This is a genomic window from Nonomuraea cavernae (assembly GCF_014646355.1).
Classification (GTDB): domain Bacteria; phylum Actinomycetota; class Actinomycetes; order Streptosporangiales; family Streptosporangiaceae; genus Nonomuraea; species Nonomuraea cavernae.
The window spans coordinates 56,975-107,910 of record NZ_BMNH01000027.1; the positions used below are offsets into that span (position 1 = coordinate 56,975).

Annotated in this window: 49 protein-coding genes (1 of these 49 cut by a window edge); 17 read left to right on the forward strand and 32 right to left on the reverse strand. The window is 71.2% G+C overall.

Annotation, left to right across the window (positions count from 1 at the left end; genetic code table 11):
• The 6 genes from IEY82_RS30945 to IEY82_RS30970 all read right to left on the reverse strand — a co-directional run.
• On the reverse strand, nucleotides 1-982 hold the 5' portion of the coding sequence (locus IEY82_RS30945; RefSeq protein ID WP_189127795.1) for an ABC transporter ATP-binding protein. The gene continues 122 nt to the left of window position 1, outside the view; 982 of the gene's 1,104 nt are visible here — the first part of the coding sequence; it begins with the start codon at nucleotides 980-982; its stop codon lies beyond the left edge, outside the window.
• Nucleotides 979-1,791, reverse strand: coding sequence for an ABC transporter permease (locus IEY82_RS30950; protein WP_189127796.1), 813 nt, complete (start codon nucleotides 1,789-1,791; stop codon nucleotides 979-981). Before IEY82_RS30950 ends, IEY82_RS30945 begins: the two co-directional genes overlap by 4 nt.
• Nucleotides 1,788-2,651, reverse strand: coding sequence for an ABC transporter permease (locus tag IEY82_RS30955; protein WP_189127797.1), 864 nt, complete (start codon nucleotides 2,649-2,651; stop codon nucleotides 1,788-1,790). The genes IEY82_RS30950 and IEY82_RS30955 overlap by 4 nt, the downstream gene beginning before the upstream one ends.
• Nucleotides 2,652-2,769: 118 nt before the next feature.
• Nucleotides 2,770-3,825, reverse strand: coding sequence for an extracellular solute-binding protein (locus tag IEY82_RS30960; RefSeq protein ID WP_189127798.1), 1,056 nt, complete (start codon nucleotides 3,823-3,825; stop codon nucleotides 2,770-2,772).
• Nucleotides 3,826-3,911: 86 nt separating this feature from the next.
• Nucleotides 3,912-4,907, reverse strand: a complete 996-nt coding sequence (locus IEY82_RS30965; RefSeq protein WP_189127799.1) for an L-2-amino-thiazoline-4-carboxylic acid hydrolase — start codon at nucleotides 4,905-4,907, stop codon at nucleotides 3,912-3,914.
• A gap of 234 nt (nucleotides 4,908-5,141) precedes the next feature.
• On the reverse strand, nucleotides 5,142-6,674 hold the full coding sequence (locus IEY82_RS30970) for a PucR family transcriptional regulator (RefSeq protein WP_189127800.1): 1,533 nt from the start codon (nucleotides 6,672-6,674) through the stop codon (nucleotides 5,142-5,144).
• Between the two features lie 91 nt (nucleotides 6,675-6,765).
• Between IEY82_RS30970 and IEY82_RS30975 the strand changes: the two genes are divergently transcribed.
• Both IEY82_RS30975 and IEY82_RS30980 read left to right on the forward strand, forming a co-directional pair.
• The gene (locus IEY82_RS30975) at nucleotides 6,766-8,406 is read left to right on the forward strand and encodes an amidohydrolase (RefSeq protein ID WP_189127801.1); all 1,641 of its coding nucleotides are present in this window, start codon (nucleotides 6,766-6,768) and stop codon (nucleotides 8,404-8,406) included.
• A gap of 35 nt (nucleotides 8,407-8,441) precedes the next feature.
• Nucleotides 8,442-9,467: a RidA family protein gene (locus IEY82_RS30980; protein ID WP_189127802.1), complete on the forward strand. Its 1,026-nt coding sequence runs from the start codon at nucleotides 8,442-8,444 to the stop codon at nucleotides 9,465-9,467.
• 11 nt (nucleotides 9,468-9,478) lie between these two features.
• Here IEY82_RS30980 and IEY82_RS30985 read toward each other — a convergent pair whose 3' ends face one another.
• Nucleotides 9,479-10,051 carry a helix-turn-helix domain-containing protein gene (locus tag IEY82_RS30985; protein ID WP_189127803.1) on the reverse strand — a complete coding sequence of 191 codons (573 nt, stop codon included), beginning with the start codon at nucleotides 10,049-10,051 and terminating at the stop codon, nucleotides 9,479-9,481.
• Between the two features lie 332 nt (nucleotides 10,052-10,383).
• Here IEY82_RS30985 and IEY82_RS30990 point away from each other — a divergent pair, with 332 nt between their 5' ends.
• Together IEY82_RS30990 and IEY82_RS30995 are read left to right on the forward strand one after the other, a co-directional pair.
• A complete protein-coding gene (locus IEY82_RS30990; RefSeq protein ID WP_189127804.1) occupies nucleotides 10,384-10,554 on the forward strand; it encodes a hypothetical protein in 171 nt (56 codons plus the stop codon).
• Complete coding sequence (locus IEY82_RS30995; RefSeq protein ID WP_189127805.1) at nucleotides 10,551-11,366, forward strand: MBL fold metallo-hydrolase; 816 nt, start codon at nucleotides 10,551-10,553, stop codon at nucleotides 11,364-11,366. The genes IEY82_RS30990 and IEY82_RS30995 overlap by 4 nt, the downstream gene beginning before the upstream one ends.
• Nucleotides 11,367-11,459: 93 nt before the next feature.
• Here IEY82_RS30995 and IEY82_RS31000 read toward each other — a convergent pair whose 3' ends face one another.
• The 5 genes from IEY82_RS31000 to IEY82_RS31020 form a co-directional block, all read right to left on the reverse strand.
• Nucleotides 11,460-11,975 (reverse strand): DinB family protein, encoded by a 516-nt coding sequence (locus tag IEY82_RS31000; RefSeq protein ID WP_189127806.1) that lies wholly within the window; start codon nucleotides 11,973-11,975, stop codon nucleotides 11,460-11,462.
• Nucleotides 11,976-12,106: 131 nt separating this feature from the next.
• Entirely contained in the window at nucleotides 12,107-12,835 is a 729-nt protein-coding gene (locus tag IEY82_RS31005; protein ID WP_189127807.1) for an SDR family oxidoreductase, read from the reverse strand.
• 85 nt (nucleotides 12,836-12,920) lie between these two features.
• Nucleotides 12,921-13,739, reverse strand: coding sequence for an SDR family oxidoreductase (locus IEY82_RS31010; RefSeq protein ID WP_189127808.1), 819 nt, complete (start codon nucleotides 13,737-13,739; stop codon nucleotides 12,921-12,923).
• Between the two features lie 91 nt (nucleotides 13,740-13,830).
• Complete coding sequence (locus IEY82_RS31015) at nucleotides 13,831-14,256, reverse strand: VOC family protein (RefSeq protein WP_225263186.1); 426 nt, start codon at nucleotides 14,254-14,256, stop codon at nucleotides 13,831-13,833.
• Nucleotides 14,257-14,401: 145 nt separating this feature from the next.
• Nucleotides 14,402-14,746, reverse strand: a complete 345-nt coding sequence (locus IEY82_RS31020; RefSeq protein WP_189127810.1) for a VOC family protein — start codon at nucleotides 14,744-14,746, stop codon at nucleotides 14,402-14,404.
• 277 nt (nucleotides 14,747-15,023) lie between these two features.
• Between IEY82_RS31020 and IEY82_RS31025 the strand changes: the two genes are divergently transcribed.
• Entirely contained in the window at nucleotides 15,024-15,182 is a 159-nt protein-coding gene (locus IEY82_RS31025) for a hypothetical protein (protein ID WP_189127811.1), read from the forward strand.
• Between the two features lie 211 nt (nucleotides 15,183-15,393).
• Nucleotides 15,394-15,522: a hypothetical protein gene (locus IEY82_RS40005; protein ID WP_263648108.1), complete on the forward strand. Its 129-nt coding sequence runs from the start codon at nucleotides 15,394-15,396 to the stop codon at nucleotides 15,520-15,522.
• 139 nt (nucleotides 15,523-15,661) lie between these two features.
• On the opposite strand, the gene IEY82_RS31030 is transcribed toward IEY82_RS40005, so the two are convergent.
• From IEY82_RS31030 to IEY82_RS31045, 4 genes are all read right to left on the reverse strand, one after another.
• Nucleotides 15,662-17,287 (reverse strand): WD40 repeat domain-containing protein, encoded by a 1,626-nt coding sequence (locus IEY82_RS31030; RefSeq protein WP_189127812.1) that lies wholly within the window; start codon nucleotides 17,285-17,287, stop codon nucleotides 15,662-15,664.
• 528 nt (nucleotides 17,288-17,815) lie between these two features.
• On the reverse strand, nucleotides 17,816-19,204 hold the full coding sequence (locus tag IEY82_RS31035) for a glycoside hydrolase family 6 protein (RefSeq protein WP_225263162.1): 1,389 nt from the start codon (nucleotides 19,202-19,204) through the stop codon (nucleotides 17,816-17,818).
• Nucleotides 19,205-19,330: 126 nt separating this feature from the next.
• A complete protein-coding gene (locus IEY82_RS31040; protein WP_189127813.1) occupies nucleotides 19,331-20,155 on the reverse strand; it encodes a carbohydrate deacetylase in 825 nt (274 codons plus the stop codon).
• Nucleotides 20,152-21,570: an MFS transporter gene (locus IEY82_RS31045; protein WP_189127814.1), complete on the reverse strand. Its 1,419-nt coding sequence runs from the start codon at nucleotides 21,568-21,570 to the stop codon at nucleotides 20,152-20,154. The genes IEY82_RS31040 and IEY82_RS31045 overlap by 4 nt, the downstream gene beginning before the upstream one ends.
• Nucleotides 21,571-21,771: 201 nt before the next feature.
• Between IEY82_RS31045 and IEY82_RS31050 the strand changes: the two genes are divergently transcribed.
• Both IEY82_RS31050 and IEY82_RS31055 read left to right on the forward strand, forming a co-directional pair.
• Nucleotides 21,772-22,437 (forward strand): TetR/AcrR family transcriptional regulator, encoded by a 666-nt coding sequence (locus IEY82_RS31050; protein ID WP_189127815.1) that lies wholly within the window; start codon nucleotides 21,772-21,774, stop codon nucleotides 22,435-22,437.
• A gap of 31 nt (nucleotides 22,438-22,468) precedes the next feature.
• The gene (locus IEY82_RS31055) at nucleotides 22,469-24,043 is read left to right on the forward strand and encodes a serine/threonine protein kinase (protein WP_189127816.1); all 1,575 of its coding nucleotides are present in this window, start codon (nucleotides 22,469-22,471) and stop codon (nucleotides 24,041-24,043) included.
• 55 nt (nucleotides 24,044-24,098) lie between these two features.
• Here IEY82_RS31055 and IEY82_RS31060 read toward each other — a convergent pair whose 3' ends face one another.
• Complete coding sequence (locus IEY82_RS31060) at nucleotides 24,099-26,246, reverse strand: sensor histidine kinase (RefSeq protein ID WP_189127817.1); 2,148 nt, start codon at nucleotides 26,244-26,246, stop codon at nucleotides 24,099-24,101.
• Nucleotides 26,212-27,906, reverse strand: coding sequence for a DEAD/DEAH box helicase (locus tag IEY82_RS31065; protein ID WP_189127818.1), 1,695 nt, complete (start codon nucleotides 27,904-27,906; stop codon nucleotides 26,212-26,214). Before IEY82_RS31065 ends, IEY82_RS31060 begins: the two co-directional genes overlap by 35 nt.
• A 274-nt stretch (nucleotides 27,907-28,180) precedes the next feature.
• Between IEY82_RS31065 and IEY82_RS31070 the strand changes: the two genes are divergently transcribed.
• Nucleotides 28,181-30,415, forward strand: a complete 2,235-nt coding sequence (locus tag IEY82_RS31070) for an Orn/Lys/Arg family decarboxylase (RefSeq protein ID WP_189127819.1) — start codon at nucleotides 28,181-28,183, stop codon at nucleotides 30,413-30,415.
• Between the two features lie 82 nt (nucleotides 30,416-30,497).
• Here the strand turns inward: IEY82_RS31070 and IEY82_RS31075 are convergent, their stop codons facing one another.
• Nucleotides 30,498-30,938 carry a DUF5713 family protein gene (locus tag IEY82_RS31075; protein ID WP_225263160.1) on the reverse strand — a complete coding sequence of 147 codons (441 nt, stop codon included), beginning with the start codon at nucleotides 30,936-30,938 and terminating at the stop codon, nucleotides 30,498-30,500.
• Between the two features lie 83 nt (nucleotides 30,939-31,021).
• Between IEY82_RS31075 and IEY82_RS31080 the strand changes: the two genes are divergently transcribed.
• The gene (locus tag IEY82_RS31080; RefSeq protein WP_189127820.1) at nucleotides 31,022-31,900 is read left to right on the forward strand and encodes a TIGR03619 family F420-dependent LLM class oxidoreductase; all 879 of its coding nucleotides are present in this window, start codon (nucleotides 31,022-31,024) and stop codon (nucleotides 31,898-31,900) included.
• 31 nt (nucleotides 31,901-31,931) lie between these two features.
• Nucleotides 31,932-32,387 carry a nuclear transport factor 2 family protein gene (locus IEY82_RS31085; protein WP_225263158.1) on the forward strand — a complete coding sequence of 152 codons (456 nt, stop codon included), beginning with the start codon at nucleotides 31,932-31,934 and terminating at the stop codon, nucleotides 32,385-32,387.
• Nucleotides 32,388-32,556: 169 nt separating this feature from the next.
• Here IEY82_RS31085 and IEY82_RS31090 read toward each other — a convergent pair whose 3' ends face one another.
• Genes IEY82_RS31090 through IEY82_RS31105 form a run of 4 tightly spaced genes read right to left on the reverse strand, consistent with a single transcriptional unit; the run spans nucleotide 32,557 to nucleotide 36,416 of the window.
• Complete coding sequence (locus tag IEY82_RS31090) at nucleotides 32,557-33,921, reverse strand: NAD(P)/FAD-dependent oxidoreductase (protein WP_189127821.1); 1,365 nt, start codon at nucleotides 33,919-33,921, stop codon at nucleotides 32,557-32,559.
• A gap of 22 nt (nucleotides 33,922-33,943) precedes the next feature.
• Nucleotides 33,944-34,714, reverse strand: a complete 771-nt coding sequence (locus IEY82_RS31095) for an amino acid ABC transporter ATP-binding protein (RefSeq protein ID WP_189127822.1) — start codon at nucleotides 34,712-34,714, stop codon at nucleotides 33,944-33,946.
• Entirely contained in the window at nucleotides 34,711-35,460 is a 750-nt protein-coding gene (locus IEY82_RS31100) for an amino acid ABC transporter permease (RefSeq protein ID WP_189127823.1), read from the reverse strand. The genes IEY82_RS31095 and IEY82_RS31100 overlap by 4 nt, the downstream gene beginning before the upstream one ends.
• A complete protein-coding gene (locus IEY82_RS31105; RefSeq protein ID WP_189127824.1) occupies nucleotides 35,457-36,416 on the reverse strand; it encodes a substrate-binding periplasmic protein in 960 nt (319 codons plus the stop codon). The genes IEY82_RS31100 and IEY82_RS31105 overlap by 4 nt, the downstream gene beginning before the upstream one ends.
• 430 nt (nucleotides 36,417-36,846) lie before the next feature.
• Between IEY82_RS31105 and IEY82_RS31110 the strand changes: the two genes are divergently transcribed.
• From IEY82_RS31110 to IEY82_RS31135, 6 genes are all read left to right on the forward strand, one after another.
• Nucleotides 36,847-37,632 (forward strand): DeoR/GlpR family DNA-binding transcription regulator, encoded by a 786-nt coding sequence (locus IEY82_RS31110; protein WP_189127825.1) that lies wholly within the window; start codon nucleotides 36,847-36,849, stop codon nucleotides 37,630-37,632.
• Nucleotides 37,629-39,089: an FGGY family carbohydrate kinase gene (locus IEY82_RS31115; protein WP_189127826.1), complete on the forward strand. Its 1,461-nt coding sequence runs from the start codon at nucleotides 37,629-37,631 to the stop codon at nucleotides 39,087-39,089. Before IEY82_RS31110 ends, IEY82_RS31115 begins: the two co-directional genes overlap by 4 nt.
• Entirely contained in the window at nucleotides 39,086-40,468 is a 1,383-nt protein-coding gene (locus tag IEY82_RS31120) for an NAD(P)/FAD-dependent oxidoreductase (protein WP_189127827.1), read from the forward strand. The genes IEY82_RS31115 and IEY82_RS31120 overlap by 4 nt, the downstream gene beginning before the upstream one ends.
• 3 nt (nucleotides 40,469-40,471) lie before the next feature.
• Entirely contained in the window at nucleotides 40,472-41,719 is a 1,248-nt protein-coding gene (locus IEY82_RS31125; protein ID WP_189127828.1) for an NAD(P)/FAD-dependent oxidoreductase, read from the forward strand.
• 66 nt (nucleotides 41,720-41,785) lie between these two features.
• The gene (locus IEY82_RS31130) at nucleotides 41,786-43,045 is read left to right on the forward strand and encodes an NAD(P)/FAD-dependent oxidoreductase (RefSeq protein WP_189127829.1); all 1,260 of its coding nucleotides are present in this window, start codon (nucleotides 41,786-41,788) and stop codon (nucleotides 43,043-43,045) included.
• A 123-nt stretch (nucleotides 43,046-43,168) separates the two neighbouring features.
• The gene (locus IEY82_RS31135) at nucleotides 43,169-43,447 is read left to right on the forward strand and encodes a hypothetical protein (protein WP_189127851.1); all 279 of its coding nucleotides are present in this window, start codon (nucleotides 43,169-43,171) and stop codon (nucleotides 43,445-43,447) included.
• Nucleotides 43,448-43,538: 91 nt separating this feature from the next.
• On the opposite strand, the gene IEY82_RS31140 is transcribed toward IEY82_RS31135, so the two are convergent.
• From IEY82_RS31140 to IEY82_RS31180, 9 genes are all read right to left on the reverse strand, one after another.
• Nucleotides 43,539-44,204: a response regulator gene (locus IEY82_RS31140; RefSeq protein WP_189127830.1), complete on the reverse strand. Its 666-nt coding sequence runs from the start codon at nucleotides 44,202-44,204 to the stop codon at nucleotides 43,539-43,541.
• Nucleotides 44,201-46,279, reverse strand: a complete 2,079-nt coding sequence (locus IEY82_RS40010; protein WP_189127831.1) for a sensor histidine kinase — start codon at nucleotides 46,277-46,279, stop codon at nucleotides 44,201-44,203. The genes IEY82_RS31140 and IEY82_RS40010 overlap by 4 nt, the downstream gene beginning before the upstream one ends.
• Nucleotides 46,267-46,512, reverse strand: coding sequence for a hypothetical protein (locus IEY82_RS31150; RefSeq protein WP_189127832.1), 246 nt, complete (start codon nucleotides 46,510-46,512; stop codon nucleotides 46,267-46,269). Before IEY82_RS31150 ends, IEY82_RS40010 begins: the two co-directional genes overlap by 13 nt.
• Before the next feature lie 257 nt (nucleotides 46,513-46,769).
• Nucleotides 46,770-47,414, reverse strand: coding sequence for a hypothetical protein (locus IEY82_RS31155; protein WP_189127833.1), 645 nt, complete (start codon nucleotides 47,412-47,414; stop codon nucleotides 46,770-46,772).
• Complete coding sequence (locus tag IEY82_RS31160) at nucleotides 47,411-47,785, reverse strand: hypothetical protein (RefSeq protein WP_189127834.1); 375 nt, start codon at nucleotides 47,783-47,785, stop codon at nucleotides 47,411-47,413. Before IEY82_RS31160 ends, IEY82_RS31155 begins: the two co-directional genes overlap by 4 nt.
• Before the next feature lie 61 nt (nucleotides 47,786-47,846).
• Nucleotides 47,847-48,245, reverse strand: a complete 399-nt coding sequence (locus tag IEY82_RS31165; protein ID WP_189127835.1) for a YbaB/EbfC family nucleoid-associated protein — start codon at nucleotides 48,243-48,245, stop codon at nucleotides 47,847-47,849.
• A 176-nt stretch (nucleotides 48,246-48,421) separates the two neighbouring features.
• On the reverse strand, nucleotides 48,422-49,591 hold the full coding sequence (locus IEY82_RS31170) for a tetratricopeptide repeat protein (RefSeq protein WP_189127836.1): 1,170 nt from the start codon (nucleotides 49,589-49,591) through the stop codon (nucleotides 48,422-48,424).
• A 38-nt stretch (nucleotides 49,592-49,629) separates the two neighbouring features.
• Nucleotides 49,630-49,875 (reverse strand): AfsR/SARP family transcriptional regulator, encoded by a 246-nt coding sequence (locus IEY82_RS31175; RefSeq protein ID WP_225263183.1) that lies wholly within the window; start codon nucleotides 49,873-49,875, stop codon nucleotides 49,630-49,632.
• 66 nt (nucleotides 49,876-49,941) lie between these two features.
• Nucleotides 49,942-50,936: RNA-guided endonuclease InsQ/TnpB family protein (locus IEY82_RS31180; protein WP_189127838.1), on the reverse strand; the 995-nt coding region annotated here is incomplete at its 5' end.

A 50,936-nucleotide genomic window follows, 5' to 3' on the forward strand; every position in this document is an offset into this window, starting at 1 on the left:
CCGTCGTGACGATCACCCGCTGCTCCGAGCCGAGGTAGACGACGTCGCGGACGGTGCCCCGGCAGGCCGCGCCCTCGTCGTCGGCGGGAAGGACCTTGACGTCCTCCGGCCGGAACATCACGCAGTGCTCGTCCCCGGACGGGGCCTCCCGGCCGCCCGGCCAGTCCGGCAGCGGGATCTGGCACTCCGGGGTCGCGAGGGCGGTGGCGCCGTCCCGCTCGACGAGCTTGCCCTCGATCAGGTTGCTGTCGCCGAGGAACTCCGCGACGAACCGCGTCGCGGGCCGGCGGTAGAGCTCGTCGGGCGTACCGACCTGCTCGATCCGGCCCTGGTCGAAGACGACCACGCGGTCCGAGAGCGCCATCGCCTCCTCCTGGTCATGGGTGACGAACAGGAACGTGATCCCGACCTCGCGGTGGACGCGCTTGATCTCCAGCTGCAGCCGCTGGCGCAGCTTCTTGTCGAGGGCGCTCAGGGGCTCGTCCATCAGCAGGATCGGCGGGTCGAAGACGAGCGCCCGGGTCAGGGCGACGCGCTGCTGCTGGCCGCCGGACAGCTCCCGCGGACGGCGCTTCTCGAAACCGGTGAGGTTCACCATCTCCAGGGCGGCGCGCACCCGCTCGCGGATCTGGTCCTTGGGGTACTTCCGTTCGACCAGCGGGAACGCGACGTTGTCCCAGACGGACATGTGCGGGAACAGCGCGTAGTTCTGGAAGACCATCCCGAGGTTGCGCTGATGCGGGGGCAGGTCGGCGATGTTCCGGCCGTGCAGCACGATCTCGCCCGCCGTCGGCGAGATGAAGCCGGCGATCATGTTCAGGGTCGTGGTCTTGCCCGAACCGCTGGGGCCGAGGAAGGTCACGAACTCGCCGCGGCGGATCTGGAGATCGACGCCGCTGACGGCCGCCGTGTCGGTGCCCGGGTACTGCTTGGAGACGCCGCGCAGCTCCAGGGCGAGGTCGGTGTCCACTGCAACGGTCATCGCTTTGACCTTCCGTTGGCGCTGTCGGAGAAGAGGAACTTCGTCGAGACGAGAATGAGCACGGTGCTGACCAGGAGGATCAGGGTCGAGGCCGCGGCGATGGTGGGGTTGATGTCCCGCGTCACGCTGGAGTACATCTCGACCGGGAGCGTCCGCAGGCCGGGGCTGACGATGAAGAGCGAGACGACCACCTCGTCGAACGAGGTGACGAACGCGAACAACCCGCCGGCCAGCATGCCCGGGGCGATCAGCGGCAGCGTCACGCGCAGGAACACCCGGTGCGGGCGGGCGCCCAGCACCCGGGCGGCGCGCTCCAACTGGCCGTCCACCACTCGCAGCGCGCTGCCCACCGTGATCATCACGTAGGGGACCGCGAGGACGCAGTGCGCGGCGACGAAGCCGGGCACCGTGCCGATCAGCCCCCAGCGCAGGAACATCGCGTAGACCCCGATGCCCAGCACCACGATCGGGACGACCAGCGGGGCGATCCCCACCATCTCCAGCACCCCGCGGCCCCGGAACCGCCCGCGGACCACGGCGAACGCGCCGAGCGTCCCGATCACCACGGAGATGACCATCACCAGGACGCCGATCAGGAGCGAGGACTTGAGCGCGTCGATCCAGACCGGGTTCTCGAAGAACTCCTGGTACCAGCGGAGCGAGTAGCCGGACGGGGGGAAGGTCAGCGTGCGCTCGGAGGCGAAGCTCATCGGGATGACGACGAGCGGCGGCGCCGTCATCCAGATGGCCACGATGGCGGCCATGAGGTAGAGCCAGCGCGGCCGGCTCCTGGTCTCCGTGCTGGTCATTTCTTGTCCACCGTTCCGCCGAAGGCCTGCTGGACGTTGACGACCCGGCTCATGAGGCCGACGAAGACGAGGGTCAGCACGGCGAGCACCACGGCCATGGCGCCGCCGCTGGCCCAGTCGAGCCGCTCGGTGACCTGCCGGACGATCAACTGGGACATCATCGAGTTCTGCGGTGAGCCGAGGATCACCGGCGTGATGTAGAAGCCGAGCGCGAGGATGAAGACGAGGACGCTGCCGGCGAACAGCCCCGGCAGGCTCTGCGGGAAGTACACCCGCCAGAAGGCCCGGACCGGTGTCGCCCCCATCGACTGGGCGGCCAGCAGGTCGGAACGCTCGATCTTCTGGAGGTTGTTGTAGAGCGGCAGCACCATGAAGGGCAGCAGGATCTGCGCCATGCCGATGACCACGCCCGTGGTGTTGCGGATCAGGTGCACCTGTTCGAGCCCGATCGCGGCCAGGACCGCCTTGATCGGTCCGGTGTCCTGCAGGAGCACCAGCCACGCGTACGTACGGACCATGAGGCTGGTCCAGAACGGCAGCAACACCAGCACGAGCAGTGCCCGGCGCAGCCGCGGACCGGCCAGGGTCATCAGGTAGGCGTACGGGTAGGCGAACAGCAGGCAGGTCACGGTGCAGACGACCGCGACGAAGAACGTGCGGAACAGGATCGTGCGATAGGCGGGCGTGCCGAGGAAGTCCCCGTAGCTCTGCAGGGTCAGCGCGCCGTCCGGGTCGAGAAACGAGCGCCGCACCAGTTCCAGGACCGGGATGGCGAAGAATGCGACGAGCAGGACGAGCAGGGGGATCGCCAGGTGGATCCCCCGTAGTCGCCGGGTCGTCTGCTGGGCGAGCTTCAGCATGCCGTGGTTCCCGCTCCTGTCGTGCTTCGGTCGGCCATGAGACGTCGGATGGGCCGATGACGCGGGTGCCGCCTCTGGACGGCGCCCGCGTTCATCGCGAAGGTGGTGGACGCTCTGGTCAGCCGGACGCCCACTTCGTCCAGTCGGCGCTCACCTTGTCGAAGTTGTCCGCCCACCACTGCTGGTCCATGTAGCGGCCCTGCTCACCCTGGCCGTTCTCGGTGGGGGAGAACTTCCGCGCGGTCTCGTCGAGCTCCGGCTTGGCGTCGGTGTTGACGACTCCGTAGGTGTACTTCTCGACGAACGCCTTCTGGCCGGCCGCCGACGTCATCTCGTTGATCAGGCTCACACCCTGGTCGATGTTCTTGGAGCCCTTCACGATCGCGAGGGAGTCGACGAGCATCAGGTTGTCCTTCCACACCGGCTCGTACGTGGCGCCCGCGCGGACGGCGTCGAGGGCGCGCCCGCTCCAGGCGATCGACATCACGACCTCCTGGCTCTGCAACTGCTGCACCTGCTGCGCGCCGGTGTCGTAGAAGGCGACGTCGCCGCGGATCGCGTCGAGCTTCTTCAGCGCCCGGGCCGTGTCGAGGGGGTAGAGGTCGTCGAGGGCGACGCCGTCGGCGAGCAGCGCGGCTTCCAGCGCGCCGCCCGGGGCGTAGTTCCACACGCCGCGCTTGCCCGGGTACTTCGCCGTGTCGAAGAAGTCCGCCCACGAGGTCGGCGGGTTGCCGCCGAACTTCGACGAGTCGTACACCAGGACGTAGGACAGGATGTCGAACGGGATGCCGCAGTCGGTGACCGCTTCGGCGGGCAGCTTGGACGTGTCGACCTTGTCCTTGATCTTCTCCAGCATGGTGCCGCACTGCGAGATCGCCCAGAAGGGCTCCAGCGTGATCACGTCCCACTGGGTGTTGCCGGAGTCCACCTGCGCCTTCAGTTTGGCGTAGTCCGTCGGGCCGTCCGAGAGGGTGCGGACGCCGTTCTTCTCACCCCACGGTTTGACGATGAGGCTCTCCTGCGTCTCCTGGTAGCCGCCGCCCCAGGACACGAAGGTGAGCTGCTTGTCGCCGCCACCGGCACTTGAACCGTCTCCGCCGCCGCACGCTGCCAGGAGCAGCGCGAGCACCGACGTGGCGGCTGCCACCGTGACGGGCCTTCTCGACCAACCCATGATTCTTCCTACTGTTCGTTTGGCGATGGAACGATCCAGGGACGAGTGGTCACACGTTCCTGGGACGTGGGGGGGTGGAACGCCGCTCAGGCGGGGACGGGTCCCGGGATGGAGAAACGGAACTCGCAGGTCGCGTCACCGCGCGACATCAACTCGCCCCACTTCACCTCGATGTCCTCGCGGTAGGCCTTGAACTGGGAGACGTGGAACTCGTAGTCGTAGATCTCCCCGTACCGCAGGCCGTCGAGGTCGTGCCAGGGCTGGACGAACGGGCAGAAGGTGCAGTCCTGCGACCACTCGACGGGGGTCAGAGTGCCCTCGTCGCGGTACTGCCAGACGTCCTCGTTGCCGCCGGAGTCGTACAGCTCCATCATGTTCACCAGGTCGAGGGTCAGGCCCTTGCTCAGGTGGTCCAGGCGCATGGCGGCACCGCGCTCCGCGCCGAAGCCGCGGATGGCCTCGCGGAACATCAGGTCACCGTCGGCGCCGAAGGACTGCTCGGCCTCGCGACCGAGGTACACCAGCAGCGCGCCGCGGTTCTCTGAGGTCGCCTTGAGCAGGGCCAGACCTTCCTCGCCGGTCAGCGGGACGCCGGGGCGCGCCTCCTCACCCGGTGTCGGCGTCTGTCCCGCCTCCAGGACGAGCGAGTCGCCCTGCCACCCGGCCCGCACGTCGTCCGGCAGGTCCGCGGCGCGCATCAGGGCCGACACGAGCGCCCGGTAGTGGATCAGCGCGAACGCCGGCACCCCGGAGGCCCGGTAGTGCAGAAGCTCCGGCGTGCTGTGCAGCTCCAGTCGAAGCCCGGCCTCGCCGACGCGCAGCTCACCCCACTTCTCGGCATTGACCGACAGCAGTTCGGCCGTCCCCCAGGCGCCTACGATGCCCGGCAGGCCGTGGCCGCCGCGGCCGGCGGCGGCGACCGCACGCCAGTCGAAGTAGCCGCGCAGGGCGCGCTCGACGGTGGCGAGGCCGACTTCCTGCCGCGCCCTGGTGTACGCCAGCCCGGCGTGCCGGATGATCCGTGCCTCGTGCGTCAAGGTCGTGACCAGCGACGTCATCACGTCACTAGATTCGTGGGACATTTCGTACCTCCTGTCGGACACTGCTCCGGCAGACGTCGACGATCGGCGGATGTGGGGCAGGGACCGCTCGGTGGCACTGGTTTGCCCTAGAGCGTGACTGCAAGAGGCTGCAGTGGTGCTGCAGATTGGGTACCAACATAGGTAGCGATGTCGGAAAAGGTCAACCAAAAACTTGCTGAACGTGTGAGCCTTTTACCTGAGCGCAACAAAGTTCCCTTGAGCCGCTTCGAGGCTCTAGCCGCCCGCGGGGTCCTCTGGCGCCCGCCGGGATCTCAGGGCGAGATAGAAGTCGACCTTGTCCGCCATCCGGCGCAGGTCTCGCCCCGTCACCTGCTCGATCGTCAGCAGGCGGTAGCGCAACGTGTTCACGTGGATCCCGAGAGCCTCGGCGCTCGCCTGGTACGCGCAGTTGCGGTCGAGGAACTCCATGAGCGTCTCCACCAGCTGGGACCCGTGCCGGGAGTCGTACTCCACCAGCGGGCCCAGCACCAGGTCCTGGAACCCGCCGACGATCTCCTCGTCCAGGGCGAGCAGGACCTCGTGGGTGCCGAGCCGCTCGTACCTGGCGACCCGCTCGCGCCCGGCGCCGGTGGCGGCGAGCCGGGCGGCGTGCCGGGCCGCGGTCACGGCCCGCGGCAGATCGGACTCCCCGTCGCGGGCCAGGGTCCAGCCGGCATGGACCTCCCGGTCGAGCTGGTCCTCCACACGCCTCAGCAGGCACGCCACGGTCTGGTCGCCGACCGCCGCCCCCGGCCGCAGGATCACGACGCTCTCGCGTACGTCCGGAATGACCGCGACCTCGGCGGCCCCGCCGTCCCGGGCCGCCGGGGGCACGGCGTCGAGCAGGCTGTCGGCGACCGGTCCGGGCACGGCGGGGTAGGCGAACACCAGCACGGCCGGAGCGGGCCCGGCCAGCGGCGGGCCGGCCGGGCGGCCGCTCTCGGCCAGGGCGAGCCGTTCGCGCCGGCGTGACGCGGCGTGGCCGCGCCGCTCCCGCAGCCGGACCAGCTCGCCGCGCAGGTGGGGCAGCGCGTTGTCCAGCACGCGGCGCTCGGCCGCCGTCATGGCGGCGACCGGCCGCGCGTAGCCGAGGAAGCACCGGGCCGGCGTGACCTCGTCCACTGGCATGTCCACCCGCATGACGGTGACGGCCGTCGAGTCGGCGAGGGCGGCCTGGACGGGGAAGGCGGCGGCCTGGTGGCCGCGCCGCCAGGTCGCCGCGGCCGCGCCGGGCGGCGCGGCCGGACTCGCCCAGACCACCTCGGGACCGTCCACCACCCAGACGTCACCCGCCAGCTGCGCCGCGAGAACGCGGACCAGCTCGGGCATGCCTCCGCTCGCGACCGCGGCGGCCAGCGCCTCGTGCTGCCGCACCAGCCGGCGCAGGTCGTGGCGCTCGGCGTTCGCGGCGGCGTGGAACGCGCGCGCGACCTCGATGAACGGCACCTCGTGCGGCACCCGGACCAGCGGGAGGCCGATGGACCGGCACGCGTCCAGCACGTCGGCGGGGACGTCCGCGCCGGGGGCTTCGACACCGTAGCCGAGGGCCGCGGCGCCCGCGCGGTGGAGCGCCTCGACGAAGCGCTCGGCGTCGCCCTCGGCCTGCCGCCAGAGCCCGATCGTCAGGATCAGCTCGCCGCCGCCGAGGTAGGCGCTCGGGTCGGCCATGTCCGTGGAGTGCACCCAGCTGACGGGCACCGGCCGGCCGGGGCGCAGCGCGAACCGCAGGCCAAGGCCCTCCGTGGCCACGAGTTCGTGCAGGTACACGCCGGTACTGTAGCAATCTCCAAGTTCCGGCCCGGCCGCCCGGAGGATCCGACGATTGCCGTCCGGCGCGTCGGTTCGGGAAGACTGCAGCATGGCCGTCAACGACATGCCGGTGCGGCTGCTGCGCTGCGAACGGATCCGCACCATGGCTCCGACCGGCGCTCCCCAGGTGGTGGACGCGCTCGCGGTCGCCGGTGACCGCGTCGCCGCCGCCGGGCCGCTGGCCGAGCTGCGCGAGCGGTTCCCCTCGGCGCCGGAGATCGACCTGGGCGGCGGATGCGCGCTGCCGGGGTTCGTCGACGCGCACCTGCACCTGACGATGGCGGCGCGCGACTCCGTCGGCGCCGACGTCTCCGCGGACGTGACCGCGTCCGAGGACCGGCTGGCGCAGCGCCTGCGGGCCGCCGCCGCGACGCTGCCCGCCGGTGCCTGGCTGCGCGCCAGCCGGTACGACCACGTCCGGACCACCGGCGGGCGGGTCGTCGATCGGCACGATCTGGACCGTTGGGTGCCCGACCGGCCGGTCCTCGTCGCCCACGTGGGCGCCCACTGGGGCGTGGTCAACTCCGCGGCGCTGGCCGCCGCCGGCCTCACCGACGACTCCCCCGATCCGCCGGGCGGCTCGCTCGGCCGGGACGGGGCCGGCCGGTTGAACGGGGTGCTGTACGAGCAGGCGCTGTTCGACCTGGCCTACCCGTCCCTCGCGCGCCGCCCGCCCGTGGTGCCGCCGCCCGGCGAGGACGAGCTGCTCGCCGGGCTGGACGCCGCTTCGGCCAGGTTCCTGTCGGCGGGGATCACCTCGATCGGGGACGCGATGGTCGGCCCGGACGAGCTGCGGCTGCTGCAGGCCGCCCGAGCCCGCGACCGGCTCCGGCAGCGGGTCACCGCCCTGGTGACGTACCCGCACGCGGACCACCTGATCGCCGCCGGAATCCAGGACGGGTTCGGGGACGACTGGCTGCGCCTGGGCGGGATCAAGGCGTTCGTCGACGGCGCGGTGGCCGGGCTCACCTGCTGGCTGTCGGAGCCGTTCCACGGCACGGACGACCACGGCATGCCGGTCGTGACCCCGGAGGAGCTGACGGACCTCGCGCTGCGCGTGCACTCCGCCGGGTTGCGCCTGGCCGTGCACGCCAACGGCGACCGCGCCATAGCACTGCTGCTGGACGCGATCGAGCACGCCCGCCGGCGGCGGCCGGACATCACGACCCGCCATCGCATCGAGCACTGCTCCGTCGTCGACGAGGCGATCGTGGAGCGGATCGCGGCGCTGAACCTGATCCCGGTCCCGTTCGCCGGGTACGTGACGTTCCACGGCGACGCGCTCGTGGACGCCTACGGCGAGGAACGTCTCGGGCGGATGTTCGCCCACCGTCGCCTGCTGGACGCCGGCATCACCGTCGCCGGGTCATCCGACTACCCGTGCGGGCCGTACGAGCCGCTGTTCGGTGTGAAGAGCTGCGTCACCCGGCGCACCCGCGCGGGCCGCGTGCTCGGCGGGCACCAGCGCATCAGCACGGCCGAGGCGCTCGCCCTGTTCGGCACCGGTGCCGCGGCCGCCGCCGGAGAAGAGGACCGGAAGGGCCGGCTCGCCCCCGGCTACCTCGCCGACCTGGTCGTCCTGGCCGCGGACCCGTTCGAGGTCCCGCCCGACGAGCTGGACCGGATACCCGTCACACAGACCTGGGTCGGAGGTGCCCCGGCGTGGGCCGCCGACAGCACGACCTGTTAGAAACCCGTTCCACCTCACCGATCGCGAGTCCCGATATGCCTGCTACTACTCCCGTCCTGCGTTTCCTCGACGCCGGTCCCGGCCCCACGGCCGCGGCGACCCTCTCCGGGCAGGGCGTCCGCCCCGAGGAACTGCTCGCCGTCGAGGTGTTCTACGACCACGCGCGGCTCAGCGCCGAGCAGGCACGGGAGACGGTACGGGAGCTGAACCCCGACGGCACCCTCCCGGTGTCGGCGATCCCGGCCTCCGTCGGAGTGCTCGGCGGGGACCTGACCCAGGTGCAGGCCACGGCCCTGCCCTCCGGCGTGACCGCTGCCCGCGAGGCGGGCGGACGGTACGCGGCCGGAGGCCCGGCGGTGGCGACCCGGCTGCTCACGGCGCCGGAGGCCGGGGACATCGTCGAGCAGTCCCACGCCGTCCTGCGGACCGTCCAGGATCTCCTCGCCGAGCAGGGGCTGGACGCCGACGACGTGGTGAAGTTCAACATCTTCTACCGCGGCGAGGGGACCCAGGAGGACTGGGCCGTCGCCGCGCGCGTCCGCGCCGGCTACTTCACCGAACCAGGGCCGGCGACGACGGGGATCCCGGTGCCCCGGTTCGACGACCCCGACGTGCTGATCGCCATGCAGGTGCTGGCGCTGCGGGGCGCCCGTCCGGCCCGCCGGCACTCCTGGCCGGAGGGCCACTGGGACTGGCCGTTCCATCTGCCGTACAAGCACGGGAACCGCTCGGGTGGCCTGGCCTTCATCGGCGGGCAGGTCCCCCTCGACGAGCGTGCCCGCTCGCTGGACATCGGCGACTTCCCCGCGCAGGTGCGCCGGTCGCTCGACTACATCGCGCGGGTGCTGGACGAACTCGACGTGCCACGGTCCGCGGTCCGGCGCCTCACCGCCTTCGTGGCCGCCGACGCCGGCAGCGGCCCCGGCAAGCTGGCCGCTCTCCGCTCCGAGGTCGGCGCGTTCTTCGGCGACTCCTCCCCCGCTCTCGTACCGGTGCCCCTGCCGGTGCTGGCCTACCCCGGCATGGACGTCGAGATCGAGGTGCAGGCCCTGGTCGACTGAGGCGGCGCCCCTCAGAACGCCGGAGGCGTCATGGAGATGATCAGCCGCGTGTCGTCCTCCAGCCCCCGGAACTGGTGAGGCAGCCGGGCGACATAGGAGAGCGAGTCGCCCGCGCTCAGCGTCAGCTCCTCGGTGCCGACCTTGATCAGGGCCGAGCCGCGCCTGACGATCAGGCATTCCTCGCCCGCGTGGGACAGGGCGTGGTTGAACCTGCCAGTCTCCGCGCTCAGGTGCATCTCGATCATCTGCAGGTTGCGCAGTTGCCCCGACGAGAGCAGCTCGTAGGACACCCCGCCGCTGTCCGGCGGGCGGATGACGTTGCGGGAGCCCTCCCGGATCAGGGCCGGCCGGTCGGCCGGGGAACCGAACAGGTCGAACATCGCGATGTTGAGCACCTGGGTGATGCTGTGCAGCGTGGCCAGCGACGGGGTCACCTTCCCGCGCTCGACCTGGCTGAGCAGGCTCGGGCTGATCCCGCATTCGGCGGAGACGACGTCCAGGGACAGGTTCCGGGACGCTCTGGCCTCGCGCAGTCGCCGGCCTATCTCCGCGACGTCCAGTGGCTCCGCGATCTCGTTTGACATCCATTTCTCCTCTAGACGGACCGTCGGCGAAGGGGGCGGCCCGAGCGCGACAACCGCCAGGGTACCGGTCCGCAGCACACGCTTACAGTAGGGCTGCAGGGCCTGCAGTGACGACACCGGGCAGGCCGTGACCGGCTGGAGACCAAGGTAATCGATCACCTGTCCCGATGATCACAACTCAGGCGCGCCCGTGGAGAGCGGACTTCGAGGACCCGAGGACTGGTACAACCTACACCGGCCACGCCGCCGCCAGGCCGTTGATCATCGGAGGTTCGCGGGCGGCGAGGTGGGTAGGGACACGGCTCCCTGCCGAGAAAGGAAACGCCGCCACCATGTCTGCCATCACGGGCGTCCTGGGGGACACCGAGCGTAAGAGCACCGGCGAGGCGCCGCGCCGGCGGATCACCGCGGGCGCCGAGGCCGATCGCGTTGCCCCGGACGTCCTCATCACCGTGGCCCGCGAGGCCGACAAGCAGACCTGGACGTTCCAGGGGCGACGATGACGGGCGGCCAGGACGAGTCCGGTGTGCTGTTCATCGGCAACGCCACCACGCTGATCCGGCACCAGGGGTTCACGCTGCTGACCGACCCCAACTTCCTGCATCGCGGCCAGCGGGCCTACCTAGGCTACGGTCTCACCTCACGCCGCCTCAAAGACCCGGCACTCGACGTCAGCCAGTTGCCCCCGCTGGACGCCGTGGTGCTCTCGCACATGCACGGTGACCACTGGGACCGGGTGGCTAGGAACGGGCTCGACAAGGAGCTCCCCGTCATCTCCACCCAGCACGCCGCCCGGCGGCTGCGCCGTCAGGGATTCCGGAACGCGATCGGGTTGCCCGCCTGGCGCGACCACGAGCTGCACAAGGACGGCCGCTCAGTCAAGATCACCGCCCTGCCCGCCCGTCACGCGCCCGATCTCGCCCAGGCGCTGCTGCCACCCGTGATGGGCGGCATGCTGGAGTTCACGGGCGCCGACGGTCTGGTCGACCTGCGCATCCACGTCAGCGGAGACACCCTGCTGGACCGGCGGCTCGGACGGATCACCACCCGGTTCCCGGACATCGACCTGGCGATCGTGCATCTGGGCGGCACCAAGCTCCTCGGCATGCTGTTGGTCACCATGGACGGCGAGCAGGGCGCCCGCTGGGTCCGGCTCATCAACCCACGCGCGGTGATCCCCGTGCACTACGACGACTACGACGTCTTCACCTCGCCGCTGGAGGACTTCCAGCGGCACATGGAACGCGCCGGGCTGGCCGACCGGATCCGCTACCTCGAACGCGGCCAGACCTGCCCGCTGCCCGCCGCGCTGTAGCGAAGGGGCCATCTGGGAGCCGCACCCGAGGCATGGAGCTGGAGCACCTGCGCCTGGCCGCTCGACGACCCGCGAACGCTCTGCGGCGGGCGGTCAGTAGTAGCCCTTCGCGCCGTCGACCAGCTCCCTGATGACGTCCAGGTGACCGGCGTGCCTGCCGGTCTCCTCGACCATGTGGATGAGTATCCAGCGCAGGCTTGCCGCGCCCGAGCGGTAGTCGGGGTGCTTGCCCACGTCGTCCAGCGAGTGGGCGGCGACGATTTCGTTCGAGATCTGGCACTGGCGCTCGTACTCGTCGAGGAGTTGCGCCAGCGGGACGCCCTCGAGCCGCATGTCGGCGTTCTCCACGCTCTCGTCGAACTGCGGGTTGCCGTCGGCGGAGCGCCCCAGGAAGAGCACCTCGAACCAGCAGTGCTCGGTCCAGCGCAGGTGCGACACCAGGCCCGCCATGGTCATGAGCGGCGAGGTGGGCAGCACCGGCCGGTAGGCGTCCTCCTCCGACAGCCCTTCGCACTTCCATGGGACGATCGCGCGCTGCATGTCGAGCCAGCCGACGAGTTGGGTGCGTTCGTCGGCGACGAAGGGCGGACGTACACGAGGAATGCTCATGGGGGCGGATGTTAGTGGGGCGATTCTGACATCGCACGACATTTTTGCGGGCTGCCTGAATGCCGGTGGTCCTGAACGGCGGTGGCCTGCCGGACCTGGCATCAGCCGTCGTGCGTCGGCCTGCGAGGGGGTCAGACCTGTTCGAAGTGGAACGCTTTGATGAAGCAGTCGCGGGGCTGGGCGACGGCGAAGAGGATGCACTCCACGAGCGAGTGCGCGGTGAGGGCGTCCTTGGCCTCGCGTGAGGTGGTCTTCCACTCCTCGGACAGCGGGTCGGCGTTGTCGAAGTCGGGCGGGTAGAGCGAGATCACCCGGACCCCTTGAGGACGCAGGCGCTTGGAGAGGATCTCGGCGAACCCCGCCTGGGCGCTCTTGGCCGCGTAGAAGGCGTCGTGCGCGTCCGACCGGTGGTGGCCCGGTGTTCCGCAGGCGGAGACCATCGTCACGACATCTGGCATCTCCGAGTTGCGCAGGAGAGGGAGGAAGCTCTTCGTGGTCAGGACCGTGCCAGTGGCGCCAGAGGCGATGGTGTCGACAATGTCGGCGTCGGTCGCGGACAGCAGGTCCGGCCCTGCGAGGTAGCGAGAGCCGTTGTTGATGAGTACGTCGACGCGGTCCGTGTGTTCCGCGACGCTGGAAGCGAAGTCGCGGACCGAGGAGGGGTCCGTCAGGTCGCAGGCGAAGGCGTGCACCCGCTGATGGCCGCGGTTGCGAATCTCGTCGCGGACTCGTTGAGCGGCGGCGAGTTCGCGCGCCGAGAGGAAGATCTCGGCGCCGAGGTCCGCGAGGCGGATGGCCAGGGTTCGCCCGAAGTCGCGGCCGGCGGCCGTGATGACGACGCGGTGGTTGTCCCATCTCATGGTGTCGCTCCTGGTTCGTGGATCGGTTGTGGGGTGCATTGCGGGCTCCGCTCGATCCACCGAGGGACGAGGCGACGGCCGGCCGTCACCCGAGAAACTCCCGCGCACCGCGCAGCCTGGTCCGCAGCCGCCGCTGCGTCATGGCGCACTCCAAGCGCACGTCCAAGGGGCCGGGCAAGCCCGTGTCCGCCCGCCGCCCGGTCGGCAAGAGCCCGCCATCGAGTCCGTCGCGTTGGGCTATGAGCAGCCCTAGCTCGTAGCGGCTCACGGCATCGGCTCCGGCGACGTGGTGGACACCGCGATGCTCGGATACGGCGAGTTCCAGGAGAGCAGCGGCGAGGTCAGCGACGTGGACCGGGCACCGCACATCGTCCGCGAACAGCACTCCGCTCGACCTACGGGTGGCCAGCGCGTGCACCCGAGCTTCGTGCGAGGACTCCCCGTCGCCGATGATGAGCGACGTCCGGACGATGACCGCGGTGGGCGAGATCGCGATCGCCGCCGTCTCGGCGGCTGCCTTCGCCGCTCCGTACGGCGTGATCGGATCCGGGACGCAGGTCTCGTCATAGCGAACGCCGGCGCCGGAGAAGACCGCGTCGCTCGACACCTGGACCAGGCGCGCGTCCACCACCGAGGCCGCGAGGGCCACGTTCGCCGCGCCGACCGCGGTGGTCGTCCAATCGGTCTGACGGTAGGCCGTGTTGATGATCAGCTCCGGGCGCAGGGAGCTGATCAGCGTGCGGACCTCCTCCTGGCGACGCACATCGAGGGGCGACCAGGTGACGCCCGCGATCTCGCCCGGACGCGTCAGACAGGTCGCGGCGACCTCGTACCCTGCCGCCAGGCATCGCCGAGCGAGTGTTCTGCCGAGGAAGCCGCTGCCGCCGACGATGAGGGCTTTCATGGCCGATCACGATAGTCGGCCCATCGCCGTGAGACGGTGACCCCGGTTGCGGTCCGGATGGTTCCTGAGGTCACGGTCTCTTCGGCGGCCTTCAGCTGAGCTGTTGGGCCAGTCCGACGATGATGCCCTCGGGGCCGCGGAGGTAGCAGAGCCGATAGCTGTCCTCGTACTGCGCCAGCTCGCCGACGAGTTCGGCGCCGTGGGCGCGCAGACGGGCGACGACGTCCTCGACGTCGTCGACGGCGAACATGATGCGACGAATGCCCAGCGTGTTCGCCGGCGCGTCCTTCGGCTCGGCGCTGATCGCGTTCGGCGTGTGGAACATCGCCAGCTCGATTCGGCTGTGGCCGTCCGGGGTCCGCAGCATCGCGATGTCCTGCCGGACGTCGTCGATGCCGATGACACGTTCCACCCAACGTCCCTCGATCGGCATCCTGCTCTCCAGTTCCATGCCGAGTTCGACGAAGAACGAGATGACAGCGTCGAGGTCCTCGACAACGATGAGGACGTTGTCCATCCGCTGGATCGTCATGCTGGGTCTCCTTGGTGTGGTGCGGCCACGGTGACCGCGTCCGCTCCTGGGACGGAGCCGCCCGGCCGTTCTCGACATCCCTCGTGACGTGGCGGTGCCCGTCACGCGCCAGCCGTACCGCGGCGGCGGCTCAATCACCGACGAAGCAGAACTCGTTGCCTTCCGGGTCGGCCATGACCTGGAAGGAACCTTGATCGTCCGTGACGGTCTCCCCGATCCGCGTGGCGCCCAGTCGCAGCGCGTGGGTGGTGGCCGGCTCGATCGCGTCGACTTCGATGTCCAGGTGCAGCCGGTTCTTCACGGCTTTGTCCTCTGCTACCGGCTGGAACGCCAGCCGTACGCCCCCCGGCGGTTCGACATGCGACCAGCCACGGGCCCGATCCACCGGGTCTCCGCCGAGGAGGGCGGCCCAGAAGCGCACCAGGCTTCGCGGATCCCGGCAATCCACCACGATCTGGTTCAGGCGCGCGTACATGACGGCCAGAGTAGCGATGGCTCGAACGTTGATGGCACGGCGAAGTTCTTTGCGGGGTGCTCCAGGACGGGCGTGGGCGGGAGTCGTTGCGGCAGGCGGTGATCTTCGCCAGGATGGCGGAACGCTGCGGGCGCGCCGATGACAGGCGTGCCTTGTGTGGCTGGTGAGCCGGGAAGCCTGGTCGGCGCTTGGACCCGATGTCCCCCGCGAAAGGCTCTCCCGTGACCTCCTCGACCATCTACACCTCCCCCGCCGGTGAGCGGCAGATCCGTGACTGGTGCCGGGAGCGGTTGGACTCCTGGACGACGGCCTGGGGCATCTCGGCCCGCACGAGGATCCCGCCCTGCTGCCCGCGCTCCTCGGCCCGCACGAGGATCCCGCCCTGCTGCCCGCGCTCCTCGGCCGCCTCGGGACCGCGCGGTTCAGCCGAGGATGAGTCTCTCCTCGGGCAACCGTCGCACACCGTCTGCTGATGCCGGTGGCGGGCAGCCGCACCGTATCGGCTCCAGCGCGCGCGGCAGCGCGTCACCCGGGCTCCCGGCGGGCGAGGGCAGCGAGATCGCGGCCACACGGCACCGGCGCCCAAACTCACGCTGCGCAGCGGCCAGCAGCACGGTCACCGCTACATCCCGATGATCCTCGACCGGATGAGCAAGGGCGAGATCGACGCCTCTCCCCTGCTCACCCATCCCATGAGCCTGGCGGACGGCCCGAAGGGCTACGAGCTGTTCAAGAAGAAACAGGACGGCTGCGTTCGCGCCGTCTTCCAACCATGATCCACAGGATCTACCCGTCCGGTTGACGGCGGAGACGCCGGCGACGGCTCGGCGGGCCCGGGCGCGGTAGCGGTGTTCGCCACCGGTCCGTTCCCGCCGAGCCGCGCCAGGGTGTGGCCGATCTGTGCGTAGAGGCGCGCTACAGGAGCGGGGAGTCGCCGTTTGTCACGGTGACGTTGTGTCTCGCCTCCGTCGCGGAAGACACGACGCTTTCGTCCGCGCGGACAATGTAGGTGTACTGGCCGGCGTCGGCGGGGGTGTCGGTGAAGCTGAACGACCCGTCACTGGCGGTCGTCACTCCGGGCAGCGTGATGGCAGCGGTGCCGCCCGGGATATGAACGATGCGATCCACCCAGAGCCAGGAGCCTGGCGGAGCAGGCTGGTCGCCGATCTCGAATGTGCCGCTGAACTGAAGCTCTTGGCCGGCGATGCCCTCCCCTGGCCCGGACAGGGTGAGCGACGATTGGATGAACTCCACCGGCACGGTCACCGAGGCTCGGCTCCACCGGGCATCCGGGCCACCGTCCCAAACCACGTCATAACTTATGTCTCCGGCGAACGGTGGAGTATCGGTGACGGTGAACGTACCGTCTGCCGCGGTCGTCACCCCGGGGAGCGTCTCATCGGCTCGATAGGGGACTCGGCGGATCACCATGAGCGACTGGGCACCCGGAGCGGACTCGTCGGACAACGTGAGCCGGCCCGTCATGCTGAGCGGCTGAAGCACGGTCGCCGGCGTCGGTGGAGGCGTCAAAGTCAGCGTGGAGGCCGGAAGCGTGGCACCGTGCAGCCGCCACAGGTGGAGCCGCCCGTTGCTGTTCCGCTCCTTCAGCACACCATAGACATCGGTGCCCGAGAATGTGAGGCTCCCCGGGACCAGCTCACCGACCGGGTCGTCGTTGGTGTAGGTCCTCGTCCCTGTCGCCGTGTCGTACAGGGTGAGTCGCGGATCGCCCGACCGACCGCCGGCGAGATGAACACCATCCGGGCTCACAGCGACGGCTCGCGTGGCACCCATGGCAGGGTCCGCGCCATAGGAGCGGGCCTTGGTCAGACTGGTGGTGTCCCAGACGTCATACTGCTTTCCGCCACCCACCACGGTGATGGCCATGGAGCCGTCCGGCGTGGCAGCGAGGTCGCCCAGGCTGGGCAGGCCAGCGATCACACCGCGCAGAGTCGCAGGGGTGGCGCTCACGTCGTACACCATCAGGTCGGCGGGCATGATGTCCGGATCACCGGCCAGCAACGTGTCTCCCGCCGCGGCCACCAGCGGGGCGCTGGATGTGTTGTTCCCGACGGCGATCGGCTGTGGTGCCGTCGCCGTCAGGTCGAGGCCGAGAATGCCGCCGCCCCAGGTGAAGCGGCAGCCGTACCCGACCCACAGCCGGTCGCCCGACAGTGCCAGGTTCGACGGGCACGGAAATCCGGCCAGGTCGATCCGCCGGATGATGCTGAGATCAGCGGTATCGATTTCGGCTACCTGCATCGAGCCGCTCAGAGCCGAGTAGAGGCGGGTGCCGTCCGGCGTCATGGCAAGTCCCACCACACCGGACAGGCCGGTGATGGCACCAGTGAGTTCGCCGCCGGCGTTCGCGACGATGATGCGGTCGTTCGCGGCGACGAACACCTTTCCGGCACCCGCGGCCACGTCACCGCCGACAGTGGCACCGTTGAGATACGTCGTGGAGTCGGCGGCGGACGCCTGAGGCGCCTGGGCGACGACAAGAGTGGCCGCGACGGTCAGGGCACCGCCGAAGGCCAGCAACCTCCGGGTGAGCCGGGTGACGAGTGGCCGGACGGCAATAACGCGTTCTGGTGATAATGGGCGCACATGCACTCCGCTCGGTCGGGGAGAAAAGTCTGACAACGCCGCATTGATCAATCCACAGGAGAACCAGCCCAGTCAAGATCCACGATCAGAGCGGCTGGTGTCCGTGGTCCAGCAAAAACGGTGCGCTAGGCCTTTTCGGCCGCGGGAAGTGAACTATCCGGGCGCAAACGACGGCGTGCGTCGCGCACGGTCGTCCACCGTCGGCTCATGGACGCAGGCACCTTGATCGACACCTTGTTGCCCCGTCTGGTATGGCGGCTGTCGACGCTCACCTCGGTGAGGGACTGAGATCGTTCGCCGCGAGGTTCTCCAGGTGGCCGGGAGAGGACCGGTGCCCGGAATCGGCAGGCAGCGCCCGGGCCGGGGCGCGCCATCGATGTCCGATGGCGCGCTTTCCGGTTCGGCGCCGCTGCCGTTCACCGCGGGCCGGATGGGATGGCCACGTCAGCGGGAAGGGCCGGGTCAGGTGCCGTCGATCAGGCGGATGGCGAGGTCCGGGCTGAACTGGCCGGCGGGTGTGCCCGGAGCGATGCCGCAGGGGCCGTCGGAGTCGCCGGGGATCTTCACCCACAGCAGCATCTCGGTGCCGTTGTCACCGCCGAGCTGGGGGGCGACGCCGATCTTGCGGCCGGCGGGGTTGCACCACTCGCCGTTGGAGCCGTTGCCGTTGCGGCTGACGTCGATCACCCACTTCGCGCCGCCGCCGAGAGAGGCGTTGACCGAGGCGGCGTAGGTGGCGGACTGACCGGTCGGGTAGTAGTTGGAGACGTTCACCGCGAAACCGCGCACGTTGCCGACGCCGGCGTCCCGCAGCCGCGCCGCCATCGTCCCGGCCGGAACCCAGCCGGCGTTACCGGCGTCGAGGTAGGCCCAGGTGTTGGGCGCCTGGGTGCGGAGCTGCTCGGTCGCGTAGGTCAGCATGCGGTTGCGGGCCTGGATGGCTGCGGCGTCCATGCAGGCGAAGTCGCCCAGGGAGTCGGGCTCGATGATGACGGCCGCGGGGCGGTCGCCGATGCCGGCCGCGACCGCGGAGATCCACGTCCGGTACTCCGCCTCGCTGCCGGCTCCACCGCCGGAGTGCCCGCCGCAGGCGTCCCGGCCGGGGATGTTGTACGCCACCAGGACCGGCAGCTTGTCGGCGGCGTCGGCGGCGGCCACGTACTGGGAGACGGCGGCGCGGACGTCGCCGCTCCAGTTGCCGATCCAGCGGGCCATCGGCTTGGACGCGATGGACGACTGGATGCGCGCCGCGCGGGAGTCACCGGCGTTGTTCCGCACCCAGGTGGCGGGGTTGGAGTTGGGGTCGACGTAGAAGCCGTTGGTCATGTCGACCGGCCCGGACGCCGACCGCTCGGTCAGGGAGACGTTGTCCAGGTACATGCTGAAACCGGCGTTCCTGCCGAGTTGGAACGACACCTGCCCGGCCGGCGTGCCGAGGCCGGAGGTGAAGGGGAAGCTGAATCGCTTGCTCGTGGTGGACAGCGAGACCGCCGCGTTCAGGGTGTTGGTGTACGGAGAGTTCGCGAGCTGCACCGTGGTGACCGCGGTGACCGGACCGGAGGCCGAGGCGTCGAACGAGAGCGTGTAGGACTTGCCCGCGACCAGGGGGATGTCGTTCTGGGCCACCATGGCGTCCCACGGGTTGGCCGTGCCGCCCGTCACGTTGACGCGCAGCCGTCCGGCATCGACGGCCACGGAGGTGTTCGCGGAGTTCCACCAGGGGGCGGTGCCGTTCGCGAAGGTGCCGTTCACCACCAGCTCCGGCGCCGCGACGGCGGGGGCCGCGCTCACCATCGACAACAGTGTCAGCACCGAGGCGGTGATGGCCGTCACCCGAGTTGACGATCGCACGTGACGCGTCCCTTCTGGTCTTCCTGAACCTGTTGGTGACCAAATATCACAAACTTTGCCAGATTTCGTGACAACTCTAAGAAAATCGCCGCGCTCCCGCCCGTCTGAGCGGGAGCGCCGGGAGGTTCACCAGTTGCCGACGACCTCGACCTCCTCGCTCTCGAGGGCTCGGTGCCACACCGGGTCACGCAGCAGCCGCGCCTCCCAGATCCGCACGATGCCGTCCGGCCCCGTGACCGCGTCCTCGCGGGACGGGTGCAGGAACAACTCGCTGGTGCCCTCGGGCAGGGCCGCGAGCCGGCGGAGATAGTCGTCCCGCAGCCGCTCGTAGCCACCGAGCTCGTGCGCGCCGCGCCGGTTGGTGGCGATCGTCCGTGGGATGGACACGCCGAGGGCGTCGGCCAGGGCGACGGCGCCCTCGTGCGCCGCCGCGAGGTGCGGCGGGAGCGGCCCGCCGAAGTACGGCTCCGGGTCACGGGGCAGCCGGAAGGCGAGGCCGTGCCGCGCGCACCACTCAAGCGCCTCGGCGAGCCACGACCGGCCGTGCAGTCCGTAGAGGGTGCCCGCGTGGGAGTCGGCCGCTTCGGGCGTGAAGCCCCGCTCGCTCATCCAGCGCAGCTGCGCGTCCGCCTCCCGGATGACGTCCTCGGCCTCGCCGCGCGCTCCGAGAACGAACGGGTCGTCACTGAGTGTTCCGTCCGGATCGACGAGGCTCGCCGCACCGTCGAGGGGCCGCCAGCGCGGGAGCCCGCGCTCGCTCGTGAGCGTCACGTGCAGCCGGGGCACGACGCCCAGCGCCCGGACCTGGTTCGCGGCTCGCTCCGCGTCCGGCGAGAGGCAGATGAGCGTCGTCGCGCTGACCTGTCCTTCGGCCAGCAGGGCGACGATGACCTCCGTCGTCCCGGGTTCGCGGGCGAGATCGTCGGCTGTGATCACGACGCGCCGGGTCATCGGGGGCGCTCCACGGCCGACTCGTCCACGGGGCCGGCCGGCGGCGGCTCGACCGGCTCAACCGGTTCGTCCGGCTCGCCCGGCTCGTCCGCCGTGGGCGGCGTCTCGATCGGGACCGAGACCAGTCGCGCCGCGATCGCGCCGATCGCCGTCAGCGCGAACGGGTACACGCATAAGTACACCCGGAAGGCGAGCCCGGGGTCGGCGCCGGGATCGTCGCCCGAGTTGTAGCCGAAGAACACGCCCAGCGAGGTGAGCGCGAGCCCGGTCACGATCCCGTTGAGCCGGCCGAAGAAGCCGAACGCGGACAGGAAGAGCCCTTCGCGGTGCTCCCCGTTGCGCGCCGCGTCGGCGTCGAGCACCCGCGCGACGATGAGGTCGTTCGTCGCGAGCATGCCCGACCAGCCGGCCCCGACGAGCACCCCGGCGGCGATCGCGGTCACGAGATCGGTGGCGAAGAACAGGGCCGCGAAACTCACCGCGAGGACGGCGAAGGCGAGCCGCCAGGTCCACAGGGCGCCGCGGCGCGCGACGACGCGCGTCCACACCACGAGGCCGGCCACCGAGACGAGGATGACGATGCCCTGCAGGTAGAGCGCGTTCCCGACCGGGAGCCCGAGCGAGTAGCGGACGTACAGCTGGATGCCCGAGAGCACGAGCGCCATGGCCACCCCGTAACAGGCGCCGGTGAGCCCCACCGTCCAGAACATCGGGTTGCGCACGATCGACAGCACGCTGGGCAGCAGCCGGGGCCGCTCGCGGGTGGAGTAGCGGGGCCGCTCTCGCGCGCTGAGCGCCATGAACACGATCACGACGAGCGCGATCGCGCCGTAGATGATCGCGGTGGTCCGGAAGCCCTGGGTGGATTCCTCGGTGCCGAACACCTGGGTCGTGAGCAGCGGGGTGACCGCGAGCGAGATCACGAGCGCCACCAGCTGGAAGCCCTGGCGCAGGCCGTTGGCCACGGCGCGGTCGCGCTCCCTCGGGTAGAGCTCGGGGAGCAGCGCGCCGTAGTTGGCGTTGAGCATCGAGTCGAACGCCTCGCACAGGATCGCGAACACCGCGAACCACAGCACGAGGCCGATGCCCCGCAGAGAGGCCGGCGCGGAGAAGAACGCGATCATGCAGGCCACGAGCATCGGCGCGCCGACGAGCAGCCACGGGCGGCGCCGCCCGAACCGGGTGCGGGTGCGGTCGGACAGGTGGCCGAGCAGCGGGTTGTCGAGCGCGTCGATGACCGCGTAGACCACCATGACCACGCCGTAGGCGCGAACGTCGAGCCCGAGGATGTCGACGTAGAAGAGGATCATCGATCCCTTGATCATGTTGATCGGGATGGAGGTGCCGAACATCCCGATGGCGTAGCGCCACGCGGGAGTCCGCTCCTGGGCGGAGGCCGTGCCGGGCTGGGACACGCGATCACCTTCCTTGCTCGTGCCGAGGCGGTGCGCGGCGCTACTTTCGCACTCGAAGCGGAGCGGCGCCACCCCCGCGCTCGAGCGCGATCGGCCCGGGAGTGCCGCGGCGGTGATGCTTCCAGAAGAAGATCGGCGACAGCTTGCGCCGGGGATGATCATGGTTCTAAGTTAGGCTCCGTAACTTACGGAGGTCATCCCATGAGGACCGGCGGGCGTACGGCCAGCTTCACCCTTCGTGACGTGATCGAGGCCGGGACGCGCATCGGCCTCGTCGAGTTGAGCGTGCAGAGTGTGGCTGACGCGCTCGGCGTCACGACAGCGGCGATCTACCGCCATGTGCCGAGCCGTTCGGCGCTGGAGCGTCTGGTCGGCGAGGCGATCCTGGAGAAGCTGACGCTGGTCGACGACCCCGCCGAGCCGGCCGTCGCCCATCTGGTCGGCTTCGCCGCGCAGCTGCGGCGCTTTACGCTCGGCCATCCGGGCACGGCGGAGTACATGCAGCGACTGTTCCCGCGCGGACCGTCGGGCATCCGGCTTCTGGAGCACCAGATCACCGCCTTGGGCCGGCGCGGGTACGACCCGCCCGCCGCCGTCGTGCTCTCCTCCTCGATCGCCGCCCTGGCCATCGGCGCCACCGTGGCCGAGCAGGCGCGGGCGACCCTCCTCGCCCCCTCGGCCGCAGAGGAGACGCAGGCCGCGATGGCCGCGATGGCCGAGTCCGCGCTCCTGCGGCAGGCCAACGCCGGCATCCCCGCCCACACCGCGGAGGACTACTTCGTATTCATGATCACTGCGTCCGCCGAGGGGCTGGTCGCCCAGCTCCCGCCCGGCCGGCCGGTCACGGTCCTGAGGACGGCGTCCTGAACGCCGGAAGGCACGATGCCGAGGAGGTCCGGTGCCCGAACCACTGACTCTGCTTCCGGAAGATCCCGCCGCCGTCGGGCCGTACCATCTGGTGGGGCGGCTCGGGACAGGCGGGCAAGGGGTGGTCTACGCGGGCCGCGGCCCCGACGGCGCGCTCGTCGCGGTCAAGCTGCTGCATTCGCACCTGATCACCGACGACGGCGCCCGGACCCGGTTCCTGCGCGAGGTGCGGACCGCCAGGCGGGTGGCGCCGTTCTGCACGGCGCAGATGCTCGACTCCGGCTTCGTGGGGGCCAGGCCGTACATCGTCAGTGAGTTCGTGGACGGGCCATCCCTGCAGGAGTCGGTCAAGGAGAACGGGCCGCGCGGCGCGGCGGCGCTGCAGCGGCTGGCGATCAACACCGCGACGGCGCTGGCCGCGATCCACGCGGCCGGGGTGGTGCACAAGGACTTCAAGCCGGGCAACGTGCTGCTCGGTCCCGACGGGCCCGTGGTGATCGACTTCGGCATCGCCAAGGCCCTGGATCTGAGCCAGTCGGTCGTCAACAGCCAGCCCATCGGCAGCCCCGCCTACATGGCGCCCGAGCAGATCGCGGGCGGCGCCGTGGGGCCGCCCGCAGACCTGTTCTCCTGGGCCGCGACCATGTACTACGCGGCCACGGGACGGCGGGCCTTCGACGGCGACGGCATCCCCGCCACGCTGCACGCGGTCCTGCAGACCGAGCCCGATCTGAGCCCGTTCGAGGGGCCGCTGCGGCGGCTGCTGCAGGAGTGCCTGGCCAAGGACCAGGCGCGGCGGCCGACCGCCGCCCAGGTGGTCGAACACCTCCGTGCGCTGCCGGTCCCCGTCTGGCAGGACACCGCCACCAGCGGCCTCGCCGCGCACTCCCCCAGCGGCCACGCCCGCGCTGGACACTCCCCCACCTTGAGATCCGCCGGCCGCCGTACGCTCGCCGTCGCTTCGACGGCAGCCGCCCTGTTCATCGCCGCCGGCGTCGGCATCGGCGTCTACGCCCTGTCGCCCGCCACCGCACAGCAGCAGAGGGCTGCGGCGGGACCGACGCCGAACGCCTCGGTTCCGTCGTCGGCCTCCCCGTCCACGACCGCGTCCGTGTCCGCGTCCGTCTCCCCGTCCGCGTCCGCCGCGCACGAGGTGGTCGCCGAGAAGACGCCGGGCAAGGCGACCGGCCTCGTTCCGGCCTCCCCCTCCAAGAGGCCCCGCAAGTCGACGACCGCGCCCGCCCCCGACCTCGACTCGACGCCGGGCAGCAGCCCCACCGTCGCGCCGAAGACGCCCAGGGCGACACCCACGTCCACGCGCCGGTCGCCCTCCAGCCAGGCGACCGGCCGCGAGCAGCCCTCCGCCAAACCGTCCGTCCAGCCTTCCACGGGCACGGTGACGTGGCTGGACGCCAGCGAGTACTGCAAGTCGCTGGGGTTCTCGGCCTCGTACACCGGAGGCTGGTCCAGCATGCGCTGCCCAAGAAGCGACACGCAGATCACAGTGACGGCGCTGTGCCAGTGGAAGTATCCGGCCTACGGCAACGCCGTGGGCGTCCCGCCGGCCAACTCGTACATGACGACAGCCACCTGCAACCTGTCCTGACCGCTCATCCATCAGGGACAAGGCTCCGGCCCTGAACGGATCGGAGCCTGCCGGATCATCCCCGTGCCGCTCCGGAACGGGGCGAGCCGGTGATCTTCGCTGCCCGCGAGCGCCCGGGAAGCGGCAGCGTGGCCTCCACCTGTGTCCCCGGGCCGGCGCCGGCCGGGGTGATCAGGCAGGTGCCGCCCAGCTCGGCCGCGCGCTCGCGCATCGAGGCGAAGCCGACGCCGGAGCGGCGGTGGCGGGGCAGCCCCTTGCCGTCGTCACGCACCCGCACGACCAGCGCGTCCTCGGAGCAGGCCAGCGTGACGGTGGTGCGGGTGGCGTCGGCGTGCTTGCGCACGTTGGTCAGCGCCTCCTGGGCGATCCGGTACGCCGCCACCTCCACCGCCGCCGGCAGGTCGCGGGTCTCGCCCTCCGTCTCGACCTGGACGGGTGGGCCCGGCTTCTCGGCGAGCGCCCGCACCGCTCCGAACAGGCCGAGGTCGTCCAGGCTGGGCGGGCGCAGGCCGTAGACCAGCTCGCGGACCTCCTGGCTGACCGTGTCCATGCTGCCGCGCAGGTCGCGCAGCATCCGGTCGGCCGCGGACGGCATCTCCCGCAGGCGCAGCTGGGCCATGGTCAGCGACATCGACATGTGGGTGAGCGCCTGGCCGAGGCCGTCGTGCAGGTCGCGGCGGAGCCGGCGCCGCTCCTCCTCACGCGCGTTCAGGATGCGCTCCCGGGAACGCTGCAGGTCGGCCGTCATCAGCACGGCGTGCGCGACGTCCGCGACGTGCAGGGTCGCGGTCCTGATCAGCCGCTCGGTGTAGGCGGCGGAGAAGCGGCGCGGGCCGGGCGGCCCGATCAGCATCCGGCCGACCGGCTCGCCATGCCACACCAGTGGTACGACGCGCGGCTCCGGACCGACCTGGCCGAGCTCCACCCGCATGCCCGCCGTGCCGGCCTCGACGACGACGCCGGTCACGCCCAGGCCGTCGTGCACCACCGCCGTGACCGCGGCCAGCGCGTTGACCGGCTCGGTCTCGCCGGCCTCGCGCGCCAGTCTCCTGGCCAGTTCCTCGGGCCGGCCGTGCTCGCCGTACAGCATCACGTCGGTGATGCGGCGCAGACGGGTGCGCAGCGGCTGGAAGCACGCGCCCGCCACCAGGGCTGCGGCCAGCCCCGCCACCTGGTCGTAGCCCGACACCAGCAGCGCGGCCAGGGCGCCGACGCCGAAGTACACCGCGCCGACCGCGGCGATCAGACCGGCCGCGATGACGGTCCGGCTGATGACGGTGTCGATGCCGTACAGGCGGTACTGCAGCACCGCGAACGCGATTGCCACCGCGATCAGCGCGGTCCAGATCGTGGCCGGCAGCCAGTAGTCGTCGCCGAGCAGCACGAACAGCGTGTAGACGACGAACGCGCTCAGCGGCCAGGCGATCTGCCTGCGCGCCGTCGAGGAGGCGTGCCGCAGACGTACCAGCAGAGAGATCACGGCCAGCACCACACAGGCGTTGATCAGCACGACCAGTGAGCTCGCCAACGCCGGATGGTAGGGGGCCAGGGCCTCGATCGCCAGGGGATTCGGGATGACCTCCGGCCAGCGGTAGGTGCTCGCGGGCGGGGTCGGCCGCACGATGTTGCGCACGCCCTCGACGAGGGTCACCGCCACACCGGCGATGGCCACCGGCAGCCAGCGGCGCGAGGGCAGGCGGTCGTCCGGTGAGAGCAGCGGTATGAGGATCCCCAGCGTGCAGGCCCCGGCCGTCCAGCCCGTGATCGCCAGGACGCGCAGCCAGCCGGCGCTCTCCAGGTCGCCCGCCGCCGCCTGCGCGAACTGCAGCCCGGTCATCATCACGTTGACCGCGCAGCCGAGGCCGCCGGCGCACATCAGCCAGGCCAGCCTCAGACGGGGACGGTACGCGATCAGGAACGCGCCGATCAGGGGGAACGTCAGGCCCGCGCCGTGGTCGGGCGCCATGGGCGGCCACGGCGCCCACTCGTCCGGCAGGGACGACTGGATCGCGGTGCCGGCCACGGTCAGCGACACCGACAGCACGGCCAGCACCGCGGACACCCCTCGCGCCCACGTCGATCGCGGGGCGGCGCCCGGCGCGCCGCCCCCGCCCCCGGCCATCAGCGGATCGTCGCGGACGGTGTCGAGCGCGCCCACGACCCGGGCGTCATCGTTGCCGTCTGCCGCGCGGGTCACGCTCACGGCGGACGTTCGGTCTCCTGCCCTTGATCGTGCTGCGCCGGAGGGCGTCGATCACCTCGTTGGCCGCGGCCTGCGGCACCTCCACCAGCGAGAACCGTTCGGCGATCTCGATCGCGCCGATGTCGCGCCCGCTCAGGCTGGACTCGCCGGCTATCGCGCCGACCAGGTCCTGGGGCCTGATGCCCGCGCTGCGGCCCAGGCTGAAGAAGAGGCGTTCCATGCCGCCCGCCGGCGCGCGGTGGGATCGCTCGCCGTCGGGGGCGGCCTCCCGCTGCCCGCGCCGCTTGTCCACGGGCCGCACGGTGATCTCGGGGATCTCCTGCTCGTCGAGCGTGGCGCCACTGGCCTCGTGCGCCAGCTTGACGGCGGCGAGTGCCACCTCCATGAGGTCGAACTCGTCGGTGAGCGACTCGACCACGGCGTGGAAGGGCTCCAGGTCGTCCTGCAGCAGGCATTCCTCCAGCGCGGCACGGGTCAGCTCCATCCGGCGCGCCTGGAGGTCGGCGACGGTGGGCAGCCTCTCCACCGGGATCCGCTGTCTGGTCACCCGCTCGATCGCCTTGAGCATGCGGTGCTCGCGCGGCTCCACCAGGGTCAGCGCCACCCCTTCGCGGCCGGCGCGGCCCACCCGGCCGATGCGGTGCACGTACGCCTCGGGCGCGGACGGGACGTTGTAGTTGACGACGTGGGTGAGTTGTTCGACGTCGAGGCCACGCGCGGCCACGTCGGTCGCGATGAGCAGGTCGGCGGTCCCGGCCCGCAGGCGTGACATGACCCGGTCGCGCTGCTCCTGCTCCATGCCGCCGTGCAGGGCCTCGGCGCGGTGGCCGCGGCCGTTCATGGTCTCGGTGAGCTGGTCGACCTCCTCACGGGTGCGGCAGAAGATGATCGCGGCCGTCGGCGCCTCGATGTCGAGCAGGCGGCCGAGCGCCGCGGGCTTGTGCGCCCTGGCGACCAGGTAGGCGCTCTGCTCCACCAGCGGGGTCGTCTGGCGGCCCTCCGCCGCCGCGTGCCCCATCTCTATCCGCACCGGGTCGTTCAGGTGACGGCGGGCGATGCCGTCGATGCGCGGCGGAAGCGTCGCGGAGAACAGCACGGTCTGGCGGCTTTCGGGGGTCGCCGCGAGGATCGCCTCGATGTCGTCGGCGAACCCCATGTCGAGCATCTCGTCCGCCTCGTCCAGCACGACCGTGCGCAGCCCCTCCAGGTCGAGCGTGCCGCGGCCGATGTGGTCGAGGGCCCGGCCCGGGGTCGCGACCACGACGTCCACCCCGCGCTTGAGCGCCTGCAACTGCCGCCCGATGGGCGCACCGCCGTAGATCGGCAGGACGCGGGCACCCAGCGCGCGGCCGTAGCGATGGAACGCCTCCGAGACCTGGATGGCCAGCTCGCGCGTGGGCACGAGCACCAGCGTCACGGGCCCGGCGCCATCGCCGGGCCGCGACATGCGCTGCAGCATGGGCAGCGCGAACGCCGCGGTCTTGCCCGTGCCCGTCGCCGCCTGGCCGAGCAGGTCACGCCCCTGCACCAACGGTGGGATCGCCTCCCACTGGATCGGGGTGGGCTCTTCGTACCCCAGCGCGGACAGGACGTCCAGGAGCTCGGCTCGGAGCCCCAGATCGGCGAAGGTACCCTCGCCACCGGTCGCGTTCATGCTCATCTCCGACTCCTCACGAACTCCCGCTCATCCCTGCCACCGGTCATCTCCCGGGAAGGGCTCCGACGCACCCCGCCCCCTGTGCGCTGTCCGGCGACAGGCCGGTGCGGGGAGCATCGCGGTGCGGACTCGTCCCCGCCGAACACGGCCGGCGTGACCCTCAAGTCGACTCCGATTTTACGGTGATTTCGCAGGCGACGGGCCCGCCCACCCTGAGTGACGATCAACGACTCAGGGTAAAGGGCGGATCGACGGTCCCCCCGGTCTTGGAGTGCGCATGGAACGAACGGTCCTCGCCGCGGTCGCTGAACGCCCCGACGCCGACACGGCACTCGCCGAGCAGATCCGCCGCGTCCGCGCGGCGATGCACGACCTCGGCGTTCAGTTGCGCTGGACGCACCGCACGGAGGACGCGCTGGCGGTGATCGGCTCGGACGCCTCGCTGGCGGGGATGCTGGCCGACTGGGACACCCCGGGCGCCCCTCAGGTGCTGCGGGCGGTCACCCAGCGCTTCCGCGGCCTGCCGGTCTTCCTCCTGACCGCCGAGCAGGAGCTCCCCCTGTGGGTGTACGAGGTCATCCAGGGCTACGTGTTCCCGCTCGAGGACACCCCTGACTTCATCGCCGGCCGCATCGCGCACGCCACCGAGGAATACGCCGAGCGAGTGCTCCCGCCGTTCTTCCGCGCGCTGCGCAAGCTGCAGGACCACCACCAGTATTCCTGGCACACCCCGGCGCACGCGGGCGGCGTGGCGTTCCTGAAGTCGCCGGTCGGGCGGGCGTTCTTCGACTTCTACGGTGAGCGCCTGCTGCGCACCGACCTGTCCATCTCCGTCCCCGAGCTCGGCTCGCCGCTGGACCACACCGGCCCGATCGGCGCCGCCGAACGCAACGCCGCCCGCGTCTTCGGTGCCGACCGCACCTTCTTCGTGATGAACGGCAACGCCACCGCCAACCGCATCGTCGGCCACCACGCCGTCGCCCGTGACGAGACCGCCCTGGTCGATCGCAACTGCCACAAGTCACTCCAGCACGCGCTGACCATCAGCGGCGCGCGCCCCGTCTACCTGGTGCCCGAACGCAACGGTCTCGGCCTGGCCGGCCCCATCCCGCCCGCCGCGCTAGGGGCCGGCACCCTGCGCGCCCGGCTGTCCGGCCACCCCCTCGCCGACGGCGCCCCGTCCTACGCCGTGATCACCAACTCCACCTACGACGGGCTCTGCTACGACGCCGTACGCGTCGCCGAGCTGCTGAGCGAGAGCGTCCCCCGGGTGCACTTCGACGAGGCGTGGTTCGCCTACGCCCGCTTCAACCCGCTCTACGCCGGCCGCTACGGGATGGCCGTGGACGAGCGGACCCTGCCGGGGCCGGGTCGCCCCACCGTGTTCGCCACCCAGTCCACGCACAAGCTCCTGGCGGCCCTGTCGCAGTCGGCGATGCTGCACGTCCGGTCCGCCGAGCGCGCCCCGGTGGACTACGAGCGGCTCAACGAGACGTACCTGATGCACTGTTCCACCTCGCCGCTCTATCCGATGATCGCCTCGCTGGACGTGGCGGCGGGCATGATGGACGGCCCGTCGGGGGCGTACCTGACGGGTGAGGCCGTCCTTGAGGCGGTCAGGTTCCGCCAGGCCATGGTCCGGCTGGCCGCCCGCATCCGGGAGGACGGCCGGCGGCCCGAGTGGTACTTCGGCGTCTGGCAGCCCCCGCAGGTCACGGATCCCGGCACCGGGCGGCCCATCCCGTTCGCCGACGCCGATCCCGTGCTGCTGAGCACCGATCCGGCCTGCTGGACCCTGGAGCCCGGCGCCGCCTGGCACGGCTTCCAGGGCCTGACCGACGGCTACTGCCTGCTCGACCCCATCAAGGTGACGATCACCTGCCCCGGCGCCGACGCCACCGACGGCACCCTCGACTGGGGCATCCCCGCCCGGATCGTCGCCACCTACCTGCGGCGGCGCGGCATCGTCGTGGAGAAGACCGGCGACCACACGCTGCTGGTGCTGTTCTCGATGGGCATCACCAAGGGCAAGTGGGGCACGCTGATCGACGCGCTCACCGACTTCAAGCGCGCCTACGACGACGACCTGCCCCTGGCCGAGGTGCTGCCGGGCTTCGGGCCGCCGGCCACCACGTTGCGCCGCTTCTGCGCCGACGTGCACGACAGGCTCCGCGCGCTCGGGCTCGGCGCGCTCCTCGATGAGATCTTCACCACCCTCCCCGAGCCTGTCCGCACCCCCGCCGACAGCTACCAGGCGTTGATCCGCTCGCGCACGGAACGCGTCCCTCTCGCCGAGCTTCCCGGCCGTGTCTCCGCCGCCACGGTGGTCGTCACCCCGCCGGGGATCCCGATGCTGATCCCCGGCGAGGCCACCGGGCCCGCCGACGGCCCGCTGATGACGTTCCTGCACGCCCTGGAGGACTTCGACCGTTCGTTCCCCGACCTGGCCACCGACATCCACGGCGCGCACCGCGACGACGCCTGCCGCTACCACGTCGAGGTCGAACGCTGACTCACCCGGGGTGGACGACGAGACCGCGGATGACCAGGAAGGTGGCCACCGCCGCGCCATGAGGTGAGGGGCGGCGCCCGTGTCACCACTCGCGGGCGGCGACCAGCTTCTCCGCGTCCGCCTCCGCGAACCCGTACGCCGAGGCCACGAACCAGAAGTCCTCGGCGATCACCTCTCGCGCGACGGTCTCGATCTCACTGCCGGCCGCCTCGAACTCCGCCTCCAGGGCGTTGAACTCCTCCGTCGCGGTCCGGGTGAGCGCGTAGAGCGCCGCGAGATCCGCCGGCCGCTCGGTCTCGATCCGCCCGCACAGCCTCAGCAGGATCGCCTTCGCCTGGTCGAGGACGTGATCCGGGTAGTAGTCGTCTTCGTACAGGTCCTTGAGAAAGGCATGGCCGGCCACCTGCTGGTTGGTGAGCGACATCGCGATCTCCCCTTTCTGCGCGTACGGCTGGATCTCGATGCTGCACCACACCGCCGACACCGGCGACACCGGCAGCCTCCGGAGTAGCGCGACACCCACGGTCCGCTCCGCGGCGCGTGCCGGTTTGACCCGGATCCCACCCGAGCCTTCTGTAGTGGAACAGGTTCTATTACGCTCCTCGCATGCGGTTCACCTATGCCGAGGCCATGACCGATCCGTCGTACTACCTCCCGCTGGCGCGGGCCGCCGAGGCGGCGGGCTACGCGAGCGTCAGCGTCGCGGACTCCCTCGTGTATCCGAAGGAGTCCGACGCGAGCTATCCGTACACCGCGGACGGCGACCGCGCCTTCCTTGAGGACAAGAGCTTCATCGAGACGTTCGTCCTGGTCGCGGCCATGGGGGCGGTGACGTCGACGATCCGGTTCACGCCGTTCGTGCTCAAGCTGCCGGTCCGCCCGCCGGTGCTGGTCGCCAAGCAGGCGAGCTCGATCGCCTGTCTCACCGGCAACCGGCTCGGCCTCGGCGTCGGGCTCAGCCCGTGGCCCGAGGACTTCGCGGTCATGGGGGTGCCGTGGGCGCGGCGCGGAAAGCGGATGGACGAGGCCATCGAGGTGTTCCGCGGCCTGACGGGCGGCGGCTACTTCGAGTATCACGGCGAGTTCTTCGACCTGCCGCCGGTGAAGATGTCACCGGCCCCCACCGAGCCGATCCCCGTCCTGGTCGGCGGGCACAGCGACGCGGCGCTGCGCCGGGCCGCCCGCCTCGGCGACGGCTGGATGCACGGCGGGGGCGACCCCGGCGAGCTGGACCCGCTGCTCGCCAGGCTGGCCGCCCTGCGCGCCGAGGAGGGCACGGCCGACCGGCCCTTCGAGGTGCACGCGATCTCCTACGACGCCTACACGGTGGACGGGGTGCGGCGGCTGGCCGACAAGGGCGTCACCGACCTCATCGTCGGATTCCGGAACCCGTACATCAAGGGGCCGGACACGGAGCCGCTCAGCAAGAAGATCGAGCACCTGGAGCGGTTCGCCGAGTCCGTCATCTCCAAAGTCACCCCTTAACCGGCGAACAAGAACGGGTTACAGTTTCGTGGTGACCGATTCCACCGCCATCACCTGGGACGCGCCGGACGACGACCACGCCGCGCGCCGGACGGCCCAGGCGTCCATGGCCGCGGTCGTCGCCGGGCGCAGGTCCGACTGGCTGGGCCTGTTCGGCCCGGACGCCCTCCTGGAGGATCCCGTCGGCCCCTCGATGCTCGACCCCGAGGGCAAGGGGCACCGCGGCCACCAGGAGATCGCGGCGTTCTGGGACGCCAACATCAGCTCGGTGCGCGCGTTCCGCTTCCAGGTCAGCGACTCCTTCGCCAACGGGCCGAGTTGCGCCAACGTCGCCGCCATCACCATGACCATGGACGGCGGCACGACCATGACGGTCGACTGCGTGATCGTCTACACGGTCGACGAGGCCGGCCTGATCACGTCCCTCCGCGCCCACTGGGAGCCCGATCGCGCGCTGGCCACCCTGACCGGCCCCGAGCGCCGGTAGGCCGCCCGCCCTCAGCGCGCTCTCGGCCCCCACCTCCCGCGTGTGAGCCGCGTGTGAGCCGCGTGTGAGCCGCGTGTGAGCCGCGTGTGAGCCGCGTGTGGGGGCCGCGTGTGGGGGCCGCGTGTGGGGGGCCGCGTGTGGGGGCCGCGTGTGGGCCGCGTGCCGCCGTTCAGGGGCGCGCGGCGCCCGCGCCGAGGGCGGCGCCGGCGCGCAGGGCGGCCCGGAAGCCGGACGCGGCGGCGAGCTCCATGTTGCCGAGATCGCCGAAGTAGTCACCGCAGAAGTGGACGCCGACGTCGGTGCGACGGCTGTGGCGGAGCATCGGCTCGAAGGAGAACCCGGGCCGGCGGTAGGGGATGCCGTGTTCCCAGCGCTGGATCCTGATCTCGCCGAGATTGCCGCGCAGCTGGGGGTACACCCCGACGAGGTCGTCGGCGTAACGCGACTCCACGCCGCTGTCCTCCAGGTCCAGCATCCTGCGGGCTCCGTCGCCTCCGGCGTACACCATGAGGCTGCCGCCGGGACGCCGGGTGCCGCCGGTGCGCAGCGGGTTGGCGTGGTTGAACATCATGTCGAAGGACTGCTCCGTCGCGGTGAGCGCGTAGATGTGGTCCCACGGCATCCGGCCGCGCTCGGTGGTGATGACGCCGGCGCTGACGAAGGGGCCGTACGTGACGCCGGCCAGCACGTCGGCGACGTCGCCGGGCAGGCCCTCGACCACGCGGCGCGAGACGTACGCCGGCGTGGCCATGATCACCTGGCGGGCGCGCAGCGTCTTCTCCTCGCCGTGCTCGCGCAGGGTGACCGTGACGTGGCCGCCCTCCTCACGGACCCTGGTCACGGCGGCGCCGTAGCGCACCAGGTGCCCGAGCTCGGCGGCCATCGCCTCACCGAGCCGGCCCGAGCCGCCGTTGAGGTTGTACGACAGCAGGCTCTTGCGCCCCGCCCACACCCCGCCGAACAGGGCGCCGCCGGTGCCGACGCTCTGGTCCTCCAGCTCGGAGGCGGCGCGGTGCCCGGCCGAGCGGAAGATGCCGTCCACCCGGGCCGGCGGGCGGCCGATCAGCTCACGGAACGACCGGTCGGCCAGGTAGCCGCCGAAACGGGCGGCCGCCCAGCCGGGCCGCTCCCGCTGCGTGTCCTGCCACACCTTGACCGCGCCCACCGCGCGCAGGCCGACGTTGGCCAGGGCGACCCGCTCGCGCAGGGACAGGGGCAGGGTGAACGGGTAGGTCTCGACCCGCTTGTTGGCGTACACCTTGCCGGCGAAGGTCAGCGCGAACTTGGCGCCCGGGATGCCGATGGTCTCCAGCCCGAGGGCCGACGTCATCCGCTCGACGTGCGAGCCGGCGCCCGGGAACAGGTGCGCGCCGAGGTTCATCCAGTATTCGCCCCGTGGCAGCGACATCAACCGGCCGCCCAGCCGTTCGTCGGCCTCCAGCAGCACCACGTCGCGGTGCCGCAGCTGCCAGAGCGCCGAAAGCCCGGCGACTCCTCCACCGACGATGACGACGTCGTGGATCTCGGCATTCATGATGTCTCCGACTCCTTGCAGGTCAGGCGGCGCTGCCTTCGAATTTCGTGTGTTCGGCCAGGAACTTCCTGGTCAGCTGCTCCTGCGGGTTCTCGGCGATCTGTGCCGGGGTGCCCCGCTCGATGACCTTGCCGTCGGCGATCATCAGGATGGTGTCGGCCACGTCGAGGGCGAACTTCACCTCGTGCGTGACGATGATCATCGTCATGCCCTCGGCGCTGAGATCCTTCATGACGTTGAGCACGTCCATGGTGGACTCGGGGTCGAGGGCCGAGGTCGGCTCGTCGAACAGCAGGGCCAGCGGGTTCATCGCGAGCGCGCGGGCCAGCGCGACCCGCTGCAACTGGCCGCCGGACAGCTGGCCGGGCATCGCCAGGGCCTTGTCCATCAGGCCGACCTTGCCCAGCAGCCGGATCGCGGTGTCCACCGCCTCCTCGTGGCCGGTGCGCAGGCTCCGCACCATGGGCAGGGCGACGTTCTCCACCACCGAGAGGTGCGGGAACACGTTCAGTCCCTGGAACAGCATGCCGACCTTGCGGCGCAGCGCGACCAGGTCACGGCCCTTCGCCGCCTTGCGGTCGGCGAACGCGGTCATCCCGCCCACGGTGATGGTGCCGCTGGTGGGGGTCTCCAGGAGGTTCACGCAGCGCAGCATGGTGCTCTTGCCGCTGCCGCTGCGGCCCAGCACGGCGACGACCTCGCCCGGCTGGACGTCGAGGTCGACGCCGCGCAGCACCTCCAGGTCGCCGAACGACTTGTGCAGGTCTCTGATCTGGATCGTCGGTTCGTTCATCGGCCGACCTTCCCCCCTGTGGTCGCGGTGGCGGCCTGGGCGAGCCTCGCCCTGGTGATCCTGCGCAGCTTGCGGTTGGTCGGCGACATCGCCGTGCCCTCACGCAGGTGGGATTCGAGGTAGCCGGCCAGCCGGGCCAGCGGCCAGCTCATCGCCACGTAGATCAGGCCGATCACGATGTAGACCTCCAGCGGCTGGAAGGTCTCCGACGTGATGATCGTCGCCTGGGTCATCAGCTCGCCGCCGCCGATGGTGACCAGCAGCGCGGTCCCCTTCAGCAGGTCCACCAGCATGGTGGCGGTGGCCGGCAGCGCCAGCCGTACGGCCTGCGGCAGCTGCACCGTCAGCAGCACCCGGGCCGGGGTCAGGCCGAGGGCGCGAGCCGCCTCGGTCTGACCCCGCGAGACGCCCTGCAGTCCGCCGCGGAAGATCTCCGCCAGGTAGGCGCCGTAGAACAGCGACAGGGCGAGCCAGCCGGCGGTGAAGGCGTCCAGGACGAGCCCGATGCCGGTCAGGCCGAAGTAGATGATGAAGATGCCGGTGATGATCGGCAGGTTCTTGAACAGCTCGGTGTAGAGGTAGCCGGCCGCGTTGATCACGCGGTTCTGCGACATCCGCAGCACCGCCACGACGAACCCGACCAGGCAGGCGCCGACGAACCCGATCGCGGTCAGCTCGATCGACTTGACCAGCCCGTCGACCAGGACGGGGACGTAACCGCCCCAGTCGACGGAGAGCAAGCTCACTGACCCTCTCCGGCGGTGGGCGCCGTCCACGTGTCGGGCCGGTCGACGCCCTTGCGGATCGTGGTCATCTCCGGGGTGGCGGTCAGGAAGTCGGTGGCGTTGACGCCCCACTTCGTGAGCACGTCACTGGAGGTCTTCGAGGAGAACCAGCCGTTGGTGACCCCGTCCAGCTTGGCGCACAGCTTCTCGGCCTTCTTCGAGCAGTACCAGACCACCTGGTACGGCCGGAAGCCCTGCAGGCCGGGGTTGGCCGCCACCTCCTCGTCGGTGGGCGGCGTCATCGTCTGGACCTCGAAGTCCTTCAGGTCCGGACGGGTGTCGCGCAGGTAGACGGCGGTCAGCGGGTCGATGTTGATCGCGTCCAGCCGGCCCGCGGCCAGGTCCGAGATGGCCTGGGCCCAGGCGGGATAGGTGCGGGCCTTGACGCCCGGGGTGGCGCGGACCGCCTCGTCGTTGATCGATCCGGTGACGGCGCCGACGTTGAGGCCCTTGAGCTCGGCGACCGACGTGGCCTTGACCCCGGGGCGGGTCAGCATCAGGGCGGGACTGTAGTAGACGGGGTCGCTCATCGCGCCCACCTGGGAGCGGTCCTTGGTCCAGGAGATGCCGCCGATGCCGATGTCGTAGCGGCCTGCCTGGACACCGGCGATCATGGCCGAGAACTCCATGCCCTGCGCCTGCACCTCAAGGCCGAGATCCTTGGCGGCGAGCGTGAACAGGTCGCCCTCGACGCCGGTCAGGGCGCCCTTCTCCAAGCCGACGTACGGCATCAGACCGTTCATGAAGCCGACCGACACCTGGCCGGGCTTGTTCACTCCGAGGTCCTCGGCGGCGGCGGTGCCCGAGCCGGCGTCGGAGTCGGAGCCGCAGGCGGCGAGCCCCAATGTGGTGGCGAGCGTCAGGCACGCGGCCGCGACGAGTCGGCGGGATCTCGCGGCGTTCGGGGTGCGCGTCATTTTCGGTACCTCGTGTCCTTTGTCAACGGAACCAGCTGCCTCAGGTGCGGGGCACCGTCCACCACCGTTCGCGGGGCGTGGTGGTCGTAGGCATACGTGGACCGCCGGCTTGTTTCTGGGGGCGGGGCGATCACGATGTTCACGTGGCCGATCAAGCCCGTTTCAGCCCGATCTTGTTGTGGTAATTCGAGGGATTCTGCCCGTGAACATGGGGGTAACGTAGGAATCCGTGGGAACTTTGTCAACGTGACCAGCGTCACAATGGGCCGCAAACCGTTGGTAAATCAGGAAAAATAGCCAGGTGACCAGCGTGAACGTATGGGGCCCAAGAGCTCCGAGTCCGCCCGCATTGACAGCAACACACCGCAGAACCCACAATATCGGTCATGATCGGTCAAAGATTCCTCCGCCCGACGCGGAGGTGGTCCGGGTGCTAGCGGCGGAACGCCACGACCGGATCCTCACCCTCCTGGCCCCCACCGGACACGCCCGCACGGAAGAGCTGGCCCGCTCGCTCGGCGTCTCGGACGAGACGGTCCGGCGAGACCTCTCCGCGCTGGAACGGCAGGGCGTGCTGGTGCGCGTGCACGGCGGGGCGACCCTGCGCGCGCCGATAGCCGGCGAGGAGGCGTCCTTCCTCGACCGCGCGACCCTGGCCACCGAGGAGAAGGTGGCCATCGGCCGCAGCGCGGCCTCGCTGGTGCGCCCCGGGATGACGGTGATGATCGACGTCGGCACCACCGCCCTGGAGGTCGCCCGGTCACTGCCGAACGACTACCACGGCACCGTCGTCACCTGCTCGCTCCTGGTCGCCTCCGAGCTCGCCGGACGGGCCAGGATCGAGGTGCTGGTCTCGGGCGGCCGGGTCCGCGCCGGCGACCTCGCGCTGTCCAACGCGATGACCCTCGCCTTCTTCCAGGACCTGCGGCCCGACATCGCCTTCCTCGGCTCCGGCGGGGTGAGCGCCGACGCCGGCCTGACCGACTTCCACGTGGACGAGGTGGCGACCAAGCGCGCCGTGCTCGCCGCCTCGGCCCGCTCGTACGTGCTGGCCGACTCCACCAAGCACGGCCGGGTCGCCGCGTTCCGGGTCTGCGACCTCGACGGTTTCACCGGGTTGATCGCCGGCACGATGACCGACGCGGCGCTGACCGAGGCGCTGCGCAACACCGGCTGTCACGTGGTGACCAGCAACGACCTGTCCGCCCGGCCATGACCGCGATTCTGGCCGTCGACCAGGGCACCTCGGGCACGAAGGCGCTGGTGCACGACGGTGAGCGCACGCTGTCGGTGGTGGAGGTCCCGGTGCGGCCCGCCTACCTGGACGGCGGGCGCGTCGAGGTGGACCCGCTCGACCTGCTCGAATCCGTACGGCAGGCCGGGACCCGCGCGCTGCGCGAAGCCGGAGACCCGCCGCTGGCCGCCGTCTCCCTGGCCAACCAGGGAGAGTCGGTGCTCGCCTGGGATCCGATGACGGGCCGCCCGCTGTCGACCGTGCTGGTCTGGCAGGACGGCCGCGCCCAGGACGTCTGCGCCGACCTGGCCGAGCACGCCGATTTCGTCCGGCGGCGCACCGGGCTCATGCTCGACCCCTACTTCTCCGCCCCGAAGATGGCCTGGCTGCGCCGGCACGCCACCCGCGAGGGCGTCGTCACCACCACCGACTCGTGGCTGGTCCACCAGCTCACCGGCGCGTTCGTCACCGACGCGACGACCGCGAGCCGGTCGCTGCTGCTGGACCTCGACGAGGTCGCCTGGGATCCCGACCTGCTGGCCCTGTTCGGGCTCGACGACGAGGCGCTGCCCCGGGTGGTGCGCTGCGACGAGGTGGTGGGCGGCACGTCGATGTTCGCGTCGAGGTCCGGAGCGTCGAGGTCCGGCGCGGAGGTTCCGGTCGCCGGGCTGGTCGTGGACCAGCAGGCCGCGCTGGTCGCCGAACGGTGCCTCGACCCCGGCCTGGTGAAGTGCACGTACGGCACGGGCGCCTTCCTGCTCGGCGCCACGGGCGAGCGGGCGGCGCGGTCCGCGCACGGGCTCACCTCGTCGCTCGCCTGGTCGCTGCGGAGATCCACCGGCTACTGCCTGGACGGCCAGGTCTACACCGCCGGCTCGGCCGTACGGTGGCTGGTCGACCTGGGCCTGCTGTCCGCGCCGGACGCGCTCGACGCCGAGGCGGCCGGCGACTCCGGCGGGGCCTGCTTCGTGCCCGGCCTGGCCGGGCTGGCGCAGCCGTGGTGGAACCCTGAGCCGTGCGGCTCGTTCACCGGTCTCGGCCTGGCCACCACGCCGGGCCGGCTGATCCGCGCCGTGGTCGAGGGCCTGGCGGCGCAGGTCGCCACCCTGGCCCAGGCGATGAGCGCCGACATCGGCGTGCCGCTGACCCGGCTGCGGGTGGACGGCGGGCTGACCCGCTCGCGCGCCCTGATGCAGGCCCAGGCCGACCTGCTGCAGGTTCCGGTGGACGTCTACCCGTCTCCGCACGCCACCGCGCTCGGCACCGCGGCTCTCGCCCGGCTGGCGCTCGACGAGGAGCTGTCGCTACCGGCCGCGATCGACGTCTGGTCGCCCGCCAGGTCCTTCGAACCGATCTGGACCGAGCGGAGGGCCGCCGAGGCGATGGCGCGCTGGGAGCAGGCCGCTCGTTCCGCTGCGGCCCGAAAGGACAACCCGTGAAGATCCATGATGTCGCGATCATCGGGGCCGGGGTGGTCGGCTGCGCCGTGGCCCGCGAGCTGGCCGCGTTCGAGCTGGACGTGGTGCTGATCGAGGCCCGTGACGACGTGGGCGACGCCACCAGCAAGGCGAACACCGCGATCCTGCACACCGGCTTCGACGCCACCCCCGGCACGCTGGAGTCCCGGCTGGTGCCGCGTGGCTACGCGCTGCTGTCGAGGTACGCCGGCGAGACGGGCATCTCGGTCGAGCCGACCGGGGCCGTCCTGGTCGCCTGGGACGACGACCAGCTCGCCGCGCTGCCGGGGCTGCGGGACAAGGCCGTCGCCAACGGCTACCACGCCGCCGAACTCGTCGGCCCGGACACCGTCTACGAGACCGTCCCCGCCCTCGGACCGGGGGCGCTCGGCGGGATGACCGTGCCCGGCGAGTCGATCATCGATCCGTGGTCCACCACCCTCGCCTTCGCCTACGACGCGCTGGCCCGGGGCATCGACCTGCGGCTGGGCACCCGGGTCGAGTCCGTGGAGGCCGGGCCGGAGCTGACCACGCTGCGCACCTCGCGGGGCGACGTCACGGCGCGCTGGGTGGTCAACGCGGCCGGGCTCGGCTCGGACGTCATCGACGCCCTCTTCGGCCACCGGCGGTTCACCGTGACGGCCCGGCGCGGCGAGCTGATCGTGTTCGACACGGCCGCCCGGCCGCTGGCGCCGAAGATCGTGCTGCCGGTGCCGACCTCACGCGGCAAGGGGGTGCTGATCAGCCCGACCGTGTTCGGCAACGTGATGCTCGGCCCCACCTCCGAGGACCTGCCGGACCGCACCGACACCTCCACCTCCGAGGCCGGCCTCGCGTCGCTGCTGGACAAGGGCCGCCGGATCATGCCGTCACTCCTGGAGGAAGAGATCACCACCTCCTACGCCGGGCTCCGCGCCGCCACCGAGCACGGCGACTACGTCGTCGACGTGGACGCCGGGCAGCGCTACGCGTGCCTCGGCGGGATCCGCTCCACCGGGCTGACCGCGAGCATGAGCATCGCCGAGCACCTGCGTGACCTGCTCGACGCGGCCGGGCTGCCGCTCAAGCCGCGCTCCGACCTGCCGCCGCCGGTGCGGGTGCCGGTGCTCGGCGAGGCGTTCACCCGGCCGTACCAGAACGACGAGCTGATCAGGGCGGACGCCGAGTACGGACGGATCGTCTGCTTCTGCGAGAAGGTGACGAGGGGCGAGGTGCGCGACGCGTTCGCCGCGCCGATTCCGCCGCGCGACCTCAACGGACTGCGCCGCCGCACCCGCGCGACGCTGGGCCGCTGCCAGGGGTTCTTCTGCGGCGCCGAAGTCGGCCGGTTGTTCGGCGAGGCCACCGGAACGGGGGACTGAGGCATGGAGACGATGAGGCCCGCGGTGGCCGTCGTCGGCGCGGGGCCCGCCGGGCTGACCGCCGCCGCCGAGCTGGCCGGCCTGGTCGACGGCGAGATCCTGGTGCTGGAGCGCGAACGCGTGCCGGGCGGCATCCCCCGGCACAGCGACCACACCGGCTACGGCCTGCGCGACCTGCGCCGGGTGATGAGCGGGCCGGGATACGCCCGGCTGCTGCACCGCCGCGCCGAGCGAGCCGGGGCGCGCATCCTCACCGAGGCCACGGTCACCCAGGTGTCCGACGGCCGTGAGCTGGAGGTGACCACCCCGTCCGGGCTGGTGCGCGTCGAGCCCCGCGCGCTCGTGCTGGCCACCGGCGCCCGCGAACGCCCCAGGCCGGCCCGGCTGATCACCGGCGACCGGGGCGCCGGGGTCTACACCACCGGGCACCTGCAGAACCTGGTCCACCTCCATCACGGGCGGCCCGGCAAGCGGGCGGTCATCGTCGGGGCCGAGCTGGTGAGCTGGTCGGCGGTGCTGACCCTGCGCGAGGCGGGCTGCCGCACGGTGCTGATGACCACCTCGCAGCCGGTCCCCGAGTCCTACGCCGCCTTCCACCTGCCGGGCCGGGCGCTGCTCAAGGTGCCCGTGGCCACCGGCACCCGGCTGGTCTCCGTCGAGGGCGACGCCGGCCGGGTGAGCGCCGTGGTCGTCGAGCAGGCCGGCACCGGACGGCGGCGCCGGGTCGAGTGCGACACCGTGGTGCTGACCGGCGACTGGATCCCCGACCACGAGCTCGCCCGGGGCACCGGGCTGCGCCTCGACCCGCGCAGCCGCGGCCCGGTCGTGGACACCGCGCTGCGCACCAGCCGCCCGGGGGTCTTCGCCGCCGGCAACCTGATCCACCCCGTCGACACCGCCGACATCGCCGCCCTGGACGGCAAGCACGTGGCCGCCGCCGTCCACCGCTGGCTGGCCGACGAGCAACCGGGCGAGGTCGCCTTCGACATCGAGGTCGACGCCCCGCTGCGCTGGGTGGCCCCGTCGGTGGTCCGCCGCGGCGACCCGCCCCCCTCCCGGGGCCGGCTGCTGCTGTGGACCGACACCCTGGTCCGCTCCCCCGTCGTACGGGTGCACCAGGCCGGGCGCCCTCTCGCCCAGCGCCGGCTCCCGTGGCCGGCCTCTCCCGGCCGGGTCTTCCGGGTCCCCTGGTCGCTGCTCGCGCGGGCGGAGCCCGGTGCCGGGCCGGTACGGCTCTCGCTGGCCGGATGACCCGACTTGTCGTACACACCTCTCTGTATTGGACATGACAATGAGCAGTAAGGCTGGCGTCGCGGTATGAGCGCTCTCTCGTCGGTCACCGTCATCGGCGGTGGCGCGGTCGGCCTGGCCACCGCCTACTACCTGCGCAAAGCCGACCTCGACGTCACGGTCATCGAGTCCGGCCGGCCCGGCCGGTCGACCTCGTGGGGCAACGGCGGCTGGCTCAGCCCGGTGCTGAGCATCCCGACGCCCGGACCGGGCATGCCGAGGATGGGCATCGTCGAGACGTTCCAGCGTGACTCCGCCGTGGCGATCCGGCCGCACGCCGCGCCGAGCATGATCCCGTGGCTGCTGCGGTTCGCCCGCCACTGCACCCGGTCCGCCTTCGAGAGCGGCTCGGCCCGGCTGGGCGCGCTGTCGCGGGAGATGTTCGACGGCTTCGACGAGCTGGCCGACCTCGGCGTGCCGGTCGAGGTGCCGCGTCAGGGCAACCTGCGCGCCTGCCTGACCGAGGCCGAGGCCCGCCACCAGCTCGCCGGGCTGGCCCCGATGCGCGCCGCCGGCTACGCCGTGCCCGACCGGATCATGGGCGCCGAGGAGATCCACGAGCTGGAGCCGGAGCTGTCCGACGGCGTGCGCTCCGGGTTCAACCTGCCCGAGGAGCGGCACGTCGACCCGGGCGCGTTCTGCGACACGCTGGCCGAGTACCTGGTCAAGCAGGGCGTACGCCTGCTCACCGACACCCGGGTGACCGGGGTGAGCGCCTCCGGCGGCCGGGTCACCGCCGTCGAGACCACGGGCGGGCAGGTCAGGGCCGACGCGCTGGTGGTCGCCGCCGGGCTGGACACCCGCCTGATCGCCGGCTGGCTCGGCGCGCGGCTGCCGATCCGGGGCGGCAAGGGATACAGCTTCTTCGTACCGTCCGAGCACTCCCCCTCCCACCCCCTCTACCTGTCGCACACCAAGGTCGGGGTGACCCCGCTCAAGGGGGGTTACCGGGTGCTGGGCGGCATGGAGCTGGCCGACGAGACGCTGCGGATCAACCCGCGGATGATCCGGGGCATGATCCGCGTCGCCCGCCGCTACCTGCGGCACCTGCCCGCGGACGAGTCGCTGGACCGGCTGCCCGACCTCTGGGCCGGGCTGCGGCCGATGACTCCCGACGGCCTCCCCGTCATCGACCACCTCCCCCACCTGTCCAACGCCTATGTCAACTCCGGCCACGGCATGCTCGGCGTCGGCCTGTGCATGGTCTCCGGCGCCGCCCTGACGGATTTCATGGTGAGCGGCCGCCGCCCCGACGTCCTGGCTCCCTTCGGCGCGGCCCGCTTCTGACACCCGTCAGCTGGGCGGGGACGTGGCAGGTGCCCCATGTGCCCGGGACACCGGGCGGGCGAGGCTTCGGGTGTTCGAAGAGCCGGGATAACCGGCTCGCAGACCCGAGAAGGGGAAACGCTCATGAAGCGCATGCTCGCCGCCGCAGGGTTCCTGATCGCCCTGGCCGGCTTCGCCCAGACCGCCGCCGCGCAGACCACCGCCACGCAGACCACCGGGGCCCGGCAGCCGGGCACGGTGGTGTCGGTCGCGGCGCCCGCCGACCTGCCCGTGCACCGGGGCAAGTTCTGGTTCCACAGCGACTGCATCACGGCCGGTCAGCAGGGGATCGACCGCGGGCACTGGTCGCAGTACCAGTGTGCGGAGGGGAGCTGGATGTGGAACCTGTGGACCGATCGCTGACGGCCGGATGACGGGGGGCTCGGGATCTCTCCCTCCGGTCATCCCGAGCACCGGCTCCGCGTCACGCGGGCTCGGGATGTCCCCCCTCCGGTCATCCCGAGCCCAGCCCCGCGTCACGGGCCCGGACGATCGCCGCCGCCCGGTCGGGCACCCGCAGTTTCGCGAAGATCGAGCCGACGTGGTTGCGCACGGTCTTGTCCGTGACGAACAACCGCTGGGCGATCTGCCGGTAGCCCAGCCCCTGGGCCAGCAGGTCGAGGATCTCGCGCTCCCGGCCGGTCAGGGTCGGGAACGCCTCCTTGGCCGGGGCGCCCGAGAAGGCGGCGAACAGCCGGGTCAGACGTTCGGCCATGTGCGGGCTGAACACCGCGCCACCTCGGCAGACCGTACGCAGGGCCAGCAGGATCTCCTCACGTACCGCGCCCTTGAGGAGGTAGCCGCGGGCCCCGGCGCGGATCGCCGCCAGCAGGTTGTCATCGTCCTCGGACATCGTCATGACCAGCACGCGGAGGCCGGGATAGGCCCGCAGCAGGTCACGCGTGGCCTCGATGCCCGACTGCCCCGGCAGGTTGAGGTCCATGACGACCAGGTCGGGGGCGGCGCGGGCGGTCTCGGCCAGGGCCTCCTGGCCGGTGGCCGCCTGCGCCACCACGGTGAACTCGGCGTCCAGGCCGACCGCCGCGGCCAGCCCCTCCCGGAACAGGGGATGGTCGTCGACCAGCAGCACCCGCCAGACGCGTGGCCCGTTCTCGCTCATGGGAATCTCCGAGGGTCGTGGGATCCGAGGGTGGTGGGAAGGGTGGCGGTCACGGTGGTGCCGCCGGGGGCGGTGTCGATCGTGGCCGCGCCGCCGATCTCCTCGGCGCGTTCGGCGATCGACGACAGGCCGGTGCCGGGCACCGTGTCCGCGCCGAAGCCGGTGCCGTCGTCGATGACGGTGACAACGAGCGCGCCGGGGCACGCGGTGAAGGTCACCTCGACGCCCCGCGCCCCGGCATGGCGTACGGAGTTGGTCACGGCCTCGGCGGTGATGCGGTAGGCGGCCGTCTCCACCGCCGGAGGCAGGACGGGCAGCGGGGTGGCCGGATCGGTCACCGTGACGCGTACGGCGTCGGTGGTGAGGCGGTGCGCCAGGATCCGGGTCGCGTCCAGCAGCCCCCGGTCCACCAGGGCGGCCGGGGTCAGCCCGGCCGTGATGCGGCGCACCTCGGCCAGCGCCTCGCCGAGGACCTCGACGGCCTCGCGCAGGTGGGCGTCGGCGGCCGGCGGGCCGCACGCCTGCGCGACGCCCAGCCGGAGCCGGACCGCCGCGAGCTGGGGCCCGAGGCCGTCGTGGATCTCGCGGCGCAGCCGCCTGCGCTCCTCCTCCCGGGCCAGCACCAGGCGCTCGCGGGCCGCCCGCGCGTCCTCGGCCAGCCGCAGCGCGGCCAGCGCCGGGCTGGCCTGGTCGGCCAGCAGCGACAGAAGCTCGGCGTCGCGCTCGGCCGGCGTGCTCGCGCCGTCGCGGGCCACCTCCAGGCGGCCCACAACCTGCCCGTGGTGGCGCAGCGGGAAGACCTGCCGGGGCCCGCTCACCGGGGAGCCGGCGGCGGCCAGCACGCGCGGGCCCGCGCGGGTCTCGACGCCGATCCGCGCCCCGGACAGGCCCAGATCCTCCACGACGCTGCGGCAGATCTGCTCGGGCACGGAACCGGGATGGGGGGCCTGCTGGAGGCGTACCGCCAGGGCGCGGACGGCCTCGTGCGGGCGGGCGCGCGGGCCGTAGAAGGCCCGCTCGATCGCCAGGACGGCGTGCCGTACGACCGGCCGGGCGACCCAGCCGGCCACCGCCGCGCAGCAGGCGGCGATCACGACGGCCGCGGTGCGCGCGGCGGGAAAGGCCGCCCACGCTCCCGTCGCGGCGCACGTCGCGGCGATGACCAGCACGGCCAGCACGAACGCGCGGGCCATGCGATGGCTGGTGACGCGCTCCAGCCGCCAGATGCCCCCCCGGGAGGCCGCCAGGCAGATCATGGCACCCCAGAGCGTGACACCGGCCGCCCGTGCCACGATCGTCCAGGTCTCTCCCCACAGGTCGGACAGCAGCAGGCAGACATAGAGCGGGTACGCCGTCGCGATCAGCCCTCGGACCCCGCGTCCCTCCCCCGCCGGCGCCCGCCACGCGCCGCGCGCCAGATCGGCCGTCATCGCCACGGTCACGGCCAGAGTCACCCAGTCGAGGAGGGCGTGGCTGTCGTGCAGCAGGTCCGCGGCCCAGTCACCCGCCGCCGTTTCCAGCCACGGGCTGGCGAATCCGGGCAGGCCGGGGGTGCCCAGAGTCCAGATCACGGCGTACTGGACGCTGGCGGTGACAGCCACCAGCACCACGGTCAGCCGCCAGCGGCGCGAGGCCGGGCCGGGCAGCAGGCACAACGGGAACAGCAGCACGGTCAGCGGCTGGCAGACGGCCCCGGCGGCGCCCAGCAGGATCGCGGCGGCGGCCACCGGAGCCGCGAGGCTCCGCAGGTGGGCGAGCACGTCGGACACGGCGGGCAGCACGATCCACGCCCCTCCGGCGGCCAGCACCAGCCGGCCCCGGCGGAACGCGTAGCGGTCGGCCAGCAGCAACACCGCGACCACGCACACCGGCAGCCCCACCACCAGCCGGGTCACCTCGGCCGTCACCCGGGCCGGACCGGGCGGCGACAGCCCCTGCCGCCCCCAGTCCGGCAGCATCACCGCGAACCTCGCCACCAGGACGGCGAGCAGCAGCGCCGAGGCCATCCCGGCCAGGTGCGCGCCACGGGTGTGCCACCGGACGGTGGCGGCGAGATCGGGGGTCAGTCCACCCAAAGGTCCCACGTGCCGAGGTGGAAGCGGATCGTCTTCACGCAGACGGGGTTGGTCCAGTGCCCCTTTCGCACCCCGTCACGGGCGGCCGCCCGGCATCCGGCCTCGGAGTAGTAGGAGGCGATGTAGCGCTTGGCGGCGGACTCGTCGGCCGCGGCTGCCGCGGCGGCCCCGGCGTGCGTCAGCACGGCGCCGGCGACCGCCAGGCAGGCGAGCAGTCTGGAAGAGGTGCGCATGGGAGCTCCAACGAAGGAGGATCGCGGAATGTGATCACTTGATCACCCATGGTAGCAATGAGCTATCAGCGATCCCCTGTTTCCGCAGATCTGCAGGGACTCCCCCTCCCCCAGCCAGGTCCGCGAAACGTGGGCCGTGGCCTCGCTCAGGGCGCGTCCCCGCCAGCGCGGACCTGACGCGATCGGAAAATGCCGGTAGAGGCTGCCTGCCGACCCTGGCGGCACGAGCGACCATGCTGAGCGGCTCGGAGCATGAATTACGAGCCCAACTTCAGATTGTCCGTCGAAAGTAGGGAGATTTGTTCGAGGATCGCTCTTTTCTTCCTGACGATCCGCAGCGCCGCCTGCTTGCTGGTGTCAAATGTTTCCCGCATCGGCTTCATATTTTCGTCGAATATTGCAATGAGGACTTTGGCTTGCTTTTCTGCATCCCCACGCCGCCAGGGCCACCACGAGGGCTCGATCTCGTCCAAATCCTCCTTGAGCGACAATAGAGCTACCAGAGCGTGCTTCTTGTAGGTGTTAAGGTGCTCCTCCATCACGTCAGCTATCCTGCTGAGCGTCCAGGTCGAGTCGTAGACGTCCTGTGCGTTCGGCACGATAATCGATTCCCAGTATTTCCGGAAGGCTTCAAACGCCACCCCGTCGTTCAGTTTGTCCATCGCATCGATGTGCTTCTGGTCCCGACTGTCACGGTCACGGTCCACCGACACCAGGCTGGAGCCGAGCGCTCCGTGCGGACCCAGCCAGCCCTCGACCGCCGCGTAGTATTGCGAGTTGTCGTCCGAGGGCCATCTGAATTGCATCGCGCCGTTAGCCGTCCAACGCTCGAGGAGCTTCCGCACCTCGTCGTAACCTGCTAAGTCCTTGTGGGACGGGGTGTTCCAGAAGTCTGCGCTCACGGCGTCTCCCCTTCCGGCCTGTCGAGGGCCTTCTCGAGGCCAACAAACGCCTCAGCGAGGTTATGGTCCTCTACGGAAACCTGACTTTTGGCCATTCTTCTGAGGCCTTCTGAGCCGAGCCTCGCCATACCGGCCAGGTTCACCATTGCTTTATCCGCCGCTATAGCCGATGCATCCAGTTCCGAAGCGAGATCATCGGCGATGTACTGCGTCCAAGCGGGATGGGCGCCGCGGTTCTCGGGCCGGAGAGCACGCCGTTCGGGGGCGGTTCTTTCGGTTTCCTCCAACATGTACACCGCATTGTTCTCCAGCAGTCTCGATCCACTCTTAAGGGAATCAGGATTCCATGTGGCGCCTTCTGGGCCGGCCAATTAACTGTCTCCTTGTTCGGCGGCCGGTGATTTCGTGGCCGCGGTGGGCGGGATTGTCGACTCAGCGGTCTTGCGACAGTTTGGCGAGCGTTTCCTGGATCTCCCGCGTTCGATACGCGTACATCTGCGCGTTCTCCTCCAGGCTCTTCCGAAGGCGCTCCTGGATGACGCGCGCCCGCTCCTCACGCAGGGGGGCGGTCGCCTGGGCGAAGCGGCGAAACCAGTCCTCCTGGGCGTTCCGCAGCGCCTCCGCAGCCAGCTCGGCCAGCTCCTCGGAGCCTCGGCGCATCACCGGGGGGTCAATCTCGACGAGCTCGACCAGCCCACTCCCGCCGATCATCACCCGGACACTCTGATCGCCCGACCAGCCCTGCCCCACCAGATCAGCAGCCAGCTCACGCGACTCAGGAAAGACCGACTCCATGGAATAGCCCACTTCAGCCGGGTGACGCTCGTTCATCTCTACTCCGATACGGCACTCGTAGCGGCCCTGAAACCAGCATGATCCTATATAAAGATCGTCCAAGAAAGGGAGGAGTCGTCATATAGCAGCACATTGCATGTTGGATGGACCCATCGGGCTGAGCGATCTTCTGTTTCCACGGACCCAGGGGCTCCCCTCCCCTCGCCGGGTCATCAATCTTCGTGGACGTCCGGCAGGTCGCAGGAGCAGCCCCATCGGCGACGCCAGTCGCTCAGCTCCCCCGCCTCGCGTACGCCGGTCCGTGTGAAGGTGCGCAGCGCGGAGCGCCAGAGGTCGTGCGCGGACGGGCAACCGTCGAGCCGGGAGCGCGCCGCGCCCAGGTCCCGGCGGGTACGGGCGGCCCAGAGATCGTGTTCCATGTCCTCCCACTCGGTCAGGGCCAGGTGGAGGTGGGCGAGGGCCTGTTCGGGGCGTCCCGCCGCGAGATGCGCCTCACCGAGGGTGCGCAGGGCGAGCGCCGTGCCGAACCGGTCACCCAGCTCGGCGCTCATCTCCAGCCCCGCGGCGAGCAGCCGCTCGGCCTCCGCCGTTCTCCCGGCGCGGAGCCAGACCTTGGCCAGGGCCTGGCCGGTGTAGCAGCGCAGGTGCGGGTCGGCCAGCCCGGTCGCCCGCCGGTGAGCCTCCGCGCACCACCTCTCCGCCCCCACGAGGTCTCCCCTGGCCCGGAACACCAGACCGATGCCACGGATGGCGATGATCTCCCCGGGCTGGTGTCCGGCCAGGCGGAACGCCCGCGCCGCCAGGCTCAGCCGGCCGAGCGCCCGCCGGTCGGCGCCCAGTTCGCGATCCGCGACGCCCAGGCCGTAGCTCGCGTGCGCGACGCCCTCGCCGTCGCAGAGCTCCTCGCACATCCGCAGCCCCCGGGTCAGCAGCGGTCTCGCCTCCTCGTGCTCGCCGAGCTCCTTGTGCACGGTCCCCAGGCCGTTCAGCGCGTTCGCCTCACCGCACGCGTCGCCTAGCTCCCGGTAGAGGGCCAGCGCGCGGGTGAAGTGCCGCTTGGCGTCGGCGAACCGGTCCTCGCAGTAGCGCAGCTGTCCCAGCCCGCTCTCTGCGGCCGCCTCGGCACGGCGGCTGCCGCCGGCGCGCGCGGCCGCGTGGGCGGCGTCGAGCGCGCGGTTCCAGGGGTCGAACCGGTTGCGGACGGCGAACAGGGCGTGCACCAGCGCTTCGGTGAGGGCGTAGGCCAGCTCGTCGAACCCGGAGCGGGCGGCGCGCTCGACCAGGCCGACGAGGAACTCCTCCTCGGCGGCGAGCCAGCCGGGAGGGGGGACCACGGTGGGCTCGGCGGGCTCGGGCGGGTGGTGCCTCCTCGGCAGTGTCAAGGGCAGCCGGGGTTCCCGGACCGGCAGGTGCTTCTCGATCAGGGCGAGCTCGTCGTCGGGCCCACGAAGTCGCCGATGTCCGGCGGCAACGGGCTCGGCGGCCCCGGCAGGCCGGGCAGCAGCCGTACGTCGTCGGCGAGCACGCGCCGGTGCAGCTCGCGCAGCTCGGCGCCGGGCTCCAGGCCCAGCTCGGCGACGAGCTCTCCCCGGATCCGCTGGAAGATCTCCAGGGCCTCGCCCCTGCGGCCCGCCCGGTAGAGCGCGAGCATCAACTGGGCGGTCAGCTTCTCGGCCGTAAAGACCGAGCTTGCAGCTCCTCGCCGTCGGTGGCTTCGACGGTCTGGTCCGCGTCAGGCAGCGTGACTCACTGCCCAGCCCGTCTCACCGCGTGCGGCGATGTTGCGGGCTGCGTTGACGTCGGCGTGCTCAGCGAAGCCGCACGACGTACAGGCGAAGGTTTCCTGGTCGGGCCGGTTCTTCTTGGCCACGTGCCCGCAGGCCGAGCAGGCTTGCGAGGTGTAGGCCGGGTCCACCCAGACCAGGGCGACACCGGCGCGGGCCGCCTTGTAGGCGATGAAGTGGCCGAGCTGGTGGAAACTCCATGAATGCAGCGTGACCCGCTGGGGCTTGCGGAGCCGTACCCGGTCGCGGATGCCCTGGAGATCTTCCAGGGCGATGCCTCGCCCGGTGCGTGCAGCCTCGGTCACGATGCGTCTGGCGATGGTGTGATTAAGGTCGGCGGCGAAACGTGCTTCCTTGCGGCGGCGTTTCTTCAACAGCCGTCTGGCGCTCTTGGTCTGTTTGGCCTGCAGGCGGCGGCGCAGCTCCCGGTGGCGGTGACGGACCGCGTTCAGGGTCTTGCCGCTGTGGCGGACACCATCGCCGGTGCCGGTGGCGGTGGTGGCGATGTTGGCGATCCCCAGATCCACCCCGACAAACCCGTCCGGCGCGCGCACCGGAACGTCCGGCAGGTCGCAGGTGGCGATGAGGAACCACCTGCCATCGCGGCAGACCAGGTCTGATTCGCCCTTGCGGTGAGCGGCCAGCAGGGTGAGCTGATCGGCCGAGGCGGTGAACGCCACGCCCTTCATCCGCCCACCCACGGTCCAGATCGACACCGTCCGCGCGTCCAGCTGCCAGGACAGGCAGCGGTCGTCGAACGGCTGGGCCGCGCCGGGGCGAAAGACGATCGGCCGGGCCAGCACCCGTTCACGCCGGGCGGAGCCGGGCCTGCCCAGATGGCCGTTGCGGACATGGGCGTGCAGGGTGGTGTAGGCGTCGGCGACCTTCTTGATGACATGCTGCGCGGCCTGAGCCGCCAGCCCGTACCTGTCCTTGACCTGCC

Coding starts and splice junctions, on each gene's coding strand:
- IEY82_RS30950 (WP_189127796.1), bottom strand. CDS start 1,791: ATGACCAGCACGGAGACCAGGAGCCGGCCGCGCTGGCTCTACCTCATG.
- IEY82_RS30955 (WP_189127797.1), bottom strand. CDS start 2,651: ATGCTGAAGCTCGCCCAGCAGACGACCCGGCGACTACGGGGGATCCAC.
- IEY82_RS30960 (WP_189127798.1), bottom strand. CDS start 3,825: ATGGGTTGGTCGAGAAGGCCCGTCACGGTGGCAGCCGCCACGTCGGTG.
- IEY82_RS30965 (WP_189127799.1), bottom strand. CDS start 4,907: ATGTCCCACGAATCTAGTGACGTGATGACGTCGCTGGTCACGACCTTG.
- IEY82_RS30975 (WP_189127801.1), top strand. CDS start 6,766: ATGGCCGTCAACGACATGCCGGTGCGGCTGCTGCGCTGCGAACGGATC.
- IEY82_RS30980 (WP_189127802.1), top strand. CDS start 8,442: ATGCCTGCTACTACTCCCGTCCTGCGTTTCCTCGACGCCGGTCCCGGC.
- IEY82_RS30985 (WP_189127803.1), bottom strand. CDS start 10,051: ATGTCAAACGAGATCGCGGAGCCACTGGACGTCGCGGAGATAGGCCGG.
- IEY82_RS30990 (WP_189127804.1), top strand. CDS start 10,384: ATGTCTGCCATCACGGGCGTCCTGGGGGACACCGAGCGTAAGAGCACC.
- IEY82_RS30995 (WP_189127805.1), top strand. CDS start 10,551: ATGACGGGCGGCCAGGACGAGTCCGGTGTGCTGTTCATCGGCAACGCC.
- IEY82_RS31000 (WP_189127806.1), bottom strand. CDS start 11,975: ATGAGCATTCCTCGTGTACGTCCGCCCTTCGTCGCCGACGAACGCACC.
- IEY82_RS31005 (WP_189127807.1), bottom strand. CDS start 12,835: ATGAGATGGGACAACCACCGCGTCGTCATCACGGCCGCCGGCCGCGAC.
- IEY82_RS31010 (WP_189127808.1), bottom strand. CDS start 13,739: ATGAAAGCCCTCATCGTCGGCGGCAGCGGCTTCCTCGGCAGAACACTC.
- IEY82_RS31015 (WP_225263186.1), bottom strand. CDS start 14,256: ATGGACAACGTCCTCATCGTTGTCGAGGACCTCGACGCTGTCATCTCG.
- IEY82_RS31020 (WP_189127810.1), bottom strand. CDS start 14,746: ATGTACGCGCGCCTGAACCAGATCGTGGTGGATTGCCGGGATCCGCGA.
- IEY82_RS40005 (WP_263648108.1), top strand. CDS start 15,394: ATGAGCAAGGGCGAGATCGACGCCTCTCCCCTGCTCACCCATCCCATG.
- IEY82_RS31040 (WP_189127813.1), bottom strand. CDS start 20,155: ATGACCCGGCGCGTCGTGATCACAGCCGACGATCTCGCCCGCGAACCC.
- IEY82_RS31050 (WP_189127815.1), top strand. CDS start 21,772: ATGAGGACCGGCGGGCGTACGGCCAGCTTCACCCTTCGTGACGTGATC.
- IEY82_RS31065 (WP_189127818.1), bottom strand. CDS start 27,906: ATGAGCATGAACGCGACCGGTGGCGAGGGTACCTTCGCCGATCTGGGG.
- IEY82_RS31070 (WP_189127819.1), top strand. CDS start 28,181: ATGGAACGAACGGTCCTCGCCGCGGTCGCTGAACGCCCCGACGCCGAC.
- IEY82_RS31080 (WP_189127820.1), top strand. CDS start 31,022: ATGCGGTTCACCTATGCCGAGGCCATGACCGATCCGTCGTACTACCTC.
- IEY82_RS31090 (WP_189127821.1), bottom strand. CDS start 33,921: ATGAATGCCGAGATCCACGACGTCGTCATCGTCGGTGGAGGAGTCGCC.
- IEY82_RS31095 (WP_189127822.1), bottom strand. CDS start 34,714: ATGAACGAACCGACGATCCAGATCAGAGACCTGCACAAGTCGTTCGGC.
- IEY82_RS31105 (WP_189127824.1), bottom strand. CDS start 36,416: ATGACGCGCACCCCGAACGCCGCGAGATCCCGCCGACTCGTCGCGGCC.
- IEY82_RS31115 (WP_189127826.1), top strand. CDS start 37,629: ATGACCGCGATTCTGGCCGTCGACCAGGGCACCTCGGGCACGAAGGCG.
- IEY82_RS31125 (WP_189127828.1), top strand. CDS start 40,472: ATGGAGACGATGAGGCCCGCGGTGGCCGTCGTCGGCGCGGGGCCCGCC.
- IEY82_RS31130 (WP_189127829.1), top strand. CDS start 41,786: ATGAGCGCTCTCTCGTCGGTCACCGTCATCGGCGGTGGCGCGGTCGGC.
- IEY82_RS31135 (WP_189127851.1), top strand. CDS start 43,169: ATGAAGCGCATGCTCGCCGCCGCAGGGTTCCTGATCGCCCTGGCCGGC.
- IEY82_RS31140 (WP_189127830.1), bottom strand. CDS start 44,204: ATGAGCGAGAACGGGCCACGCGTCTGGCGGGTGCTGCTGGTCGACGAC.
- IEY82_RS31150 (WP_189127832.1), bottom strand. CDS start 46,512: ATGCGCACCTCTTCCAGACTGCTCGCCTGCCTGGCGGTCGCCGGCGCC.
- IEY82_RS31165 (WP_189127835.1), bottom strand. CDS start 48,245: ATGAACGAGCGTCACCCGGCTGAAGTGGGCTATTCCATGGAGTCGGTC.